The sequence below is a fragment of the Streptomyces sp. NPDC031111 genome, assembly GCF_055570675.1.
Map to the genome: position 1 here is coordinate 183,785 of NZ_JBVIGS010000006.1, position 57,671 is coordinate 241,455.

Annotated in this window: 38 protein-coding genes and 1 pseudogene (2 of these 39 running past the window's edge); 22 read left to right on the plus strand and 17 right to left on the minus strand. The window is 70.5% G+C overall.

Going from position 1 to position 57,671, the window contains the following annotated elements:
* Together ACZ470_RS15280 and ACZ470_RS15285 are read left to right on the plus strand one after the other, a co-directional pair.
* Nucleotides 1-239, plus strand: the 3' end of a protein-coding gene (locus ACZ470_RS15280) for an SbcC/MukB-like Walker B domain-containing protein (RefSeq protein ID WP_468427616.1). Its footprint begins 616 nt before the window's first position; only the last 239 of its 855 coding nucleotides appear in the window; its start codon lies beyond the left edge, outside the window; the stop codon is at nucleotides 237-239.
* Complete coding sequence (locus ACZ470_RS15285; RefSeq protein WP_468427367.1) at nucleotides 236-1,534, plus strand: TIGR02679 family protein; 1,299 nt, start codon at nucleotides 236-238, stop codon at nucleotides 1,532-1,534. The genes ACZ470_RS15280 and ACZ470_RS15285 overlap by 4 nt, the downstream gene beginning before the upstream one ends.
* A 2-nt stretch (nucleotides 1,535-1,536) precedes the next feature.
* Here ACZ470_RS15285 and ACZ470_RS15290 read toward each other — a convergent pair whose 3' ends face one another.
* Nucleotides 1,537-3,534: an N-6 DNA methylase gene (locus ACZ470_RS15290; protein ID WP_468427368.1), complete on the minus strand. Its 1,998-nt coding sequence runs from the start codon at nucleotides 3,532-3,534 to the stop codon at nucleotides 1,537-1,539.
* 152 nt (nucleotides 3,535-3,686) lie between these two features.
* On the opposite strand from ACZ470_RS15290, the gene ACZ470_RS15295 reads away from it, so the two are divergent.
* The 4 genes from ACZ470_RS15295 (at nucleotide 3,687) to ACZ470_RS15310 (ending at nucleotide 13,708) form a co-directional block, all read left to right on the plus strand.
* Nucleotides 3,687-4,628 carry a serine/threonine-protein kinase gene (locus ACZ470_RS15295; protein WP_468427369.1) on the plus strand — a complete coding sequence of 314 codons (942 nt, stop codon included), beginning with the start codon at nucleotides 3,687-3,689 and terminating at the stop codon, nucleotides 4,626-4,628.
* 104 nt (nucleotides 4,629-4,732) lie between these two features.
* Complete coding sequence (locus tag ACZ470_RS15300; RefSeq protein ID WP_468427370.1) at nucleotides 4,733-5,995, plus strand: serine/threonine-protein kinase; 1,263 nt, start codon at nucleotides 4,733-4,735, stop codon at nucleotides 5,993-5,995.
* Nucleotides 5,996-6,131: 136 nt separating this feature from the next.
* On the plus strand, nucleotides 6,132-9,383 hold the full coding sequence (gene drmD, locus ACZ470_RS15305) for a DISARM system SNF2-like helicase DrmD (protein ID WP_468427371.1): 3,252 nt from the start codon (nucleotides 6,132-6,134) through the stop codon (nucleotides 9,381-9,383).
* Nucleotides 9,380-13,708 carry an Eco57I restriction-modification methylase domain-containing protein gene (locus ACZ470_RS15310; protein WP_468427372.1) on the plus strand — a complete coding sequence of 1,443 codons (4,329 nt, stop codon included), beginning with the start codon at nucleotides 9,380-9,382 and terminating at the stop codon, nucleotides 13,706-13,708. The genes drmD and ACZ470_RS15310 overlap by 4 nt, the downstream gene beginning before the upstream one ends.
* Nucleotides 13,709-13,793: 85 nt before the next feature.
* Here ACZ470_RS15310 and ACZ470_RS15315 read toward each other — a convergent pair whose 3' ends face one another.
* The gene (locus tag ACZ470_RS15315) at nucleotides 13,794-14,000 is read right to left on the minus strand and encodes a DUF397 domain-containing protein (RefSeq protein ID WP_468427373.1); all 207 of its coding nucleotides are present in this window, start codon (nucleotides 13,998-14,000) and stop codon (nucleotides 13,794-13,796) included.
* Nucleotides 13,997-14,856: pseudogene (locus tag ACZ470_RS15320) on the minus strand (helix-turn-helix domain-containing protein). The gene ACZ470_RS15315 and the pseudogene ACZ470_RS15320 overlap by 4 nt, the downstream one beginning before the upstream one ends.
* A gap of 653 nt (nucleotides 14,857-15,509) precedes the next feature.
* Between ACZ470_RS15320 and ACZ470_RS15325 the strand changes: the two are divergent.
* Nucleotides 15,510-17,039, plus strand: coding sequence for a phosphodiester glycosidase family protein (locus tag ACZ470_RS15325; RefSeq protein ID WP_468427374.1), 1,530 nt, complete (start codon nucleotides 15,510-15,512; stop codon nucleotides 17,037-17,039).
* A 61-nt stretch (nucleotides 17,040-17,100) separates the two neighbouring features.
* Here the strand turns inward: ACZ470_RS15325 and ACZ470_RS15330 are convergent, their stop codons facing one another.
* Entirely contained in the window at nucleotides 17,101-17,769 is a 669-nt protein-coding gene (locus tag ACZ470_RS15330) for a hypothetical protein (RefSeq protein ID WP_468427375.1), read from the minus strand.
* A gap of 109 nt (nucleotides 17,770-17,878) precedes the next feature.
* Between ACZ470_RS15330 and ACZ470_RS15335 the strand changes: the two genes are divergently transcribed.
* Nucleotides 17,879-18,199 (plus strand): hypothetical protein, encoded by a 321-nt coding sequence (locus tag ACZ470_RS15335; protein ID WP_468427376.1) that lies wholly within the window; start codon nucleotides 17,879-17,881, stop codon nucleotides 18,197-18,199.
* 38 nt (nucleotides 18,200-18,237) lie between these two features.
* Here ACZ470_RS15335 and ACZ470_RS15340 read toward each other — a convergent pair whose 3' ends face one another.
* Nucleotides 18,238-19,071 carry an SDR family oxidoreductase gene (locus ACZ470_RS15340; RefSeq protein WP_468427617.1) on the minus strand — a complete coding sequence of 278 codons (834 nt, stop codon included), beginning with the start codon at nucleotides 19,069-19,071 and terminating at the stop codon, nucleotides 18,238-18,240.
* Between the two features lie 289 nt (nucleotides 19,072-19,360).
* Here ACZ470_RS15340 and ACZ470_RS15345 point away from each other — a divergent pair, with 289 nt between their 5' ends.
* Complete coding sequence (locus ACZ470_RS15345; RefSeq protein WP_468427377.1) at nucleotides 19,361-20,179, plus strand: hypothetical protein; 819 nt, start codon at nucleotides 19,361-19,363, stop codon at nucleotides 20,177-20,179.
* 19 nt (nucleotides 20,180-20,198) lie between these two features.
* Here ACZ470_RS15345 and ACZ470_RS15350 read toward each other — a convergent pair whose 3' ends face one another.
* Together ACZ470_RS15350 and ACZ470_RS15355 are read right to left on the minus strand one after the other, a co-directional pair.
* Entirely contained in the window at nucleotides 20,199-20,405 is a 207-nt protein-coding gene (locus ACZ470_RS15350; RefSeq protein ID WP_468427378.1) for a DUF397 domain-containing protein, read from the minus strand.
* Complete coding sequence (locus ACZ470_RS15355) at nucleotides 20,402-21,259, minus strand: helix-turn-helix domain-containing protein (RefSeq protein ID WP_468427379.1); 858 nt, start codon at nucleotides 21,257-21,259, stop codon at nucleotides 20,402-20,404. The genes ACZ470_RS15350 and ACZ470_RS15355 overlap by 4 nt, the downstream gene beginning before the upstream one ends.
* 163 nt (nucleotides 21,260-21,422) lie before the next feature.
* On the opposite strand from ACZ470_RS15355, the gene ACZ470_RS15360 reads away from it, so the two are divergent.
* Nucleotides 21,423-21,875, plus strand: a complete 453-nt coding sequence (locus tag ACZ470_RS15360; protein ID WP_468427380.1) for an ATP-binding protein — start codon at nucleotides 21,423-21,425, stop codon at nucleotides 21,873-21,875.
* Between the two features lie 102 nt (nucleotides 21,876-21,977).
* Nucleotides 21,978-22,385, plus strand: a complete 408-nt coding sequence (locus ACZ470_RS15365) for a hypothetical protein (protein WP_468427381.1) — start codon at nucleotides 21,978-21,980, stop codon at nucleotides 22,383-22,385.
* Between the two features lie 6 nt (nucleotides 22,386-22,391).
* Here ACZ470_RS15365 and ACZ470_RS15370 read toward each other — a convergent pair whose 3' ends face one another.
* A complete protein-coding gene (locus ACZ470_RS15370) occupies nucleotides 22,392-25,697 on the minus strand; it encodes a type ISP restriction/modification enzyme (RefSeq protein WP_468427382.1) in 3,306 nt (1,101 codons plus the stop codon).
* A 332-nt stretch (nucleotides 25,698-26,029) separates the two neighbouring features.
* On the opposite strand from ACZ470_RS15370, the gene ACZ470_RS15375 reads away from it, so the two are divergent.
* A complete protein-coding gene (locus tag ACZ470_RS15375) occupies nucleotides 26,030-28,432 on the plus strand; it encodes a hypothetical protein (RefSeq protein WP_468427383.1) in 2,403 nt (800 codons plus the stop codon).
* A 15-nt stretch (nucleotides 28,433-28,447) separates the two neighbouring features.
* Here the strand turns inward: ACZ470_RS15375 and ACZ470_RS15380 are convergent, their stop codons facing one another.
* Nucleotides 28,448-29,113: a hypothetical protein gene (locus ACZ470_RS15380; RefSeq protein ID WP_468427384.1), complete on the minus strand. Its 666-nt coding sequence runs from the start codon at nucleotides 29,111-29,113 to the stop codon at nucleotides 28,448-28,450.
* A 144-nt stretch (nucleotides 29,114-29,257) separates the two neighbouring features.
* Between ACZ470_RS15380 and ACZ470_RS15385 the strand changes: the two genes are divergently transcribed.
* Together ACZ470_RS15385 and ACZ470_RS15390 are read left to right on the plus strand one after the other, a co-directional pair.
* The gene (locus tag ACZ470_RS15385; protein ID WP_468427385.1) at nucleotides 29,258-29,590 is read left to right on the plus strand and encodes a deoxyxylulose-5-phosphate synthase; all 333 of its coding nucleotides are present in this window, start codon (nucleotides 29,258-29,260) and stop codon (nucleotides 29,588-29,590) included.
* The gene (locus tag ACZ470_RS15390) at nucleotides 29,587-30,456 is read left to right on the plus strand and encodes an SMI1/KNR4 family protein (RefSeq protein ID WP_468427386.1); all 870 of its coding nucleotides are present in this window, start codon (nucleotides 29,587-29,589) and stop codon (nucleotides 30,454-30,456) included. The genes ACZ470_RS15385 and ACZ470_RS15390 overlap by 4 nt, the downstream gene beginning before the upstream one ends.
* Nucleotides 30,457-30,481: 25 nt before the next feature.
* Here the strand turns inward: ACZ470_RS15390 and ACZ470_RS15395 are convergent, their stop codons facing one another.
* Nucleotides 30,482-32,395, minus strand: a complete 1,914-nt coding sequence (locus tag ACZ470_RS15395; RefSeq protein ID WP_468427387.1) for a serine/threonine-protein kinase — start codon at nucleotides 32,393-32,395, stop codon at nucleotides 30,482-30,484.
* A gap of 158 nt (nucleotides 32,396-32,553) precedes the next feature.
* A complete protein-coding gene (locus tag ACZ470_RS15400; protein ID WP_468427388.1) occupies nucleotides 32,554-32,922 on the minus strand; it encodes a hypothetical protein in 369 nt (122 codons plus the stop codon).
* A gap of 265 nt (nucleotides 32,923-33,187) precedes the next feature.
* Here ACZ470_RS15400 and ACZ470_RS15405 point away from each other — a divergent pair, with 265 nt between their 5' ends.
* The 3 genes from ACZ470_RS15405 to ACZ470_RS15415 all read left to right on the plus strand — a co-directional run bounded on the left by ACZ470_RS15405 (nucleotide 33,188) and on the right by ACZ470_RS15415 (nucleotide 35,725).
* A complete protein-coding gene (locus ACZ470_RS15405; protein ID WP_468427389.1) occupies nucleotides 33,188-33,841 on the plus strand; it encodes a PASTA domain-containing protein in 654 nt (217 codons plus the stop codon).
* Between the two features lie 148 nt (nucleotides 33,842-33,989).
* Entirely contained in the window at nucleotides 33,990-34,265 is a 276-nt protein-coding gene (locus ACZ470_RS15410; RefSeq protein ID WP_468427390.1) for a hypothetical protein, read from the plus strand.
* Between the two features lie 644 nt (nucleotides 34,266-34,909).
* Nucleotides 34,910-35,725 (plus strand): hypothetical protein, encoded by an 816-nt coding sequence (locus ACZ470_RS15415; protein ID WP_468427391.1) that lies wholly within the window; start codon nucleotides 34,910-34,912, stop codon nucleotides 35,723-35,725.
* 74 nt (nucleotides 35,726-35,799) lie between these two features.
* Here ACZ470_RS15415 and ACZ470_RS15420 read toward each other — a convergent pair whose 3' ends face one another.
* The 3 genes from ACZ470_RS15420 to ACZ470_RS15430 form a co-directional block, all read right to left on the minus strand.
* Nucleotides 35,800-36,480 carry an 8-oxoguanine DNA glycosylase OGG fold protein gene (locus ACZ470_RS15420; protein WP_468427392.1) on the minus strand — a complete coding sequence of 227 codons (681 nt, stop codon included), beginning with the start codon at nucleotides 36,478-36,480 and terminating at the stop codon, nucleotides 35,800-35,802.
* Nucleotides 36,481-36,487: 7 nt separating this feature from the next.
* Nucleotides 36,488-39,037, minus strand: coding sequence for a GmrSD restriction endonuclease domain-containing protein (locus tag ACZ470_RS15425; RefSeq protein WP_468427393.1), 2,550 nt, complete (start codon nucleotides 39,035-39,037; stop codon nucleotides 36,488-36,490).
* 119 nt (nucleotides 39,038-39,156) lie between these two features.
* On the minus strand, nucleotides 39,157-40,002 hold the full coding sequence (locus ACZ470_RS15430; protein ID WP_468427394.1) for a ParB N-terminal domain-containing protein: 846 nt from the start codon (nucleotides 40,000-40,002) through the stop codon (nucleotides 39,157-39,159).
* 286 nt (nucleotides 40,003-40,288) lie between these two features.
* Here ACZ470_RS15430 and ACZ470_RS15435 point away from each other — a divergent pair, with 286 nt between their 5' ends.
* Entirely contained in the window at nucleotides 40,289-46,111 is a 5,823-nt protein-coding gene (locus tag ACZ470_RS15435) for an AAA domain-containing protein (protein ID WP_468427395.1), read from the plus strand.
* 99 nt (nucleotides 46,112-46,210) lie between these two features.
* Here the strand turns inward: ACZ470_RS15435 and ACZ470_RS15440 are convergent, their stop codons facing one another.
* The gene (locus ACZ470_RS15440) at nucleotides 46,211-48,382 is read right to left on the minus strand and encodes a UvrD-helicase domain-containing protein (protein ID WP_468427396.1); all 2,172 of its coding nucleotides are present in this window, start codon (nucleotides 48,380-48,382) and stop codon (nucleotides 46,211-46,213) included.
* Between the two features lie 178 nt (nucleotides 48,383-48,560).
* On the opposite strand from ACZ470_RS15440, the gene drmA reads away from it, so the two are divergent.
* The 3 genes from drmA to drmC are packed head-to-tail and all read left to right on the plus strand — an operon-like array spanning nucleotide 48,561 to nucleotide 55,038.
* Entirely contained in the window at nucleotides 48,561-52,385 is a 3,825-nt protein-coding gene (gene drmA, locus ACZ470_RS15445; RefSeq protein ID WP_468427397.1) for a DISARM system helicase DrmA, read from the plus strand.
* Nucleotides 52,382-54,277 (plus strand): DrmB family protein, encoded by a 1,896-nt coding sequence (drmB, locus tag ACZ470_RS15450; protein WP_468427398.1) that lies wholly within the window; start codon nucleotides 52,382-52,384, stop codon nucleotides 54,275-54,277. Before drmA ends, drmB begins: the two co-directional genes overlap by 4 nt.
* Complete coding sequence (gene drmC / locus ACZ470_RS15455) at nucleotides 54,274-55,038, plus strand: DISARM system phospholipase D-like protein DrmC (protein ID WP_468427399.1); 765 nt, start codon at nucleotides 54,274-54,276, stop codon at nucleotides 55,036-55,038. Before drmB ends, drmC begins: the two co-directional genes overlap by 4 nt.
* A gap of 526 nt (nucleotides 55,039-55,564) precedes the next feature.
* Here the strand turns inward: drmC and ACZ470_RS15460 are convergent.
* Nucleotides 55,565-56,053 carry a carboxymuconolactone decarboxylase family protein gene (locus ACZ470_RS15460; protein ID WP_468427400.1) on the minus strand — a complete coding sequence of 163 codons (489 nt, stop codon included), beginning with the start codon at nucleotides 56,051-56,053 and terminating at the stop codon, nucleotides 55,565-55,567.
* Nucleotides 56,054-56,228: 175 nt separating this feature from the next.
* Between ACZ470_RS15460 and ACZ470_RS15465 the strand changes: the two genes are divergently transcribed.
* Nucleotides 56,229-57,155: an RNA polymerase sigma-70 factor gene (locus ACZ470_RS15465; RefSeq protein WP_468427401.1), complete on the plus strand. Its 927-nt coding sequence runs from the start codon at nucleotides 56,229-56,231 to the stop codon at nucleotides 57,153-57,155.
* 12 nt (nucleotides 57,156-57,167) lie between these two features.
* Here the strand turns inward: ACZ470_RS15465 and ACZ470_RS15470 are convergent, their stop codons facing one another.
* On the minus strand, nucleotides 57,168-57,671 hold the end of the coding sequence (locus ACZ470_RS15470; RefSeq protein WP_468427402.1) for an alpha/beta hydrolase. Its footprint extends 1,149 nt past the window's final position; 504 of the gene's 1,653 nt are visible here — the last part of the coding sequence; its start codon lies off the right edge, out of view — the gene reads right to left on this strand; its stop codon occupies nucleotides 57,168-57,170.

A 57,671-nucleotide genomic window follows, 5' to 3' on the forward strand; every position in this document is an offset into this window, starting at 1 on the left:
GCTTCATCCTCCTCGACGACGCGTTCGCGAAGGTCGACGAGCCCACGCACGCCCGCCTCGGCCGCATCCTGGTCGACCTGGACCTCGACTTCGTCCTCACCAGCGAACGCCTGATCGGCAACTGGCCCGACGTGCCGTCCCTGCACATCTACGAGTGCCTGCGCGACCCGCACGTACGGGGCGTGGCGACGCTCCACTACACGTGGAACGGACGGCAGCGGAGACTGATGCCGGTATGAGGGCATCCGATCCCCCACACGAGGGCTCTCTGGACGCCGAGACCCTCGCCTTCCTCACCCGTCCGGGCCTCACCCGCCTCTGGACGGCGGCCCGCACCCGCCTCGAACGCAACGGCCTCCAGCCCACCGGAACCATGAGACTCCAGCACCTGGACGCACCGGAACGCGAGGCCCTCTCCCTCCTCCTGGCCAGACCCGTCACCGGCCCCACCGCCACGATCGTCCTCCCCGACCTGGACGCCCGCCTGCGCGCCAGCGCGGCCGGCCGGGGCCTGGCCGCGACCCTGGAGGAACTGGGCCCGCCCCTGACGGGCCGCAGGGCGCTCCGCGACGCGGCGACGGCCGAACGGGCCCGCGTCTGGTCGACGGCCCGGACGGAGCTGGAGTCCACCTCCCTGTCGTCCCATCCCTGGACGGAGTGCTGGCTGGAGGACCTGCGCCGCGGCGGCACCCTCACCCGCCAGGACCCGCACACCGCGACCACGGTCGTCACCCAGTCCATCCGCACCCTGGCCACCCTCTTCCCGGACGGCAACGCGCACCCCGCCCCCGCCCCCTGGGGCCGCGGCGAACTGGCCACCCGCACCACCGGCTCCGCCCACGGCCTGGACGACGGCACCCTGCTGTCCCGACTGGTCCTGCGCGGCATAGCCCTGGCGCACGACACCGACTTCCCCACCGACGCCCCCGCCCGCCGGGCCCTGTGGCGCACGGCCTCGGTCACCCCGGACGAGGTCTCCAGCACGGTCCTCACCTACGGCCTGCGCCCCACCGGCACCACCTGGCAGGAGACGGCCCTGCGCGACCGCGCCGACCACCACGGGGAAACCCACCTGACCCTGCGCGGACTACGCACCCTGCCCCTGCGGCTGCCGCCCGGCACCCGGGTCCACGTCTGCGAGAACCCCCGCGTGGTCGAGGCCGCCGCCGACACCGCCCGCACCGCGCCCCTGGTCTGCACCTCGGGCAGCGCGACGACGGTCGTCCTCACCCTCCTCGACACCCTGGCGGCGTCCGGCTGCACCTTCGCCTACCACGGCGACTTCGACTGGCCCGGCATCACCCTCGCCAACCGCGTCACCCGGCGTTACGCGGCCGCACCGTGGCGCATGCGCGCCCCCGACTACGAGCACCTGGCAACCCGCACCCAACTCCACGACACCCCGCACCTCCCCCTCACCGGCCCACCGGTGGAGGCCGCGTGGGACCCGGAACTGGCGCCCGCCATGGAGGCGCTGGGTGTCGCCCTGCACGAGGAGGCGGCGCTGGATCTGCTGCTGGAGGACCTCGACTGAGGTCAGACGGCGAGCCCGCCCGCGGCGAGAAGGTCGGCGACGTCGCTCACCAGACTCCTGCCCAGGCTTTCGGCGGTACCGAGTTTTGCCTCGAAGTCCCGGAGGTCCCGGAAGACCTCGGCGTAGGCTTCCTGTCCCGGCAGGGGGAGTTGGAGCACCTGCAGGCGTCGGATGTCGACGCGTGACGAGCTGGAGGCGTGGGTACCCGCCTGACGTCCGTTGGAGGGCGCGCGCAGACAGCCGGCGAGGAAATGCGCGTTCAGTTTGGCCGAGTCCACCCGCAGGGCGTACAGCTGCGGTCCCAGGGCCGTCGGGGGCCCTTCGTGCACCCATGCCCGGTAAGCGCGTACGACACCGGCAACCACGACGTCGCCCTCCTCGACGATCACGGGCGCAGATCCGGCGGGGACGAGCCCGCTGGGAGTACCGTCCGTCAGAAGGTCGGCAACAGTGAGGAGAGGCACGGAGTCTCTGCCGGGTGCCGTCGTGCCGTCCAAGGGCTGTTGCCCGGAACGGAGAGACAGAGCACCGGCTTTGACGAGGTCGCCCACGCTGGTCGTGGTCTGCGGCGTGTGGGTCGAGAAACTCAGTTCCGACAGCCGTTCGGCTCGCCGGGCCAGGTCGGTCAGCGCCGTCCCCGCTTCCCGCCAGGCCGCCGCGAGTTCGAGGCCGGACGGTTCGGCGGTCGTCGACGCGTAGCGTCCAGGGGTGACGTCCACCTCGTCGTCCAGGAGTTCGATGAGGGGAACGCGGACGGCCCCGTCCGGCAGATCGGCGTCCGGGCGGTCGAGTACCTCCAGCGCGGAGAGGGCGAAGGCCCGCAGTGGCTCCCAGTGGGGACCGGATTCACGTGTGCCGGTTCTGGCGAACCGTGTGGCGTCGACGAGGAGTACGTCGTGTCCGGGCGGCACCGCGGCCGAGCCGTCCGGTGCCGCTCTGAGGATCCACAGTTGGAGCGAGACGCTGTGCGGCTGGGCACTGCCCGGCGGGAGGGCCACCACGGCGCGGAGCGCGCCGGTCCGCAACAAGGAGCCCCGGATACGTCGGCCCGCCTTGCGCGAGGCGACCGCCGGAGGCAGGACGACGACGGCCGCCCCGCCCGGCTTGAGGTGGGCGAACAGGTGCTGCACCCAGGCCAGTTCCGGCTCGGTCCGCGGCGGGAGACCGTGTGTCCAGCGTTGATCGGTGGCGAGTTCCGTGTAGCCCCAGTCACGTTCGTTGAACGGCGGGTTGCAGAGTGCGATGTCCACCCGCGCTCCGGTGAACGGATCCTCGCGCAGAGCGTCCGCCGTGACGATCTCCGTACGGACATCGTGGTCGTCCGTGACGAACGCCAGCCGTGCGGACGCCAGCGCGGCGAGGGCGGGATCCCGCTCGCACGCCAGCACCGACAGACCCGAGCCCGCGCCCTCCTGAACGGCCGCAGCCGCCAAGTGCCCCGTTCCGCATGCCGGATCGAGAACGGTGAGCTTCTCGCCGGCTTCCTCGCCGCTCCCGCCGACACGGACGCCGAGCGCGATCCGCGCCATCAGCGCGGCGAGCGGCGGAGGCGTCGTACTGAGCTGACGCACATGCGTCTCGAGCCACCTTTGCAGCAGGAACTCGAACGTCTCGCGCGCCCCCTCGTCCCGCCCCAGCTTCGCCGCCTCGGCCGCCAACTTCTCGGCCTCCGCCGTGAGTTCCGTGCGCGAGCTGCGTGCCCGGGGGGAGCGCATGCGGCGGGCCGCCTCGGCGATGGCCAGGCCCGACTCGTCCCTGCTGCCCAGCGCCTCGAACCGGGGCCACAGAAGTTCGCGCCCCCCGATGGAGTCGAGTTTGCCGTTGTCCCTCAGCCACTGCTCGACCTCGGCCAGGGAGAACTGGGGGCTGACGTCCGTGCCGCCGATGCGGGTGGGGAAGGAGTCGTGGCGCCGCCGCCAGTTGCTCACCGCGGCACGCCCCACGCCCGCGATCCGGGCGATCTCGGCGAGGCTGACGGGTACGGAGTCGGATGTACTCATCGGCAGTCTCCGAGGTGCTGGGGGCGCTCGTGTGCGGGCCGGCGGTGGAAGGGTCTCTGGGTGGCTTTACATGAGAGGCTACTACGCTCATTGACTTTGTTCACAGTGAGAATGTCCGCGTCGCTGTGCGGGAAGTGTGGAGGACGGGAGAAATGCAGGAATTCACGCCGGGAACGGTGCTCCTGGACCGTTACCGGCTCACATCGGTCCTCGGCCGCGGTTCGATGGGCCATGTCTGGCAGGGCCGTGACCTGCGTCTGGACCGACCCGTGGCCGTCAAGACGGTCGCAGCGGACCTGCTCGCCGTCCCCCGGAGCCGGGAAGAGGCGTTGCGGCGCTTCCAGCGCGAGGCCAAGGCCGCGGCACGCCTCCACCACCCCAACACGACCACCGTCTTCGACGCGTCGATCACGGACGGCACCTGCTGCCTGGTCATGGAACTGATCGAGGGCACCACCCTCGAATTCCTCTTCGACCAGCAGGACGACGGCCGGTTCGACGTGCCCACGGCCGCCGCCGTCGCGGCCCAGCTGTGCGCAGGCCTGTCGGCCGCCCACGCGGCCGGCCTCGTCCACCGTGACCTCAAGACCCAGAACGTCATGGTCCGAGGGGACGGCGTGGTGAAGATCCTGGACTTCGGGCTGGTGAAGGTCCTGACCGACACGGACCCGCGCCTGACCATGACCGGCGAGAGCATCGGCAACATCGCGTGCGCCTCGCCCGAACTGCTCTCCGGGCAGGACCGGCTCGACGGACGCAGCGACCTCTACGCCGTGGGCTGCCTGCTGCACCACATGCTCACCGGCGAGACCCTCTTCGCCACGGACCAGCCGGCCCTGCTGGCGACCCACCACCTGACCTCACCGCCGCCCGCGATCGAGGACGCGGGTGTCGATGTCCCGCGCGGCTTGGGGGAACTGGTCACCGCCCTGCTCGCCAAGCGACCGGACGACCGCCCGTCCTCCGCGACCGAGGTGTACGCGGCCCTCGCCCCCTATCTGCCGGCCCCCAGCCCCCGGCTGGCCGTCCGGCCCGCCGCACCGGAGGACCCCCGCCGCCCCTTCCTGGTCCCGCAGGGACCGAGCCCCGTGTGAACGGTGCGAAGATGACCCCGTCGACCGGGTGCGCGGGCTCGCTCCCGGACGCAGGGGAGTGAAGGGCGCCACGGGCGCCGGGACTGGGACTGGGGACGAGCGCGATGCGGCGAAGCCTGGGACGGTACGAGCTCACCCGGGAGCTGGGCCGGGGCGGCATGGGGGTCGTGTGGGCGGCGTACGACCCGCGGCGCGGCGGTGAGGTCGCCGTGAAACTCCTCCAGCCCCGCCAGGGCGCCTCGGACTTCACCTCCCTGGAGCGCCGCTTCCTCCGCGAGGCGCGCCTCACCGCCCGGCTGCGCCACCCGGGCATCCCCGCCGTCCACGACCACGGCAGCCACGAGGGCCGGCTCTACCTGGTCATGGACCTCGTCCCCGGCCGGGCCCTCGACGCCGTCCTCGAGAGCGACGGCCCGCTGTCCGTCGAGCGCGCCGCGGACGTCACCCGGCGCACGGCCGAGGTGCTCGCCCACGCCCACGCCGAGAGCGTCGTGCACCGCGACCTCAAACCGTCGAACCTGATGCTCACCCCCGACGGCGAGCTGAAGGTCCTCGACTTCGGCGTCGCCGCCGCCCTCGACCCGCAGCCCGGCGAGACCCGCTTCACCGCGGCGAACGGCACGCCCGGCACGGTGATGTACATGGCCCCCGAGCAGGCCGTGGGGGAGACGGTGCCCGCCAGCGACCTCTACTCCCTGGGCTGCGTCCTCTACGAGCTGCTCACCGGCGCCCCGCCCTTCGCCACCGGCAGCCAGTTCCTCCTCTACCACCGGCACGCGCACGACCCCGTACCGCCGCTCGACGAGCGCCGCCCCGGCGTCCCGGCCGGACTGCGGGAACTGGTGGAGGCGCTGCTGGAGAAGAAGCCCGAGGACCGCCCCGCCTCCGCGACCGAGGTGGCCGCACGGGCGGCCGCCTGGGCGTCCACCCCGGTGAGCCCCGCGAAGCCGGTGATCCCGCACCCCCGGCTGGCCGAGATCGACCGCGTCCGCCGGGCGGGCCGGCCCGCCCGCGCCCTGGAGGAGTACGGCGACCTCCTGGCCGCTCCCGGTCTTGGCCGGGCCGACGTCCTCGCCGCCCGCGTCGGGCACGCCCTGTGCGTGGGCGGCCTCGGCCGCACCCGTGAGGCACTGGACGAACTGAAGTCGGTCCTCGCCGAGCAGCGCAGCCTCCTCGGCCCGGACGACCCCGGAGTGCTGGACACCCGGTATGAGATCGCCGTACTGCTGGCCCGCACGGGCGAGCGCCACGCGGCACGGGAACTACTGAAGCGGCTGGCGGACGACGAGGACCGGATCCTCCTCGCCCCCGAGCCCCGGCAGGGGCGCGCCCGAACCCTGCTGGACCGGCTCGGGCGCATCGCGTGACCGGCCGAGCACCCGCCTTTTCGTAATCTATGTTCACAGTCAATGCTGCGTGTTAGGCTGCGACCGCGCCGCCCGGAGGGGAGACGGGACACTGTCTACGGACGGCCGCAGGAGACACCCGAGGGGAACAGCGCCCATGACGCCAGCAGCTCAGCGCGAGACCGAGCGGACGGGGGCCGAACAGCTCCCCGAGGAGGGCAACCTCGTCGAGGTGCGCGGCCAGTCCTGGGTGGTCGCCCGCGTCGAGCCGTCCCCGGCCCCCGACGCCTCCGACGGCGGCGGGGAGCGCAGGCCCGCCACCCTCGTCCACCTCCAGTCCGTCGCCGACGGCCGCTTCGGCGACACCCTCTCCGTCATCTGGGAGGTCGAGCCCGGCCGCCGCGTCCTGCCCGCCGGCTCCCTCCCCGACGCCTCCACCGGCGCCTACGACTCCCCGAACCGCCTCGCCGCCTTCCTCGACGCCGTCCGCTGGTCCGCCGTGGCCTCCGCCGACGCCAAGACCCTCCAGGCCCCGTTCCGCTCCGGCGTCGCCGTCGAGCCGTACCAGCTGGAGCCGGTCTCCCGAGCCGTCGGCGCCCCCCGCGTCAACCTCCTCCTCGCCGACGACGTCGGCCTCGGCAAGACCATCGAGGCCGGACTCGTCGTCCAGGAACTGCTGCTGCGCGGCCGGGCCCGCCGCACCATGGTCGTCTGCCCGGCCGGCCTCACCCTGAAGTGGCGCGACGAGATGGCCGAGAAGTTCGGCCTGGAGTTCACCATCGTCGACTCCGAACACTGCGCCCGCCTGCGCCGCACCCACGGCACGGCGGCGAACCCCTTCCGCGTCCACCCGCTCACCATCGTCTCCCTGCCCTGGCTGCGCGGCCAGAAGGCCCAGCGCCTCCTCGACGAGGTCATCGGCGCCCCCGAGGAGAGCCCCGACGGCGAGCACAAGCGCTTCTTCGACCTGCTCGTCCTCGACGAGGCCCACCACGTCGCCCCCGCCGCGCCCAAGCAGGTCTACGCCGTCGACTCCCAGCAGACGAAGCTGATCCGGCGTCTCGTCCCGCACTTCGAGCACCGCCTCTTCCTCTCCGCCACCCCGCACAACGGCTACCCCGAGTCGTACACGGCCCTCCTCGAGCTCATCGACGACCAGCGTTTCGCGCGCGGCGTCGACCCCGACAAGGAGGCGCTGAAGGACACCGTCGTACGCCGCCTGAAGTCGACGGTCACCAACGCCGACGGCACGCCCCGCTTCCGCACCCGCGTCACGCGCGAACTCTCCGTCGACTACACGCAGCAGGAGCGCGCGATCCACGAACTGCTCGGCTCGTTCGCCGAACTGCGCCGCAAGAAGCTCACCCCGAAGGCACGGGGCGGCCGCCGCGCCGCCGACCTGGTGACCCTGCTGCTGAAGAAGCGCCTGTTCTCCTCCCCGGCGGCCTTCCTGCACACCGTCCAGGTCTACCTCTCCCACCTGGAGGACACCGGCGGCCCCGCGCGCGGACGCTCGGCCGCCGCCGAGGTCCCCGAGTGGCTGGAGGAGTTCGCGGACATGGTGGCCGACCTCGACGACACCGGCCTGGTCGACGCCGAGGACGACGCCCTGACCCGCTCCACCTCCCTCACCCCGGCCGAGGACGGCCAGGAACTCGACCTGCTCCAGGAGATGGAGCGCTGGGCCCTCACCCACGAGGCCGCGCCCGACTCCAAGGCCGAGGCGCTGATCAACGAGATCAAGGCGATCTGCCGCCCGGACGGCAAGAAGTGGACCAACGAACGGGTCGTGATCTTCACCGAGTACCGCGACACCCAGGAGTGGCTCCACGACCTCCTCCAGGCAGAGGAACTCACCGACGGCGGCCGCGTCGAGCGCCTCCACGGCGGCCTCTCGGCAGAGGAGCGCGAGCGCATCCGCCTCGGCTTCCAGACCGAGCCGTCCCGCGCCGAGGGCAAGGTCCGCATTCTCCTTGCCACCGACGCCGCCGGCGAGGGCATCGACCTCCAGAACCACTGCCACCGCCTGATCAACTACGACATCCCCTTCAACCCCAACAAGCTCGAACAGCGCATCGGCCGCATCGACCGCTGGGGCCAGAAGAAGGACCCCGAGATCACCCACTTCATCGGCTCCGGCTGGCAGCAGGCCCAGGCCGGCTCCTACGAGGCCGACCTGGAGTTCCTCTCCCGCGTCGCCAAGAAGGTCGCCCGCATGGAGCACGACCTCGGCTCCGTCAACGCCGTCCTCGCCGACGCCGTACAGCGCCGCATGACCGGCGACACCGCCCCGGTCGACATCGAGAACGCCAAGCCGAAGCCCATCAAGGGCCGCCGCACGGGCGGCGACGTCGCCCCCGAGCAGAACGTCACCGCCCAGACGAAGCGACTCGCCGACCAGTACGAGGAGACGGTCGGCACGCTGGGCCTGACGCCGGTCAACGTCAAGCGCGTCGTCGACACGGCCCTGGCCCTCGACCACCAGCCGCCGCTCCTGCCGTCCACGGTCCGCGCCGAGGACTTCGAACCGGGCGACCTCTTCGACGTACAGCCCCTGTCCGGCAGTTGGGAGCGGGCGACCCGTGGTCTCGCGCACAAGCTCCGCGAGGGCGAGCAGCGCCCGCTCACCTTCTCCCCGCAGGTCGCCGCGCAGGGCAGGGACGACGTGGTCCTCGCCCACCTCAAGCACCCGCTCGTCGCGCTCTCGACGCGCCTGCTCACGGCGGCCGTCTGGAACGCCGACTCGGTCGGCCTGAGCCGCGTCACCGCCGTCGTCACCGACGACCCGGCCGTCACCACCACCCTCGTCTCGGCGTACGCCCGTTACGTCCTCGTCGGCACGGACGGCACCCGTCTGCACGAGGAAGTCCTGTACGCGGGCGGCTGGTTCGGCGACACGGGACGCTTCCGCCGCTGGGAGTCGGTGGGGGAGCAGGGCCGGGTCCTGTCCCAGGCCCTCACCCAGGGCACGGAGGCCGCCCCACACCTGCGCAAGGAACTCACGGAGGCCTGGCCCAAGCTCCGCGACCCTCTCTACCGCTCCTTGGAGGCCCGCGCCGCCGAACTCGGCCGCCAGCTGGAGAGCCGCCTCGCCGACCGCCGGACGGAGGAGGAGCGCCGCATCACGGCCACCCTCGACCGCTTCGAGGCCACCCTGCGCGCGAAGCTCAAGGAGGAGGGCGAGGGAGAAGGCGAACAGCTCGCCCTGCTCACCACCCACGAACTGACCGGCCACGAGCGCCGCCAGTTCGAGGAGGACCGCCAGCGCTGGCAGCACCGCCTCGAAGGCCTCCCCGCCGAGCGCGAGCGCGAACTGGCCGCCATCGCCGCCCGCTACCGCGAGCCCCGCTCGCACCTCTTCCCCGCCGCCGTCGTCTTCGTCGTCCCCGCAAAGGAAGCCCGCCGATGAGCCCCCGCCGCCCCATGAGCCGTGGAGTAGCCGCCGCCAAGGCCCAGGCCGCCGACGGCCGCCGGCAGCACCAGGAGTGGCTGGACCTCACCGAGGTCTCCGGCCCCTTCCTGACGATGCCCGTCCTGCTGCGCGCCTGGCCCCAGCTCGACGCCCTGGAGAAGGACGAACGGGCCCGCCTGCGCGCCCACCACGCCGACTGGCAGACCGACACCGTCGCCGGGCGCGACGCGTGGGTGGCGTACGTCCTGCGCCGCCTGCTGGGCTGGGACGACGCCCTGACCTTCCGCGAGGGCGACTCCGAGCACCACGGCCTGGACCGCCTCACCCTGCGGGTCGCCGAGCACAACACCGAGGTCCGCCCGGACTTCGCGCTGGTGGAACCAGGCGCCGACCTCGCCGCCGAGCCGGACGTGGACTCTGCTGCGAAGCGCGTACGGCTGCTGGGCGTCACCGTCCCGGCGGGTACTGCGCCCACTGCTCGCGCGGGCGGTGGCGGCGACTGGGCGGCGGCTCCCGCCGATCGGCTGGCCCGTCTCTTGCGCCATCACGGCGTCCCGCTGGGTCTGGTCACGGACGGCCGCTGGTGGTGCCTGGTCTGGGCCCCGCTCGGTGGCGTGACGACCACGGCCGTCTTCGACTCCATCGGCTGGAACGAGGCGGCGGAGCGCAACGTGGTCCGCGCGTTCGGGTCGCTGCTGAGCCGTCGTCGCTTCTTCGAGTACGACGATGCCGAGACGCTGGTCGGCCTGCTCAAGGCCAGCCTGGCGGCGGGCGAGGACGTCACCGAGGCGTTGGGCGTCCAGGTCCGGCAGGCCGTGGAACTCCTTGTCGACGCGATCGGGCGTGCGGACGTGCGTGCCGTCGAGAACGGTGCGGCAGGCCTGCACGCGTCGGGGGTGCCGGCGGGCGAGATCTACCGCGGCGCGGTCGCGGTGATGATGCGCGTCGTCTTCCTCCTCTTCGCCGAGGAGCGCGGCCTGCTGCCGGCCGACAACGAGGTGTACGCGCGCTCGTACTCCGCCCGCTTCCTGCGCGACGAGCTGAAGGCACGGGCGGACGAGGAGGGCGAGACGTCCCTCGAGCACACGACGTCGGCCTGGCACCGCCTGATCGCCCTCTTCCACGCCGTGCACGGGGGAGTGGACCACCCCGGTTCCGGCTTCCGCCTGCCAGCGTACGACGGCTCGATCTTCGACCCGGACAAGTACCCGTGGCTGGAGCGCACCACCCCGCTCCTCCCCATCGACGACCGTACGGTCCTGCACATGCTCCAGGCCGTGCAGGAGGTCCGCGTCGGCAAGGGCAAGGACCGCGAGGTCCGCACGCTCAGCTTCCGCGCGCTGGACGTCGAGCAGATCGGCTACGTGTACGAGGGCCTGCTGTCGTACGACGGACGCCGGGCCACCGAGCACATGGTGGGCCTGATCGGCCCGGAGGGCCTGGAACACGAGGTCCCGCTGCGGGAGCTGGAGTCCCTGGCGGCGAAGGCGGGCGGCTCGCCGAAGACGCTGGCCAAGTCCATCCACGAGAAGTGGAAGGACCCCAAGCCTCCGGCGACGGCGGGCCAGTTGGAGAAGAAGCTCGCTCCGTTGGGTACGGAGGAGTCGGCGGAGGCCCGTCGCCGCCTGAACGCGGTGACGAAGGACGCGACGCTGACGGAGCGGTTGCTCCCGTTCGTCGGCATCCTCCGCGACGACCTGCGCGGCCTGCCGACGGTCATCCCCAACGGCACCCTGTACGTCACCGAGTCCTCCCTCCGGAGGAACACGGGCACGCACTACACGCCCCGCTTCCTTGCGGAGGAAGTCGTCCTGCACGCGCTGGAGCCCCTGGTGTACGAGCCGGGCCCGCTCCAGACGGCGGACACGGGGGAGTGGCGGCTGAAGTCGGCCGACCAGATCCTGGACCTGAAGGTCGCGGACATCGCGATGGGCTCGGCGGCGTTCCTGGTGGCGGCCTGCCGCTACCTGGGCGACCGCCTCATCGAGGCATGGGAGGCCGAGGGCCGCACGGACGCGATGGCACACCGGGCCGGCCGTGCCGTGGACGCCGTGACGGCAGCCGACGCCGAACAGGACCCGGTGGTAGTCGAGGCCCGCCGCCAGATCATCGAGCACTGCCTGTACGGCGTGGACATCAACCCGATGGCCGTGGAGATGGCCAAGCTGTCGCTGTGGCTGGTGTCGATGGACCCGGAGCGTCCCTTCACGTTCCTGGACGACAGGTTGGTGTGCGGCGACTCGCTGCTGGGTGTGCACACCATGGAGCAGCTCCAGTCCGTGCACATGAAGCCGCAGGGACAGACCGACGTCCTGGCCGAGCAGGCGCGGGAACTGGTCGACCAACTGACGCGCGAACGCCTGGCGATCACCGCCATCAAGGGCGTCGACCTGCTGGCGCTTCAGCGGAAGCGGGAGCGCCTGGAAGAGGTCAACCGGCACTCGCGGCGGCTGCGATTGGTGGGTGACTTGATCGCGGGGGCGGCGCTGGCTACATGTGCTTCGGGGCGGGTGCCGTGGTACGAGAAGGAAGGCGGGGAACGAGCCAGGGATCTCTTTCCGCATGCCGCGTGGATTGTGCAGCAGATTGTGGAGGACGGGGTCGAGGACGTCTCGAACGTGGTGCGCGAGGCGCGGGCTACGGCAAATGCGTGGTTGGCGGCGGAGTTGCCCGAAGGAGCGCTGGAGCGGCGGCCGGTGCACTGGCCACTGGTATTCCCGGAGGTGTTTTCGCTAGGGGGTGGGTTCGATGCCATCGTGGGGAACCCGCCGTTTCTCGGAGGGAAAAAAATCACCCCCGTGATGGGGCAAGTTTACCGCGAGTATCTGGTGGAATATACTGCGGATGGAAGAAAGGGTAACGCCGATCTGGTTGCCTATTTCGAATTGCGTGCGCATTCGTTGCTAAACAAGCAAGGCCAGACCGGTCTCATTGCTACCAATACACTTGCTCAGGGGGATTCTCGGGAGGTCAGCCTCGATCAGTTGGAAAAATCTGGTATTGAAATCCGACGGGCAGTTAAAAGTGAGTCTTGGCCGTCGACCTCGGCGACGCTGGAATATTGTGCGGTCTGGACCAGTGCTGTCCCGATCTGTCGCCTCGCCATTCGAGTACTAGGCGGAGTTCCATTGGCGAAGGGCATCTCAACGTCGCTGAATCCCGCTTCTCGAGAAGCGTCCTGGGCGGAGCCTCTGGAGAGGAATGGCGGTACATCGTTTATTGGATCATATGTGTTGGGGATGGGGTTCACGCTGCCGGAAGGTGAAGCCCGATCCTGGATCGCCGAGGACCAGCGCTACGCGGAAGTGCTATTTCCCTTCCTGAATGGACAGGATGTCAACGGCCATCCTGCGCATGGCACAGACCGGTGGGTGATTAACTTCGGCGAGATGACTGAGGGGCAGGCCCAAGCCTACCAATTGGCTTACCGTAGAGTGCGCGAATTGGTGTTGCCGGAGCGTCGCACCAAGGATGCGAAGAAGTATCCCAGAATGGTCCATGAGTGGTGGAAGTTTTGGAATGCGCGACCAGGCCTTTACGGTGCCATCGCCGATTTGGGCACGTGCATTGTAATCGCCCGTGTGAGCAAGGTCGGTATGCCAGTAATCGTGCCGACCGGGCAGGTTTTCAGCGAGCAATTGGTGGTTTTTGCTTCGCGTGATGTTGCGCTATTCGCGTGGCTCAGTAGTGCGCTTCACTACTGGTGGGCCTTGGATCGGTCGTCCACCTTGAAGGGTGACCTCCGGTATACCCCGACTGAGGTCTTTGAGACCCTGATTCGCCCTACGTTCACTGATCGCCTCCGCATTGCTGGTCTGGGTCTGCACACGTATCGCCGCGATCTGATGCTCGCCCGCAATATTGGTCTCAATGACACGTATAATCTGGTCCATGACCCCGACTGTATCGATGAAGATATTTGCGAGCTTCGTCGCATTCACGAGGAGATTGACAAGGCAACTGTCGAGTCATTCGGCTGGAACGACCTCTTGGATGACTCAGGGCAGACCCCGCCTGCCGATCCGACCCACGAGACGTTTCCGCTGGACCACGGTTTCCACGAGACCGGCCAAGGCCCCCGCTACACCATCGGCCTGCTCGCGCGAACCGAGATCATCGACCGTCTGCGTCAGTTGAACCACCAGGCGTATGCCGATGAGGTTCACCTTGGTCGGCACAAGGGAGTGACGGAGAAGAAGGCCAGGGAGAAGCATCCTGACCTGTCTCCGCCCTCTCCTGAGGCAGTCCGGAAGCGTAAGGAGCAGCTGGCCGCGCGAGGTGGGTCGGATTTCGGTGAGGGCACCGAGGGTGCCCTCTTCTGAGTCAGCGGCATGACAACGGGCTGGTTCGCGTCACCTCAAGTGACGTGAACCAGCCCGCTGTTTCGTCCGGAAGCCCTGGTCGGAGCTATCCCGCCGTGAGTGTCACGAACGCCGCCCACTCGTCCCGGCCGACCCGCAGCATCGGTCCGTCGCCTCCGATCTTGGAGTCCCGTACGTACACGGCGTCGAGACCGGTAGCCACCTCCACGCAGTTGCCGCCGTCGGATCCGCTGTAGCTGCTCTTGAACCAATGCAGCCCGTCCACGTGCTCGGCCATCCGCTCCACGCTCATGTTTCTCCCACCATCCGCTCGATGAGTCGCGCAGACTCCTCGACGTTCAAGGCCTGCGATCGCAGCTTGCCATATCGCAAGGCGAAGGTACTGACCTCGGTGGGCTCCGAGACGACGCACCCGACACCCTGGGACTCGAAGTATCCGAGGTGCTTGTGATCCTGGGTCTCCACTACCACGAACGCACCGTTCTTACCGGGGTGGAAGCCTCGGCAGGCGGGCACGACCTGGACCTCCACGTTCCGCAACGCGCCCACTTCGAGGACGCGTTGCCACTGTTCGCACATGACCTCGGGGCTGCCCGCCGGATCGCGTAGCGCCTCCTCGTTGATGATGAAGGAGAGCTCCGTGAGCGGCACCCGATCCAACAGCTTCTGCCGTCCGAGCCGCGCTTCCGTACGTTGGTCGATGATCTCCTCGCTCAGCGGTGGGCAGTGCCCGGAAAACACAGCCCGCGCGTACTCTCTGTCTGCAACAGCCCCGGCACAAGCAGTGGCTCATAGTCGCAGCGGCTGACCGCCTCCGCCTCAATCAGCGCGAAGTTGCGGAAGAACCGGGGCAGCTTCGCCCGGTCCACCTCGTCCTGGAGCACCTCCAGAACCCCGCCCGCCTCCAGCACCCGGTCCGCCGCCCGCGTGAACGCCGCCTTCGCCGGCCGCCGCCCCTGCTCGACCGAGGCGACCTGCTCTAGCGAGTAGTCGATGGCCTCCCCGAGCTGCTGCTGGTTCAGCCCGGCCCGCTTCCGCAGATGCTGAAGCAGCCTCCCGTACGCCGACCAAGCCCCCGGCAGATCACCCCCGCCCTCCTCCTTCGCCTTCGCCGCCCGACCGCCCCGCGTCTCCCGCACCGTGCTCATGCCTCACGCCCTTCCGTCCCGCACCGCACCCCACCCACCCGCCCGGTGGCGACGGACAACTGCGCCATCGGGACTTGTCCAACGAGATGCGCGAGAACCGGGACACGGCACGGCCCCGTACAACGCAATATGTGAAGTGTTCGCACCGCCAACCCGACTTGCAGATCAAGCGAGTTGAAAACCGCTCACTCGACCCGGCCGCTTGGTGGTCAACCGGTGTGACATGCCCCCGCCCTCATCACCACGGCCGCTGTTTGCCGTACGGCGACAGCGGCGCTTTCCACCACGCTGTTCACGGCGTGCTGCGCGGTCCTGGCCGGGGCCCGCTCGTACGCGGCCGCAGGCCAGTGGGCCCCGGCCACCTCGACGATCTAGCCGGGTCGTTTCCCGGTCGGCGCCGGGCATGTGGCGGTGGACGGCAAGACCGCACGCGGCTCGCGCGTTCCCGGTGACGCGACAGCCCGTGCCGCTCAGCCTTGGACGCCTTATGGCTACCCTGCATGAACGCCGACATGGCCGGCCGCTGTCCCTCTGTAGGAGAATGTCCATTGCCACGCCACCGCCGTATACCAGTACTGGTTGCCGCCCTCGGAGTACTGACTTCACTCACGCTTGCCGCCGCCCCCGCGACAGCCGAGAACGATCCGGCCCGTATGCCTCTCGGCCCCTCCTCGTTGCAAGTCAGGGTCGGTGCGGTCCAGACCCTGGCACCGGGCGTCACCTATCAGAAGTTCACCCAGGGGGAGCCCTCCGACGTGTGGTCGGTCTGGCTCAAGAACCCCGTGAACTCCGGGTGGCTCGTGGGAAATCGTCTCTACGCCGACCAGCTTGCCGCTGAACTCACGCAGAAGGGATTCCCCGCCCGCGTCGACACTTTTGATGCTCCCGCGACATCGGATACCTCTGCCGGTACCGTGGGATACACGGTACGCGTCGGCCAGTTCGACACCTCGCGCCGGACGGACGCACAAGAGCTGCTGGACCAACTGACGCGAGCGGGCTACAGCGGGAGGGTCACCTACACGGCAGAAGACGGCGAACCCAGTTCCGGCCCCTGGGAAGTACGAGTCGTCAAGATCGCCCCCGATGCCGCTGTGAAGGTACAGGCCGTCAACGGCAGGGAACTTCGCTCAGCGCAGACAGTGCGCGAGATGGCGAAACTCAACAACGCCCTCGTCGCGCTGAACGGCGCCGAGTACGACATCTCGACCGGCCCGGACTTCTCAGGGTTCGATGGCGACCCCGAAGGGCTGTACATGAAGGACAACGCCATACTCAGCGAAGCCAACAACGGGCGTACAGCGCTGCTGCTCGAAGGTGCCGGAGACCGGGCGCGCATCGCCGAAGTCACCTCGAAGATCCAGGTCACCGCCCCGAACGGTGACCTCAGGAGCATCGACGGCATCAACCGGGTTCCCGGACGCAACTTCGGCTGCGGCGGGGTCGGCGGCGACATCCGCAAGGACGACCAGGCCCCCACTCGGGCCCCCTGGCGCAACACGCTGTGCGTCGACGACAACGAAGTCGTCGTCTTCCGCCCCGAATGGGGTGATACAACGCCGAGCCCTGGCAACGGAGTCACCGACAGCACCGAGGTGGTGATGAACGGAAACTGGGTCGTCCAGGAGATCAGGAGCCCTGCCGGTGGGACGATCCCTCCCGGCGGTCGCGTCATGCAGGGCATAGGCGACGGCGCCACATGGCTCCAGGAACACGCCGTCGTCGGAGCAACCTTCAAACCCGGTGCCGGCGTGGTGGATTCCACGGGGCGATCGGTCACCAGCCCCACGCTGTCCGCGGTTGCGGGTGGTGGCCCCGCCCTCCTCCGTGACGGGCACACACTGATCAACACCGCCGCCAACGGGATGACGAACTTCCAGGGCCGACCCAACCTTTCCGTCGTGCAGCGTCACCCTCGCACCCTCGCCGGCATCACATCTGCGGGCGAGCTTCTCCTGGTGACTGTCGACGGCCGTCAGGCGGGCGTCAGCGTAGGGGCGACCTGGCACGAAGCCGCCGGCATCATGCAATGGCTCGGTGCGGAAGATGCCGTCGGCCTCGGCTCAGGAGGCGACTCCACCTTGATCATCAACAACACGCTGTACAACCGCCCGACAGACACCTGGGGAGCCACGCACACCGAACGCGAGGTCGGTAGCACCGTCGCAGTCATCGCACAGTAAGAGCTGACGGAACCCCGTGAGCTGTGCCGTTCCTCCTGCGCCCAAGTGATCGGAGACTCGGTCAGGTCTCCGGCAGTACGAGCCAGACCTCGGAGAAGGCGAGGCCGTGCTCACGGATCACCGCCCCGCAGGGGCAGCCCAACGTGGCCCGGTGCCAGTCACAGGTCACTGCCCAGGGGCCGTCCTTGCCTCCGCACTCGGGGCAGCCGACGGTTTCGGCCGCCCATACATCCGACGCGGGTCTGGTGTAGTGACGGAATCGGCCCATGTAGCGGGCCTGCCAGGGCTCGACCGGCGGGGTGAGGGGGACGGCGCCGGGTGCGTTCGTCGCGGCGAGGGCGGTGAGCAGTGCGGCCAGGCCGGGGAGCAGGGACTCGCCTGCTTCGGTCGGCGGTGCCGCGCGTTCCATCGCCTCCGGCACGGTGCCGTATCTCGGAGCCGCAGCCGCGAGGGGCGGATTCGGGACCGCGTGCCAGGGCAGCAGGGCGCGGGCGACGGCGGCCAGGAGAGCGGCGGCAGGCGGACTGACGGCACCGGCGTCGAGGTGATGGACGGTGGTCCGGAGTATGCGTTGAAGCCGTCTGTCCCGGTCCGTCGCCCTGATCCGTGCTGCTGTGCCCCGCCGGGTGGGGAGCGGGGCGGTGAGGCGGGCGAGGACAGCCCTTACCGCCTCGGCGTCCGCCGAGGAAAGGCGCCACTCGCCCGCGGCGAGGAGCTGCCGGGCTCTCACGGACTCCCGGGTGAGAGCGCGTGTCCACAGAGGGCGTGCCGTTGTGTTCAGCATCCGCTCCACGTTCCTGGCCGAACCGTCCATCTGCCGCTCCGGCTACCCTCCCTGCATGGAGCAGGACCATCCCCTCGTCCGTGATGTCTTCCCCGACCTTATCGCCGAGCTGACCACCCTCTTGGAAGACGAGGGAGAGCGTGAGTTGGCCATCTGCGTGTGGGATGTCCGTCTGGTCGCCATGTGCGACTGTGGCGACGACTTCTGCCAGAGCATCCACACGGCGGCGCACCAGAAGGGCACGCCGTACGGCGAGGGCCACCGATGCGTACCGCTCTCGCCTTCGAAGGGCATGTTGATCCTTGATGTCGTGTACGGCCGGATCATGTACGTCGAGATACTGAACCGGGCGCCCATGCACCCTCTGAAGCCCTGATGTCCGTGCTCCGCCGCGGAACGGTCCCGCCAGGGCCGTCAGCGGAACATGGCGACGTTCTCCGTAGCCCACTGCCGGAAGGGCCTGGCAGGGGAGCCGGTGACAGACGGAACCGTGTCGTGCACCTTGAGCAGTTCGTCGTTGACGTCCCCACCCATCAGGTCGAGCACCGCGTGCGCGGTCTGCTCTCCCAGGAAGGGGGCCATCTGCCGGTGTGCCTCTTCCCGGCTGATCTCCTCGACGGACACCTCGTGCCCCAGGGCCGCCCCGATCGCTCGGGCCTGCTGCCGGGGCGTGATGCGTTCCGGTCCGGTCAGTGCGTACGTCCGCCCGCGGTGACCCGGCCCGGTCAGTGCCGTCCGGGCCACCGCCGCGATGTCGGCGGGGTGGACGGCGGGAAGTCCGCTGTCCGCATAGGGCACCCGGATCGACCGGTGCTCCCGGATCGAATCCGCCCACCACAGGGCGTTCGACGCGAACTGCGTCGGACGCAGGACCGTCCAGCTCATCCCGCTGCCCTGGAGCAGCCGCTCGACGGCCAGGTTCTCGACGGCGGCGGGCAGGTGCGGATGAGTCCGCACCGTGATGGAGGACACGAGCACCACGTGCTCCACACCCGCCTGCCGGGCGGCCGTGAGAACGTCCGCGTCCGCGCCCATGCCCGGCACGAGGAACAGAGAGCGCACTCCCTCCAGTGCCGACTTCAGCGAGGCGGGCCGGGCGAGGTCACCCTCGACGGCTTCGACCCCGTCGGGGAACGAGGCCCGTGCGGCGTCACGGGTCAGGCCTCGCACGGGTGAGGCGCCGGGCCCGTGCAACTGCCGTACCAGAGCGCTTCCGATGTTTCCGGTGGCACCCGTCACGAGGATCATCGTCGTCTTCTCCTGCCGTCGGCCGGTGATCACGTCTGCCGCACGCTAGGACCTCAACCGAGATTCAGGTCAAGCAGACGGGGAGGCGTCCGAGGCCGGTAAGTTCGGGATCTTCGGTCGGCGTAGGCCGCCGGAGTCCCAGAGGTGACACATCTTGATGAGCCGTCAGTGGACGAGTGATGACTCCGACACCGCAGTGCACGAGGCGTGGAGCCTGCCCGCCGCCGACACCTTCTGAGGACATCGAGCCCTGTGGTGGAGCGCCGGGCCGGCCGGGGAACTCGCGGTCATGCTCGTCCACCGGCGGTACCTGGAGCGCAGCCGCTACGGCAAGGGATGGCTCGCCTGGCGGCCGAAGGACCCGTTCACGGGCGAACTGGTCACCGTCACCGCGCGGGGGGAGCGGCGTACCACGGTGGAGAACGTCCGGATCTGGCCGAGCCACCTTGCCCTGTTGCCCGACTCCCGCTTCCTGCTGGTGAACAGCCGTACGCCTCACCGTGAGACCGACGGCCCCTGGGCGCCCAACGCCGTGGTGTTCTCCCCATCGGGGACACCCGAGAACGAGTTCTGCGTCGGCGACGACATACCCGCTCTGATCACCGACCGCCACGGAGGGATCTGGACGGCCTACGGGGACGAAGGCATCTACGGCGGTCACCCCGAGTCCGGGGGCGGTCTCGCCGGCTGGAACACCGAAGGCCGCGCGACGTGGACTCCGGGGGACAGGCTGCCCGCCCACCCACTGGAAGGCTGCACCGCCGCGACCGAGGGCGACCGGGTGTGGCTGGTCTGGTACACCCACAGCCGGTCGGGCACCTTCCTGACCCGCGTCACCCCGTCCACCGGTGAAGTGACCAGCCGTCCCAGCCCCGTTCACGATCCGGACGGCTTCGCCGTGCGCGGCGACCGGGCCGTGCTGACTCGCCGCGACCACAACCGACGGACCGTCGAACTCACCCGCGCCGAGTTCGACGGCACCACCTGGACGGCGACCGACCGCCGCACACTACGCGTCCCCGGCCGGGTCGTCGGACGCTGCGGCCAGGGCCGCGACGGCACCCTCTGGCTCCGCGCGGGCGACACCTGGCTGCGCATCGAGGCGTGAAGGGCTGAACGCGCCGGGACTACCTGGCCGCGTGCGGCACGAACGCGACCCACTCGTCCCGGCCGACCCGCAGCACGGGGCCCTCGCCCGCGGCCTTGGAGTCCCGTACGTACACGGCACCCGCGCCGGCGGCCACCTCGACGCAGTCGCCGCCGCTCGTTCCGCTGTAGCTGCTTTTGAACCAGGCGAGCCCATCGGACTGCTCAATGTCCTGACCGGTGCTCATAGTTCCCCTGTCGTGCGCTCGACGAGACGGGAGGACTCCTCCGTGTTGAGGGCCTGCGTGCGCAGCATTCCATACCGCAGGAAGAACTCGCTGACCTCGTTCCGGTCGGACCTGACGCTCACCACGTCCTGTGCCTCGATGTAGACGAACTGCTTGCGGTCGGTCGACTCGATCAGCACCATCGGCCCGTTGAGCCCGCTGTGTGCACCCCGGGCCGTGGGCATGATCTGCAACTCGACATTGCGTGTCTTCGAGCACGCCAATAGATGCTCCAACTGCCCGCGCATGACAGTGGTGTTCCGCACCACGCGCCGGATCGCTGCCTCCTCCACGATGAACACGAAGACCATGGGCGGACTCTTGCGGCTCAACAGCGCCTGGCGCGCAAGACGAGCCGCCACCCTCTGCTCGACGATGTCATCAGGCAACGGAGGGAAACGTGCTTCGAGTAGCGCCTGTGCGTATGCCTCGGTCTGCAACAACCCAGGAATCAGAAGGGGGTCGTACGAGAACCTGCTCACCGCCTCGGCTTCCAGGAGGGCGAAGTCCTGGAAGAAGACGGGAAGCTTGGCTCGGTCCACGTCCTCCTGGAGCACCCGCAGCGCCCCGCCCGCCTCCAGCACCCGCTCCGCGGCCTCCGTGAAGGCGGCCTTCGCCGGTCTCCGCCCCTGTTCGACGGAGGCGACCTGCTCCAGCGAGTAGTCGATCGCCTCGGCGAGGGCCTGCTGGGTGAGGCCGGCCCGTTCGAGGAAGAGGCGGACGAGCTTGCCGTAGGCGCTCCACGCCGCCGGGCGTTCCTTGTCCGGTCCGCGTCGGCCGGTGGTCCCGCATTCCCGCTGGGTCGTCCTGCCCATCGCGCCCCCTGTTCTGTGCGGTGTTCCGTCGTGACCGGCAACGACCGATCCGCAGCTCCGGCCACGTACACCTGCCGTACCGATCCGTACAGCGGTCGTACCACGCGGCCGGGTACGAGAGTCTGACCTCGTCAGGCTATATGCGTGACGGGACGGTTACTCCATGAAGTCACCTGAAGTGGGCGTCGAACCACCCACCCGCGTCCCGCAGTTCACCATCCGCCTCAGCAGCACCGCACGCGGCGCCCGCCTCGCACGCCGACTCGCCGTGCAGCAGCTCGCGGCCCGGGGGATTCCGTACGACTCCGAGACGGCCCAGGCCGTCGCCTTCGTGACGGCCGAGCTGTCGGCCAACGCCGTCACTCACGGCCGCACTCCCGGGCGGGACTTCCGACTGACGCTGCTCTTCTTGCCCGAGCACGCCACCCTCCGGGTCGAGGTGACGGACACCCGCCCGGAACGGCTGCCCCGCGACCCGGTGGCCGGGCCGACTCCAACCGACGCTCCATCGGGACGTGGACTGCTGCTCGTGGCCGAGTACGCCGAACGATGGGGCTGCGAGGTGCGGGACGCGTACACGAAAACCGTCTGGGCGGAGGTGCCGTGGCCCACCTGACTCCCCGTCGCGCAGGCAGTCGGACGGGATCGTCCTGGTCACCGGAGCCGCACGTGCGTGACGTGAGCTCGCGCGCCGCACGGCGCGGGCCATACTGGGGCCATGCTCGATCCCCTCGGACAGCTGTCGCCGCTCCAGCACCACCTGTTGCGGGAGCTGGACCTCTGCGACCTCCCGGCACTAGAAGCCGGACCGGAGTCCTACGCGGCCCGGGACCTCGACACGGACGCGGTCCGGGACGCCCTGCCCACGTTGCTGTGGGCCGGGCTGGTCGAGCAGCGGGACGGGGACTGGGGCACGCTCCGCCTCACCGTCACCGGAGCGGCGGCCCTGCGCGCGGCGGAGTGCGACGAGCTGGCGGCACGGTTGATCGCGGTGTCGTCCTTCGCCGACACCGTGGCGCGCGGTACGGCGCCCCGCGCCGCCGGACACGCCCTGAGACTGCTCGCCGAGGGGACGTGGGACCTGGAGCAGGCCGAGGCCCACGTGGCGGCCGGCGAGGGCGCGTAGACACGGTCACGGTTCGTCGGCCGGGAGGTCGAAGTCCAGCACGACGCGTCGACGGGCGCGGTCGGCTCTGGGCTGAGGCGGGAGGACACCCGCCGACGTGAGGTCGGTGAGGGTGACGACCGGGGAGTTCACGATCTTCGTGGTGAGGGCCCGCTGTGCCGGAGCGAGGTCGACCAGACGACGCAGGACGGACAACAGGTCGACCAGCTCCGCGGACCACTCGCGCGGCCACGTCGTGGCGTGGAGGTCGTCCAGGGGGCTGGTCCTCCGGCTGGTGGGGGAGGCCTTCCGGTAGCCGAACCACTTCCTCACGATCCGCATGCCGCCGACTTCGTAGTTCCAGACCTCGGGCGGGACCCCCGTGAAGGTGCCCGGCCCGACGTGGAGGGTGCCGCTCTCCTCGTCGTACGTCAGCGTGTCGGGCACGGCGGAGCCGGTCGCCGTCACGTACCGCACCTGGCGCGGGTCCCCCGGAGGGAAGTCGACTCCCTCCTGACCGGACGCCGGCGCGTCGGGCGGATCGCCCCGCTCGCCGTAGGTGGCCGCCCACAGGAACGCACGGCCGACCCGGACCGCCTCGCTCCACAGCTCCGGGTCGCGGGTGAGGGGTAACCGGACGCCCGGGGTGAGCAGTTCCTCGGCGAACTGCTCGGTGAAGGCGCTGTGACCGGTGACGGCCACGGCGTAGGCGGCGAGGTCGTGCACGGTCACCCCGTCCAGGCCGAGGACACCGGACAGGTGCCGAAGCAGTCCCGTGGGCACGTTGGCACTGCCGTCCGGGTGGAGGATCGGGTGCACCCTTCCGCCCCGGCCGTTGAAGTGGTGCGTGTCCGGGAGCAGCGCCGTCGCCACCAGCGCGGGGCCACTGTCGATCTCGTGGCTGCTCTGCTGGTTGAGGAACACTTGGCCGGGCTGGAGCGACTCCCACAGGTCGGGCCGGGCGAAGTCGAGTACCCGGTGGTCGGCGATGAGCCACTGCCGGTCGAAACTGCGCAGGGCGATGCGCAGAAGCGGTGGGCGGGCGCGGGATTCCTCGTCGACGGTCCGGTCGGGATGCGGGAAACCCGGCAGGCACGCGGGCCGTGTGCCGAGTCGACGATCCCGCGTCTCCTTGAAGAGGACGGCCTTGGCCTCGGGGTCCTCCTCACCGACGAGACGGGCCCAGCGGCGTTGGAGGACCGACGGGTGAGGAGAGGTGACCCAGGAGCGATTGGTGGTGAAGCCCAAGCTGCCCCACGGAAACAACTCGGCCAGCGCCGGATAGTCGTCCCAGCCGGACAATGTGGCTGGAGTGAACGGCCGCACTCCCTCCCCATGCGCATCCCGCCAGCCGTCGTCGTCCAGTCCCACCGATCGCAGCTGGGCGAACTTCTCCGCACGCTTGCCGTGCAGGGCCCGGTAGTGGATGCGTGCGGGGCGGGTGGCGTCGTGGTCCGCGTGCCGTACGAAGAGGCAGATGGACAGCGGCTGGGCGACGTGCGGGAAGACACGGGTGGCCACGTCCGAACGCTGCCCCTCCGGCGACAGGTTGATGATCCATCCCTCGTCGCACGTCCGGCGCAGGTAGTCGCGCATGCCCCGCCCCGCGGGGCCGGTGGCGAACGCGGACGGGGTGATGAAGCAGACGACGCCGTGCCGGTCGTCCGCGTGGGCGTCGAAGACCTTCCAGGTGGCCCAGCGCCAGAAGTACACGTACAGGTTCTTCAGCGCGTGCTCGTAGCGGCCGTTCCCGGGGTGGCGGAAGTCGTCCAGGGGCGGGCGGCCGTGGCCCTTGACGCGCTTCTCGATCCAGCCGCCGCGGTTCTCGGCCTTGTCGTCGTAGGGCGGGTTGGAGATGACCACGGTGACGGGCACGTTGGCCTTCACGTGGTTGGCGCGGGCGCGGGAGACCGACAGGGCCGCATAGGTGGAGGCGAGCTGCTCCTCCTGCACGTAGGGGTCGTCGAGGGTGTCCGTGACGTGGAGGTTGAGTCCGCCCAGCGGGAGCTCGGCGCCGTGCTTCTTGAGCAGGTCGGCGGCGCGGAGTTCGGCGACCGCGAACGGGCCCATCTGCAGCTCGAAACCGTACAGGCGCCCGGCGAGGCGGCCGATCGCGTCCCGCGCCATGGCCTCGCCGGAGCGTGCGGCGGCCTGCCGCGCCACCCGCTCGATGATCGTGTGCAGGTAGGTGCCCGTCCCCATCGCGGGGTCGACGATGTGGACGCCGTCGTCGCCGTAGCCGCGGGTCTTGCCCAGACGGGTGCGCAGGACCTCCTCGGTGAGGCGCACCATCTCCTCGACCACCTGGTGCGGGGTGTAGTAGGAGCCGCTGCGCCGGCGCAGGTCGTCGTCGTAGACGGAGAGGAACGACTCGTAGAGGTGGAGGTAGGCGTCCCGGTTGCCCTGCCGGATGGTCTCCCAGTCGACGGATTCGACGGTGCGGGCGAGGAGGGCCAGGGTCACCTCGAACCGCTCGTTGACGTTGTCGGTGAGGAGTTGGAGGGCCTTGCCCATCAGGGCGTGGCCGGCGTGGAGCCGCCGCCCGATCTCGTGGAAGCTCGTGCCGGCGACCCGGATGCCTTCCGTACGGGCGAGGAGCAGGGCGAAGGTGACGGTCTGGGCGTAGCCGTCGGCGAAGGTCGCGTCGTCGGCGGTGGGGAAGAGCAGGCGGCGCCAGTCGCTCCTCAGACCGGTGAAGGGGCGCTCGACGGTGGGGTCGTCGGCGTCCATCCCGCTCTCCGCGCGCAGTTGTTCCCGCACGGCCTCGCGCAGGAGGCGGCACAGCGGGGCGATGTGCTGGACGAGCACCGAGACTCGCCGGACCTCCTGCGGTCTCCAGAGGAGCACGGTTCGCGTGAGTGCGTCGAAGGCGGCCGGATCGCAGGCGGTGAGTTTCGCCCCAGCGCTCTTCAGCGCTCCCGACAGCACGACCTCCTCGCCGACCTGCGTGCCGTACTGGAAGACGCGCCAGTGAGTGCCGTTGGTGTAGAGCAGGTTCGGCAGGTCGCGCAGGCGCTGCCACTGCCGTCTGTCGTGACCGGTGAAAGTGTCGGGGTCGATGCTCTTGCCGGGCCGCTTCACCTCGATGTAGCCGGTGATCTGGGCGTCGACGCGTACGGCGTAGTCGGGCCGGACGCCGAGGTGCGGTACGCGGGTTTCCGGATGCCAGCTGATCTCGCGCAGGGCGTGGTGCTTCCCAATGGCGCGGAACAACTGCTCCAGCGGGCCCCGGATCGCCGCCTCGCGATCACCCGGCCCCGCCAGACTGCGTTTGCACTCCGCGCCGAACGCGGAGACGGCGTCCTGTAACCACTGCAGGCGTGCGTCAGCCATGGTCCCCCCAGACCTCGGGCCCCGGACAAGACACGGAGCCGACCCCTCCTGATGCGCAGTATGGGGCAGTTTTTGACCAAACGGCAGGGCGCGTACATCGGTCGGCGCGCCCGGTTCACGCGCTCGCACGGCCGTCCACGGCCGGAGGTCCCGCCCTCGCCGCTGGTGTGTATGCGTCGTGAGTGTGCGGCACCCGCATGAGGAGAGCAAGGGTGTACGCGCAATCTTGCTGATTCCCTTGTGAACTCAGTGCATGAAAAGCATACTGAAGTGGATCGTGCCACTCCCGCCGAACGGGCGGACATTCCTCCGACGTCCCACTGCGAGGTCCCATGCTCGACCACCGTCTGGTGCAGACGGCCGTGATCGGTCACAAGAACTCCGACCACCCGGTCATCCTGCCGATGGACGCGTGGGAGCTGGACCGCTGGCGTGGGGCGCACCCCGGCTACAGCTACTGGTGCGGACTGCAACTCGGAGGCTGTGGCGGGGAGCTGAGCGACCGGCGGTACACCACCAAGGTGTGCCACTTCGCCCACCATCCGACGGCTCCGGTCTGCCACCGCGTGAACAACGGCGAGTCCAGCGCCGACCACCTCTTCATCAAACGGGGAGTGCAGAGGCTGCTCGGCAAGCGGAAGGTGAAGGGTCGGGTCGAGACGCGTGACCTCGGCACCGGCCCGGGCGACGCGGTGGATGTGTACCTGCCCGACAGCCGTCGCCGGCTGCGCTTCCAGCTCAGCGCCGTCGACTACCGGATCTGGCGCCGGGCCGACGACGAACTCGCCGCGGACGCCGACGGCATCGACTGGATCTTCTCGTCGGAAGGACCGGTCACCCAGCAGTTCGTCGGCCGCCACGGCTACTGCCTCCGGGTCCGCTGCGAAACGGTGGGCGGCGAGCGCCGCGTCCACATCGGAGCCGAGGCAAGGGACCGCACGGTGTCCTGGACCCCGCTGGAGGACTGCGCGGTGACGCCGTCCGGCATCGTCACACCGGACACCGAGCGGATCCACCTGACCCGTTCCAGGCCCCGGCCGACCGCGTTCCCGCTCCAGGGCGGTCTCGTCTTCGCGCTCGACCCCGAGGCCGACGTGCCGGCCGACTCTCCGTTCGTGACGAAGGACCGGCACCTGCTGGTGGCCGACGTGAAACCCGTGGACAGTCCGATCGTCCGAGCGCTGGTGTCCCTTCCGGGAGACGCCGAGGTGCCGCAGGCCCAGCACGTCTACCGCGTCGCCGACGGCGCCCGGCTGCTCATCGCCGAGGGCACCGCGGGCTGGGCGGTCGAGGCGAACCGCTATGTACGCCTCAATGCGCACGAGGCTCAGCGCACCGGTCTGTGGGTCCCGCCCGCCACTCCGGAATCCCCGTTCGTTGCGGAGCCCGTACGCCGCGCGGCGCGGGCGGCACCGCCACCGACGACGCCGGCCGTGGCGGCGACACCCACCCCGGTGACCGAGCCACCGCCGGTGAGCGGCACGCCAGTGGCATCCGCGGCGATGACCCGCGCCGAGCTGGTGACGGCCCTGCGCGACGCCTTGTCACATCATGCCCGCCTGCACACCACGACCACGTGGGAGACCCTCGCCCGCACGGTGAACCCCGAACTGGCGAGGTATTCCCACACCGACCGGCGATACCTGCTCGTCGAGGTGGACAGTCCGCTGCGCGACCACGCGCCGGTCCTGTCGGCGCTCATCCGGGAGGGAGGCGCACCGCTCCCGTACCTGTCCAACATCCTCTCGCGGCTCGGCGTGGCCTACGCTGGCACGTCTTCCAGGATCAAGCGCTGGGCCGCGGTGGAGACCGAGCGGGCGTTCGCCGCGTACGGTACGCCACCGCGCACAATGCCGCCGCGCTTCTCCCTGAAGCCCGAACAGCCGCTGGTGCGGCAGTTCGTGAGGAAAAGCGGGGGCCTGACTCCTGAGGTCAAGGTGCGGCGTCCCGTCGACCGCCAGGTGAACGTGGCGAGGCCGATGAGTAGGACAGTCGCCGACACCTCCATGGTGAAGCGTCTGCGCTCCCTGCTCCAAGAGCTCACCGGCCTCCTGAGCTTTGTCGACAAGCCGACGCGGAAACGGGCGCGAAAGGTCATAAGTGAGGCGCAGACATGGCTTGCGCACCACGACGGCGCACTCCTGCCAGCAGCTCAACGGGCCAAGGTGGCCGACAGGAGCTCCGGATACTACGTTCGTCTCGTCGAGGACGAATTGAAGGGCGTGAGCGACGGTCTGAAAGCGGCGAATCGGCGTACCGACAAGGAGGCGAAACGGCTGGCGAGGATGGAGGCGGCCCAGAGCAAGGCCAGGCTCGCGCGGTCAAGGGAACCGTCCAGGCGCTCCGCGCCCGCCGAGGACCCTGTGGACCGACTCAAAAGCCAGCTCATCGGAGTCGCCGCCCAGGGCGGCACCGTCGCGCTGGGCGACCTGGACACCGGCGAGTCCGGCCTGGGTCCCCGGCACTGGCTGGTGATGCTGGACCGGCGTGCGGGGGCCGACGACACCCCTCTGCTCTCCGCGCTGGTCGTGGACGCTCGAGGAGGCCCGGTGGTCTTTTTCAGGTACATCCTCGGGGCCGCAGGACTCGCCGTGCCGCGGACGGAGGAGGCCCTGCTGGCGATCTGGCGGCGGGAGCAGGAACGCGCCCACGCCGCTCACGCCCGTCCGCCCCGTCCACTGCCTCCCCGCCTCGTCCCGCGGGCCTCGATGCCGCAGGAGGAGACCGGGCGGTGAGGCTGGGGGTGTGCGTCACCCGACGGTCTCGGGCCGTCGGGGTGACGCGGACGGCGGGCCCTGCGCGGGGAGGAGGAGGGCGCGGGCGAGGGCGGAGGGCACCCGGTCGGCATGACCAGGGAGTCGTCGGACGGTCCACGCGGTGGCCAGGTCGAGGAACTCGGTCACGTCGCGCTCCGCTGCGGTGAGCAGGTGTCGCAGGTCGTCGGCGGCGAGCTCGATCACGGGACTGTCGTCCCGGTCGGCGTCCACGGTCAGGCGGACGGCGTCACCGTGGCGTTCGGCGAGTGGGGACGGGTCGTGGCCGAAGGAGGCCTGGCCGTCCCCGCCGAGGACGTCGAACCAGTCGCCGCGTTCCTCGAGGCCGTTGCAGCAGCCCGGCAGCAAGGTGACGCCGGAGACGGTGTCCGTGACCCGCAGGCCGCCGGACGCGAAGAGGTCGTCCATGGTGAGCAGCCCGTGCAGGAAGGAGCCGAGCGGGTCCGCGGGCCGCGGTGGGTACTCGTCAGCCGCTGGTACGACGTCGTTGTGGGCGGCGATGCTCATGACCGCCGTGCCGACCTCGCGGGGAGCGAGCGCGCCACTGAGCGGCAGGAAGCCGTACGGCTCGATGCCGGCGACCGGCCAGAGCGTGAAGCCGGCGGGATCGGTGACTTCGAGGACGGGCTGCAACACGATCACCCGGAAAGTGTGCGGCACGTCGTCCCCGTTCCGCACGGTCACGGTGCGACGGCCACCGTCCGTGAGGATCCCCGGGACCTCCAGGGAGCGCCCCTGCTCCTAAAATGCGTCGAGCCCCGCACGGATGCCGCCTACCCTTGCCACATGGGCCACGGAAAGACCTCCTACGTCTGCCTGCCCTGTCGGGCCTCGTACAAGCAGCCCTACGACGGGGACAGGCCGCACCGCATCTGTCCCCGCTGCGCGGAACCGCTCGTCCACGTGGGATCGGCCTTCGCGGCGCCGCCGCGCCGGGACACCGAGGCCTGGAGGGTGCTGTCCGTCCTGCTGCACGCGGGGGTCCGCTTCCACAAGGGCTGCTGTGGCGGGCCCGGTTACCGTCCGCGCACGCTGCGGGAGGTGCGCGAGCGGATGGCGTACGCCCGCCGTACGGGCGAGCCGTTCGCCAGGGCGCTCGTACGCCACGACGTGCCGTGACGGAGAACGTAGGACTGGCACGGTTCGTGACGCCGCCGCCGGTCCCCGTCGACGCCCGCGGAAGCTGGCCAGCAGTGGAGGCCGCGCTCGGGACGCGGCTGCCCGAGGACTACAAGCACCTCGTCGAGACGTACGGGTGGGGCGAGTTCTGCGACTACCTCAATCTCCACACCCCGTTCGGCACGAGCAGGCACAACGGCCTCGCGTGGCAGAGCGGCAGACCGTCCGGCACGGCGGAGAGGGACCGGGAGCGCTACCCGTACCCTCTCCATCCGGCTCCGGGCGGACTGCTGATCTGGGGCACCACCATCGACGCCGACCGGCTCTGCTGGCTCACCACGGGTACGGCCGAGAACTGGCCCGTCGTGGTGTGGAGCAGTGAAGGCCGGTACGAGCACCATCCCGTGGGTGCCGCCGGGTTCGTCGAGGCATGGACCAGGGGACGCATCACCTCCCGGCTGCTCGCGGACATGGAGCCGGGGCCGGCCCCGTGGTTCAACGCGTTCCGGCCCCGCAACCATCGCTGCCTGCGCCTCAGGGAGGGGCCGCTCGCCCACGACCGGCGCCTGGCGATCCTCCGGGATGCTCTGGCCCCGACCGTGGACCGGGGTACCTGGCGCTCCGAACAGGGTGATTCGGGTCAGGACCACTTCGCCACCGTCGGCACCGACTGGCTGCTCACCTACGACATGTCGTACCCGCACCAGATCCGGATCTCGTTCCCGCCGGAGGACGGTCCGGCGGCCCGGCGACGCCTCTTCGCCGCCGTCCGGAGGATGCGGTGCGAGGTGACCCGGATCAGCGCGTCCGACGGCGTGCCGCTACCGGCCTGGGACACGGTGGCCGACGAGGACACGCAGACGTAGGCTGCGCAGGCCCCGAGGGCGTGGCTCAGGCGGGGCAGCCGGCCTGCGAGGTGATCGTGCCCCAACGGATCATCAGGTAGCCCGACGCGCCGATCTCCGCCACGGCGTAGCGGGTGTACGGCCAGCCGGCGCCCGAGGTCTGCCTCTGGTTCTCCAGGGCACGGCACGCCTCACCCGCGGCCATGTCCGCCCAGGTCTCGATCTGTCCCTGGTTCCACATCAGGTAGTCCGACCAGACGTACATGGCCGAATTCGCCGGGTCGAAGCCCACCTTGATCTCGTCGTGGCCGAGCACCTGGTCGGTGCCGAGCGTTTCGCGCATCGCGTTGGTCCGCTCGATGATCTTCGTGGCGGCGCGGTCCGCGACCCGGATCTCGGTGCTGTCGGTGCTGGGCGCCATCGCCTCCGCGAGGCCGCTGTCGTCAGGCTCCCACTCCTGTCCGGCGCCGTAAGTCGCGTCGGTGCCGTCCTCGAGGGCCGACCGGCACTGGGCGTCGGCTACGAAATCCTCCTGCCACGTCACCTGCGGGTCTCTGCCCTTCCCCTCCCTCACCGTGACGTACGTGCGGTAGGGCAGCTCCGGGTGGAGGCGGAGCACGACGTCCCTCAGCGTCAGGCACATGGACCTGGCGATCTCCGTCTCGGCGGACACGATCCCGTGCTCGTCCTCGGAGTCCAGTCGATACGAGAAGTAGATCTCCCCGCGTGACTCGTGGAACCTCACCGTTCCCAGGGAGAGTTCGGTCGGTTCGAGGTCCCGGGAGAGGACGCCCATGTCGTGCAGCGTCGCGCGCGCCACGTCGTGCTCGCCCTCGCCCCGGGCCGTACGCGCCTGCCCCCAGCTTTCCGCATCCGCCGCGTCTTCGCCCACGTCCTGCTGCTCGCCTCCTGCCGTGTCGTCCCTCGCGGTGTCCGCGGACGGCTGTGCGGTTCCCGCCGAGGCGAGGGGAGATGTCGAGGGCGCGGAAGAGGAGGCTTGTTCACGGCTGTCGGCGTCGCCGGGCATCAGGGCGGCCGCCCCTCCGGCCAGGCCTCCGACGACGGCGGCGGTGAGGACCACGGCGCCCACCAGCCGTCGCTTCGACCGATGCCGCTCCGGGGGCAGGTGCCAGGCCGGATCGGCCTCGGCAGGAACGTCCCAGAGCGCCGTGACCATGTCCACGGCCGTCGCCGGCACCGCGCCGGCGGGCAGCACCTGGGTGACCTGGGAGGCCAGCAGCTCCGCGCACACCCGGGTGGCCTCGACGGCCGACGGGCGTTCGTCCGGCTCCTTGGCCAGTGCCCTCTCCGCGATCCGACGCAGCGGCACGGGGACGCCGTCCAGGTCCGGTTCCCCGGACATCACACGGAACGCGACCACGTCCGGTGCGCCGGTGCCGAAGGGCGGCCTTCCGGTGGCCGCGTAGGCCAGGAGCGCTCCCCAGGCGAACACGTCGCTCTCGGGACCGGTGGTCCCCGTGCGGTAGTGCTCGGGGCTGATCCAGCCGGGGGTGCCGGTCATGACACCGGTGCGGGTGACGCTGGTTCCGTCGGCGGCGTGGGCGATCCCGAAGTCCAGAACGCGCGGGCCGGCGGGCGTGAGGATGACGTTCTGCGGCTTCACGTCGCGGTGCACCACGCCCGCGGCGTGGATGGCCGCCAGCGCCTGCGCGGTGGCCGTCGCGAGCGCGTACAGGCTGCCACCGGTGAGCGGTCCGTGGGCGAGCAGGTGTTGGTGCAGCGTCAGGCCGGGGACGTACGCGGTGGCCAGCCACGGTGTCTCCGCGTCCGGGTCGGCGGTGAGGAGCGGGACCAGGTACGGGCCGGTGACGCGGGAGGACAGCTCCACCTCACGCCTGAAGCGGGCCCTGAACTCCGGCTCCTGGGCCTGCTCCGGATGAACCACCTTCACCGCGACGCGCGTTCCGTCGGAACCGACCCCGGCGTGGACGGTCCCCATGCCTCCCGCCCCGAGACGGCCGACGATCCGGTACGGACCTATGCGGGAAGGGTCGCCGGGACGGGCCGGCCGGACTCTTCCGCCGGAGCCGTTCTCACTCACAGATCGTTCCTTCGTACGGGACTGCGGCGGTCCGTCCCGCCCCTGTCGACAAACCTTCAGCGAGCGGAGAAGTGACGTGCGAGCCGGTTGATCTCCTCGACCCACAGCGCCATGTCGTCGCCGGGCCGCTTGTACGGTGCACGCCGGGCCAGTTTGAAGAAGCCGCCGGACGGCCGGCCGGTCTCCCGCAGAACCACGAGCGCCGAGAGCAGGGGCAGTGACCCGTCCGGGCTCTCCCGGACGGAGGCGTCCTCGAGCAGGTGGGGCATGGGGCCCTCGAAGGCGGGGATGTGGTGGCCCCGCCGAGCCAACTCCGTGCTGAGATCGCCGTACGTCAGCGGTGCCGCGCCCGCGCGTGCCCGCTCCCGCAGGATGTCGACCACGGCGTCCAGCGCCCGCTCGTACTCCAGCGTGTCCTTCTTCATCGCCCTCTCCCCACCCCGGTGTTCGGCTCCGAACCGGCTCAGAGCCTAAGCGCCCCGCGCGCCGAAGGGCAGGGGTGCACGTCGAATTTCTAGCACAGAGTTGTGAACTGAGTGCACGGACTGCATACTGGGCCGGCCGGTGCTGCCGAACCAAGTCCGACGCGCACCGGTGGACCACTTTGCCGGGCTCGACCGGCGGGGCGACGTGCCCCGCTCGCGTCCGCACGACGGGCCACTCTCCTCTGCGACACCCTTGGGGTTCACCATGCGCATCATCCGAGTCTCCGCAGCCGCGGCGCTGCTGCTCGCCGCGCTCAGCGCCTGCGGTCCGACCGCCGACACCGGCACGGACGGCTCCACGTCCACCGCCCCGTCGGCTCCCGATACGCCGGCCGCCGATACCGGTGAGGCGGCCCAGGAACCCTCGGCCGGCGCCGAGTCCTCCGCGACGCTGCCGGACATGGTCGGCAAGGGCCTGCAGAGCGCCCAGGACGAGGCGCAGGCCGCCGGCTTCTACCACCTCACGTCGCACGACGCGCTCGGCCGGGGCCGCAACCAGATCCTCGACCGGGGCTGGAAGGTCTGTTCCCAGACCCCGGCACCCGGCGCGCACGCGACGGACACGAAGGTCGACTTCGGCACCGTCAAGCTCGAGGAGACCTGCCCCACGGGCGGTGACCGGGGTGAACCCGAGAAGGCGGGCTCCACCATGCCGGACTTCACGGGGAAGTCCGTCAAGGTCGCCCGCCAGGCACTGGACAGTTCCACCAGCATCACGGTCGACGACGTGTCCGGCCAGGACCGGATGGTGCTCGTCGAGTCGAACTGGCAGGTCTGCTCGACCGACCCGGCGCCCGGCGCGGAGCTCGACGGACAGCCGGTGACGATCGGGGCCGTCAAGTTCGGCGAGAGCTGCTGACCGCGTGTCGGCCCCGGTGCAGATCGGGGCCCGTTCCTCGCCTCGGCGGACGAACCTCTCCCGCACCCCCCACTTCACGGGATGTCCCCGTGCTCGAACGCAACTGTGCGGGGAAGGCCCCCGCCGATGACGAACGGAGACTGGCTTCATGTTCACGATCAACCTGGACACGGTCGAGGCGCAGATTGGCGCCACCGCCGCGCTGAGCATCTTCAACGATCCCAAGTTCGGCAACCGGGCTGTGGTGACGGCCCACTACGAGGACGAAGAGACGTTCGAGGACTCGACGGTCATCATGATGTTCTCGGCTGAGAACCTGGACGCGTTCGCCAAGGCGATCGAGCGTGCCCGAGAGGGGCTGGCGGCTGCGGAAAGCGGCGGCATGGTCGGACTCGCCGGCTGGGCTGAGAAGAACGCCGGGTGACACGGCCTGCGCGGGCACCTCGGGCACGGGCTGCCCGCGCGGCTTCGGCCACTGGTGGCACGGAGCGAAGACTCCCCCGTCATGACAACTCAAAGGCTGATCCCGTAGGACGGACAGCACAGCCCCCAGCCCTTTCCCGACCCGTCCTCGGCGCTGAGAATCTCCGTCAGGACCAAGCCTCAGAGGTCGATCAGGACGACATTGTGCGAGCGCGGAACACCATGCTCGCATCCGGACGACGGACCCCGGCGAGGAGGTCGAGGCCTACAGGGTGCTCGCCCGGGTCAGTCCCGCGGCGTATCTGCCGCGTCGGGTCCGCGTCCTGCAACGCCTCAGTTTCGACGGCCGCTACGACGTTCTGCCCGAGGCCTGTCTCGCTCTGCGTGAGGGGGCCGTGGCCGCCGCCCGCGCCGTCGATCCCGCCGAACCCTCTCGCGCGGAGACCTTCTGTACGGGGCGCTCGACCGATGTCAGCGGGCGCTTTATGCCGTCGGCAGGCGGGCCGAAGGGGTCGCCCTGCGGGCCGAGAGGTTCTCCATCGGCCGGACGCAGGCCGAGTCGTCCGGTGACGGGGTGGTGAAAGGCTGGACCCATGGGCTGCCGGGCTCTCCGAGGAGGGCCGCTACGCGGAGGCTGCGGACGCCTTGACGGAGTCGGTGGCCCAGGAACGGCCCGACGGCCCCAGGAGCGGCGGCTTCGCCTGGTCGCTGCCTGAGTGGGCCGCCGCCCTCGACGCCGCCGGCCGGTCCGCCGCAGCGCTGACCGCCATGGAGGAACTGGCCGGCATGGAGGCGATGGAGGCCGCGAGCGACCGAGGACCGCTGGCCTGTCATCTCTACGTGCTGATCCGGTACGCGCAGATGCTCGACCGCGCCGTGCGGCACGACGAGGCGGCTGCCGTCCGTCAGGAGGCGCTCGCCGTGCTGACCGAACTGGCCGCCCACGGGGAGCGGAAGTCGTGGAGTGGATACCAGGCCTCGTTCTGGGTCGTCCTGCTCTTCATGTCCGGCGCCGACAGCGAGCGGCCGGTGCCAGGGGAGCCGCGCCCGCCCGTCGGCACCGCACCCCTGCACTGGTCGCCCGACGTCAAACGGCAGTACTTCCAGAGCCGTGAGACTCTCCGGGGCGAGGTGGACACGTTGGCGCTCCGCGCGGCCGGAAGTCCGGATCACCTGGCGGAACTGGTCCGACTGCAACGGGTGCTCACCGTGCGCTCGGCCGTCTACTGGGAGTTCCGCACCCATCTGTTCGCGGAGCGTGTGCGAGGGCTGTTCGACGAGGGCGTGGACCTGGCCCGGCGTCTGTACCGGTACGACGCTGCCGCCGGGAGCCGGGCCGTGTCCACGGCCCGGAGGGACAGAGTCACCTTCCATGTCGCGCCAAGGAGTTCGGCGCCGCCCTCGACGACTTCCGGCAGGTTCCGGAACCAGACCGACGAGCCGGGCGACCCGGTCACCTAGGCGTCCGGGACCGGGTCGGCGACTCGTCCGGGGATTCAGCGAGGAGGAGCGCGGGGGGCGGAACGGCAGTGCCGTCAGGGTGGGAGTCGTCTGCCGTGGGCGAACCAAGCGGCCTCCACGGCATCGGGCATCACTCCCGCCGATTCCGCCTGCTCATGGACGATGTCCAGGTAGTGGGCGTACTGCTTCGTGGTCCAGCCGTTGAGCGGCCAGTCCTCCGCGACGGCCTTCCGGTCCCTGAGCGCACGTGACACGACGCTGTCCAGGATGAGGGGGCGACGGTGGCCGGTGGGGTTCTCGTGGCCGGCGAAGTAGAGGAACTTGGTGAAGAACGCCGGACCCAGGTACGCGATGCGCTGGTCGTTGTAGCAGGCGTAGTAGGCGGCGACGGCTCCCTTCTCCCGCAGTACAGTGACAGCGGTGGCGATCCGGTCGTCGATGTGCGCGGCTGAGCTGTTCGCGAAGACACGTCCCTGCCGGCCCACCGACCGTGCCTTGGTGCCAGTGCCCCAGACCAGGGCAGCGACCAGCAGATGTCTGCGTCCCTCGACGGTGCCGACCCCGCCGGCCATGCCCAGTACGGTGCGGCGGTCCACCCGTGGCCACCGGCCGAGGCGCGGGCACGCGTCGAGCTCGGCGGGCCACCAGGTGGTGTCGGGAATACGGGGCAGCCATCGTCCCCGGTCGAAGGGGATCGCCTGACCGAGGACGTCATCCCTGGGAGGGACGACGAGGTCGGCCGGAAGCTCCGACATCGGCACCTCAACCCCTCCGTGCCAGGTCCAGGGCCGCCGCCGTGACGAACCAGTCCAGCACACCGCAGATTTCGTCACCGTGCTCCGCGAACACCCGCACCGGGAAGGACGGACGCAGTTCCAGCTTCGCCTCGGGCAGGTCGATACCCTCGATCTTGTTGAGGCGGTTCAGCAGCTCGCGGCGCTGTTCCGTGTCGTCGAAGGGACTGCGGTCCTTGAGGTACTGGAAGACGACCTCGACCGTTCCGCTCACCGGGTAGATCGCCATGGGCCAGATCAGGTGGGGGCGGCGGCTCGTGCCGGCGTCGAGCATCGGGAAGCAACTCGTCTCCTCATGCCTGCCGTAGGTGACGTAGCCCCCTTGCAGACGCCAGAAGTCGAGCGCGCCCAGGACCTCGGCGGAAGCCTCCGGCCAGTGCTCCCGCAACTGCGTGCGGAAGCGTTCGGCCGCCGCCGTGTCCTCCCCGTCGGGAAGCGGGTCGTGCGAGGCGGGCTGCGTGACGTCCTTGCCGAGCAGGGTCGCCAGCTCCGCCGCGTTCAGGCGCTGCGCACCGTGGGCCCGGCCCGACGGGTCGAACTTCACCCCTTCGCTCGTCAGCAGTTCCTGCGGCGACGGCCGGTCACTGCCGTCCGCCCAGCGGAACGCCGGGGAGATCCTGCCGTCCGCGGTGAGGACCCGGTAGGCCCCGATCGCCGTCGGGTTGGAGCCCAGGTACGCACCGACCGGGACGGGGTGGCTGCCGATCAGTTCGGCGACATCTCCGTACGTCGTCCACGTACCGCTCGGCATCGCCACCAGGGTGGCTCGCAGCTCTGCCCAGCCCGGCCACTCCTCGCCCGTCGGTTTGACCCCGCCGATCGGGCCGGGCCACAAGTCCACCGCCCGCTCCGTCAGACGGTCGGCACGAGCCAGGATCTCGGCCTTGCCCCAGCGCTTCTCCGCAGCGATCTCCTGGTTCATGTACAGGGCGCTCGAGTCGAGGATCTGCTGCTTGCGCTCGAACGGGTTGTTGGACAGCTTGGTGTTGTCCCCGGTGAGGGTGAGGTTGCCGAGTGTGTGGACCAGCAGGTCGTGCAGTTCCTGGGGACTCTGGTCCGGCTCGGTCTCGTCGGCGAGCAGATCGAACCAGGCCGAGGTCGGACGTTGCGGAAGAATGTGCTCGACGCTGAGGGACGCCTTCACGAAGTCGACCGGCTCGCTAGAACCGTAACTCTCCTCCAGCCGGCGCAGGATGTAACTCCGCTGCGGAGGCCGGCCGCTCCAGTAGAACGGCTTGCTGCGGATCGCCTCGCGCAGCTCCTCGTCGCTCGGCCATCGGCGGCGCCCGCCGGACAGGAACCGCCGGACTGCCTCGGCGGCGGGACGGTCGGTCTCCAGCTCCTTCGGCGCGTCCATGAAGATGCGGTTCAGGTTGTTGGACGGTGTCTGGCAGATCACCCGACGCACCAGGTAGGACTCGACGCAGAGAAGAGCCTCTGCAGCGTCATCGGCTGTCGTGGCCTCCGTGTCCACCAGGTCCAACAAGTGCAGCGCCAGCGGGTAGTGAGTTTGACCTCCCCAGGCTGCCAGGCGCTCCAGCATGGCGCGGAGCGCAGGTGAACTCTCACGGTGCGGTTGGATGATGCGCAGCAATCGACCTGCGCGTTCGGCTAGTTGTGCGATCTCGCGCTGCAAGGCCCCTTCGTCACCGGTCATCGGCTGCAGCCGCTTCTGCTGCTCTCGGTAGATCTCGCTCTGCTTGGTCTTGTGGTGGCCCCGTACCACAAGGTCCAGCCAGACGAGGAGTTCGAGGTTCTTGGGACCGAGGCTCTGCTGCATGGGCAGCCACAGCTCTTGGTAGACCCGTTCGCCCCGCTTGGGCAACAGCATGAACACGTAGTTGCGCAGTAGGTCGCTCTGGCTCAGTCCGACGCCCGTGTTGTTGATCGATTCGAAGATCCGGTAGACGTTGTCACCCGGCTCCGCGGTGATCTCCACGATGGACAGCAGGTCCTTGAGGACGGTCTCCACCGTGGCGATCCACCGGTCGTCGCCGGCGGCCTCCTGCCCCTCGGCGAGCGCACCGAGAAAGAACCGGTACGCGGCACCGATGTTGTCGCTGCCACCGGCTTCCGCACGGGACTGGACGCAAGCTGTGTACGCCTCGCGGTCGGCCTGCGTCGGGAGCAGCCGGTAGTGATCGAGGCCCTCATGGAACTCGTTCACCAGTATCTGCCGGTGCACCCTGTCCACACCGCGCGCATCACCCGTTCCCTTGAGGTGGTCGCGCAGCGCGGTGAACGCCAGCATCAGTGTCGTCAGCCGCTGCTGACCGTCCACGACCAGCCACCGTTGCACACCGCCGGCCTGGATCTGGCCGGGAGCGAGCACCACGGAGCCCAGGAAGTGCGGGGCACTGGCCTCACCCGACAGATGCTGCTCGACGAGCTCGCCGATGTCCTCCCAGAGTCGTTTCAGCTGCTCCCTGCCCCAGCTGTACGTCCGCTGGTACAACGGGACTTGAAACTGCTTGTCCCCCTGGACGAGCTTGAGGAAGGTGATCTCCTGCGCGCGCATGCACTTCCTTTCCCTGCCGGTTGGGCGCAGCCTGACGGCTTGTCCGGTGATCCAAGCCACAGTGACGATGGTCGTTCAATCTACAGTGAACTGAGTCAATGGTGGTGAGGTCGTGGCTCTTACGGTTGGCGGGGCACCTTGTGCGTGAGAACTGCCGCCTGCTTGGAGATTCGGGGCATCGTCTCGTTGGGGGACCGGCGCAGCAGCTTGATCGACCGGCCCTCGGCCCACGCGTTCCAGGCCTTGAGGTAGTAGAGCAGGTGCTCGCGTGAGTCGTCCCGGCGACGGTGCGACGTGCCCGTGGCGAGGTTGAGCATCGTGTTGCGCAAGGTCAGGCGGGGGTCGCCGGGCTCCAGGCGTGCGCCGGTCACGATGCCCTCCTTCCAGGAGCCCTGATCGACGTCAGGTCGTGCCTCGCAGGTCACGTACCAGCCGATGGTCGCCGCCGTGACGGTGATGCGGCACGCGCGGTTGAGCGTGACGCCGTGCTGAAGGGCGTCACGGATGCCGGGGTGCTTGTCGAGCATGGTTAGGAGCTGGTCGTTGCTGGTCACCGACGATCCGCCGCTCCAGGACGAGTTGGGCGCGTTCAGATAGAGATGCAGGCCGCGCAGGGCCGCTGCCAGGTGTGTGGCGTTGGCCTCGCCCGCGAGGGCGAGCGCGTCCCGGCCGGTGCGCTTGCGGCCCGTGTCCATCACCGTGAACGCGGTGCGCGGGACGCCGTGGGTGACGGTCAGGGGCACGGTGATCCCCGCCTTGGCGATCGCGGCGAGGCGGTGCTGGCCATCGATGAGTACACCGTCCTCGTCGAAGGCGATGCCCTGGTGCGTCAATTGCCACTCGCCGCGCTGGATACGGCCCGCCAGTTGCTGCACCGCAGCCTTGCTGAGCGGTCGGTTGCTGGTGTTGCGTGTGAGCCACTCCGTCGCGAGCTCTGGACTGACATGGAGCACTTCCATCTGCATGGCGCATGGCCTTCCTGTGGCGTCTGCCTGGAGCTGTACGAGTGACCGCGATGCCATGTTGGCCTAGAACTGTGAACAGAGTCAACATGCAATAAGGCTTGTGTCAATGATTCCAATGCTGTTCCATGGGGCGCAGTGAAGCTCGGAGGCCTGCTGCTACCCTCGGCCCGTGTGCTCAGTTCACACTTGAGGCGATGCGCTGGGGGCGGAGACGTACTCGGGTGGGCCGGGGCGGGATGACACCAAGCGGCCACGCATGTGGCTCCGGACAGCAGTGGGGTGGCGCGTGAGCCAGCGTGAATACGGCCTGGGCGACGAGATGCAGCCGGTCGGATCGGTCTACCAGTACGACGACGGGTTGCACGTGCGCGTGGACGACGTCGTGCCGTACGAACTGGTCGACCCCGAGGCCTCCGACGGGTACCGCCACGGCGACGACCTGGTCCGGTGCACGCTGTACCTGAGCAACGGCACGGCCCACCCCATCGATGTCGACGGCATCGCCCTGCTCGTGCGGGGCGGTCCCTACGGCAAAACGGCACGGCAGGTGCGGGACTACCGGACCGAGTTGCTCGACGACGGACTCGAAGGCACCCTCCGCAAAGGCCGCCGCGCGTCAGCGACCTGGGCCTACAGCATCCCGGCGGGAACCGCCGCCGAGCTGGACATCGAGGTCCGGTTCCCGTACGACCACAAGCGCGAGAGCGTCACCTTCACCACGGCCAGGGCCACGGCGCCCGCGACCGCCCGGGCGGGCCGGCTGCCGGACCAGGCGCCGCTGTTCGGAGAGCGGCAGCCGTCCCTGTTCACCGACGTCGGGGACGAAGGCCACGGAACGGCCCGTATCGTGCTGGGAGCCGTACCGTCACAGCCCGCCGGGCCGGGCCCCCGTCCGGCCACGCCCCTCGTGACGCCGCCGACCGGGTTCGTCCCCCGCGCCCAGGACCCGTCCCCCGACGAGCTCGACGCGACCCGCGTCCGCCAGATCTTCCGGTTCCTCGCCGAGGCCGAGGAGTCGAAGACCCGCCCCGTCCGCACGCTCGACGGCGCCGCCGGCACCGTCTGGTTCGAGGAACTGCCGGACGCCCCCGAGGTCGCCGTGATGCTCGACGGTGCCCTCGACTCCGAGGAACCGGCCTGGCTGACCCTCGAACGCCCCGACCGTGAGGACGCCCCGCACCCCGAGCCCCTGCTCGCGCCCTGGATCGACGAGACCCGCATCCGGGACTTCAAGCAGACCCGCGCCCCGCACCTGCGCCGCCGGATCGAGCCGGAGTTCCCGGACTGGTCCCAGGGCATTCCCCTCGACAAGACGTACCACGAGCTCGACGACCACCCGAAGCGGGAGAAGATCGAGAAGCTGTACGCCGCCTGGGAGCAGGAGTGGCTGGCCTGGGCGGAGCGGCGGCGGGCCATCGATCCCGTCGTGAGGCTGTACGACCGCCTGCACAAGATGCACGAGGACGCCGCCAACCTCGGCGAGGCCTACGAACTCGTCCTCGGGCTCGGCCGGCTCACCTGGCAGACGACCACCGGCCAGCGCGTGGAACGCCACCTCGTCACCCACCGCGCCACCCTCCACCTCGACCCGGTCACCGGCACCCTCACCGCCGCCCCCGACCCGACCGGTGTGGGCCTGGAACTGGAAGAGGGCATGCTGGAAGGCGCCCAGCACGTGCCCGGCGCGGTGAGGGAGCAGATCGTCGACACGCTGGACGGTGCCTCCGACGTCACCGACCCGGCACACCTCGACGCCGTACACACCGCCCTGCGCAGCTGGACCAACGCGGCGCACAGCGCCGGCGGCTACTCGCCGACCGTGGAACGCGCCCGGCCGCGCACGCTCGACGTGCCCCAGGTGGGACTCACCCCCGCGCTCGTTCTGCGGGAGCGCAACCGCCGTTCGACACTTGACGCCCTCAAGGCCATCGCCCGCCACATCGACGCCGGCACGTCTCCCACCGAGCTGCTCGGCTACATCGCGGGCCGCGACGGGGCGCTGACCGCCGCCGACCTCGCGGCGGCCGAGGACGACGGCGCCGAGGCCGGAACCGACGAGATGTACTTCGCGCTGCCCGCCAACGAGGAGCAGCGCACCATCGCCGAACGCCTGCGCGCCAACCGGCTCGTCGTGGTGCAGGGACCGCCCGGCACCGGCAAGACGCACACCATCGCCAACCTGGTCACGGACCTGCTCGCCCAGGGCAAGCGGGTCCTCATCACCAGCCACACCCCGCGCGCCCTGCGCGTCCTGCGGGACAAGCTGCCCGAGAACATCCGCGACCTGTGCGTGAGCCGCACCGAGGACGGCGCGGCCGCCCAGCGGGAGCTCGAGGCGTCCGTGCAGAGGATCCTCAGCGAGTACGCCGGTTACGATCCCAAGGCGTCGCAGAAGGACATCCGTACGCTCCAGGCACGGCTCGCCGCGGCCCGGTCGGCCCAGCAGACCATGCTGCGCGACCTCGCCGTGCTGCGCGAGCAGGAGACCCACCGCTTCGAGGCGGAGATCGGCGACTACACCGGCAGCCTCCAGGAGATCGCCGAGCGCCTCACCGCCGAGACGGAGCGGTACGACTGGCTCGGGCGGGTTCCTCAGGAACAGCCCTCCCTGACCGCCGACGACGCACTGAGGCTGCTGCACGCCACGCGTGCCTTCACGCCGCACCACCGCGCCCTCGCGGCCGAGGTGCCCGGTCCCTCCGAACTGCCCGGTGCGGGCGACTTCGAGGAGGCCGTCACCGCGGTGCGTTCCGCGGACGAGGCCCACGAGGCGGTGCGGCAGGACCCGTTGAGTCGGCAGTACGACACGGCCGTGCGGGGTCTGAGCGACGCCGAACAGCAGCGCCTGACGACGGCCCTCGACGCGTTCTCCGCCGTCAGGGCCCGTGCCGCCGCCCTCTCGGCCGCCGCCGGAGAGTGGGCTGGAGCGCTCCTGGGGGAGGTGACCGCCGGGCAGGACTGGCAGGCGCGCAGCAGGCACGCCGCCGTCACCGGCGCCCTCGCGGCGCTCGACGCCTCGCTCGCCACGCTGGGCACCGCCATGGTCAGCGGCCTGGAGCAGTACGACCCGGCCACCGCGCTCGGCCAGGCCACCGCCCTGCACGACGGCCTCGTCCAGGGACAGAAGCTGCGCGGACCGCTCGGCACCCGCTCGAAACTCGCCAAGGCCGTCGGCGGGTTCGTGCAGTCCGTGCGGGTCGATGGACGGTCCCCCGAGGACGTCGCCACCGCGGCGGTCGTCGTCGCCCGCATCCAGCTCGAACTGCGCCTGGCCCAGGTGGAGGCCGAGTGGGGCGCCCCCGCCGGCGCGTGGCAGGGCCACGGTCCGCGCCTGGCCCGTCTGCGGCAGGACGCCGACGTGCTCGAGGCCCTGCTCGCCGTCGCCGCCGCCCGCACCGACGTGCTCACCGCCGCCGCCACCTCGCCCGGACTCGCCGTCGCTACCTGGCACGACCTCCCGGTCGAGAACGCGGTACGCGCCCTGCTGCGCGCGGCGACCACGCTGCGTGCCGCCGAGCGGTCCCGCAAGGTGATCGCGGACACCGAGGAACTGCTGCGCTCCTGGAACGACCGGCGCGGCGTGGCACCCGCCGTCGCCCGTGCACTCGACGCCGTGCGAGCCCGGGACCCTCAGGGCTACCGGGAGTTCAGCGACGAGATGGCCGAGGTTCGGGAAGCCGCCCGGCTGCGGGCCGAGCAGCACGCCGCGCTCACCCGCGTGCGGGAGGCGTTCCCCTCACTCGCCGAGCGCGTCACCGGCTCCCCGGACGACACCGCGTGGGACGACCGGCTGCCGCTGCTCGCCGAGGCCTGGGCCTGGTCCGCGTGGCGCGACCGCATGGAACGGCTCACCGACCCGGAGGCCGAGCGGACCCTGCGCAAGCGGCTGACGGAGGCCGACGACGAGGCACGCATCACGCTCGGCCGGCTGGCCGCCGCCCGCGCCTGGCACCGCTGCCTCGGCCTGCTCACCGGCGACCAGTCCCGCGCCCTCAGCGCGTACCAGCAGGCCGCCCGCCGCATCAAAGGCAAGTACCAGCACCGCTACCGGCGGGACGCCCAGGCCGCGCTGCGCAAGGCGCAGACGGCGGTGCCCGCCTGGATCATGCCGCTGCACCAGGTTGCGGAGACCGTGCCGATGGACCGGCCCGGCCTGTTCGACGTCGTCATCGTCGACGAGGCCAGCCAGTCCGGCCTGGAGGCCATGCTGCTGAGCTGGCTCGCCGACCGGATGGTGATCGTCGGCGACAGCAAGCAGGTCAGCCCGTCCAACGTCGGCCTCAAACAGGACGAGTACTTCCACCTGCGGGACCGGCTGCTCACCGCGCTCGAGCCGGATGTCCGCAGCCTCTTCGGTCCCGACTCCAGCTTCTTCGACCTCACCGAGGCCCTCTCCGCCGGCCGCGGCACGCTCATGCTCAAGGAGCACTTCCGGTGCATGCCGGAGATCATCTCCTTCTCCAACGACCTCTGCTACAACGGCCGGCTCCAGCCGCTGCGGCAATACGGCGCAGACCGATTGCCCCCGGTCCGTACCGTGCACGTCGAGGACGGGGCGGCCGTCGGCGGCAGCGACCGGCTGGTCAACACCACCGAGGCCGAGGCCCTCGTCGACGCGGTCGTACGCTGCTGCGCCGACCCGGCGTACGAGGGGAAGACCATGGGCGTCATCAGCCTCCGCGGGGCCAAGGGCCATCTGACGGAGCTGGAGAACCTGCTCGCCGAACGCCTCGACTACGAGCAGCGCGAGGAGCGGCGGATCCGGGTCGGCGACGCCGAGGACTTCCAGGGCGACGAGCGGCACGTCCTGTTCGTCTCCTGCGTCAACTCGGCCACCACCGCCGCCGGGACCGTACCGGGCGGCTTCAACGGCAAGACGTACGAGCAGCGGCTCAACGTGGCCGCCTCCCGCGCCCAGGACCAGGTGTGGGTGTTCCACAGCGCCCGGCCCGAGCAGTTCCACGAGAACGACCTGCGCCGGCGGTGGCTCGACCACCTCACCCGGCCCGCGGAGGAGGACACCGTCGCGGTCGAGGGCGAGGTGCTGCCCGACGTACGCCACGAGGCGTTCGACAGCCTGTTCCAGCAGAAGGTGTACCTGGAGCTGACGGCCCGGGGTCACCGGGTGCGGCCCGGCTACCGGGTGGGCCGCCACACCATCGACCTGGTCGTCGAGGGCGGCACCCGCAGGCTCGCGGTCGCCTGCGACGGCGACGCCTTCGCCGAGGGCGAGGACGCGTCCACCGCCGCCGCCCGCCAGCGCGACCTGGAACGCGTCGACTGGACCTTCGTCCGGATCCGCGGCAGCCGTTTCCACCTCGACCGCGAGCAGGCGCTCGCCCCGCTCTGGGCGGAGCTGGAACGGCTGGGGATCGAGCCGCCTCCCGCGGAACCGGAAGGGAGCGGCTCTCCCGAGGCGGCGGCGGATCCCCAGGTGCCGTCGGCCGACGGCCGGGACGAGGACGACGGAACGGAGGAGGCGCGGGAGGACGAGCGCTCGCACGACCCGGGTCCCGCGCCCGACGCGGCGCCGGAGGTGACGGAGCTCTCCGCCGTCGCACCCGAGGATCCGCGCATGCCCTGGCCGGACCCCACCGGGGAGGCGGTCGCGGAGCCCGCTCCCCGTCCGGCGCCCTCCACCGAGCAGGGCGCCCTGCCGGTTCGGGAGATCCCCGCCGCCGCCTTCCAGCGGCTGGTGCGCGAGATGCAGGGGCTGCAGGCCGCCATCGACGCCCCGGACGAGACACCCGTGGACGCGGACCCGGCGAACCTCGTCTTCCTCAGGAAGACGCAGGCCGACCAGCGCGAGCGCCGCACGAAGCGGCTCGGCTTCCTGCGGACCTTCCTCGACGCCGTGCGGGTCGGCCAGGAGGAGGGGACGCCGAGGGTGGTGCACCCCGGTGCGCTGCTCGTCCTCGAGTTCGACGGGCGGACCGACGACGCGACCCTGTACACCGTCGCCGAACTGCCCACCGACGACGCGGAGATCATCTCCCCGTCGTCACCGCTGGGCCACGCGTTGATGTGGCAGCCGACGGGGCGGACGATCTCGTACGACGCCTCCCGGGGAAAGAGCCACGAGGTCGTCGTCCGGGAGATCCGGGCCTGACGCCCACAGGGCGCTGACGGAAGGAGCAGAGCCTTCCGCGGCGACGGTCTCGGCGGCCCGGACCCGGAGTAGGGTCCGGGCCACCGAGGCCCGCATGTCTCAGCCGGCCACCGGGTCCAGCATGCGGCTGCGCTCACCGCTCCACGAGATCGCCAGCGCGTCGCGCGCCCGTGTGCAGGCCACGAACAGCAGGCAGTGCTCGGCCAGCAGGTCCGACTGGTGCTGGACGGGATCGACCTCGGCCGGCGTCACCTGCGGGGCGAACGGCAGCACGTTCGACGTCACGCCCACCACGGCCACGCACCGGAACTCCAGTCCCTTCATCGCGTGCATGGTGGCCACGCGGACACCGGAGACGTGCGGCCCCGGGTTGTCCTTGACGGCCACCGCCGGGACGCGCTCCCGCCGCAGGCGGGCGATCACGGCGTCGACCAGGGTGTTGAACCGGGCGCACACCGCCACCTCGGACGGCTTCACCCCGTCCCGCTCGATCCAGGTGCGCACCTGCTCGACCAGCGCCCGCAGCTCCTCGTCCTGGCTGCCGTGCCCGCGCGCCGCCGGGACGCGGCCGTGCAGCTGGGACCGGTAGCCGCGCAGGGAGTCCCGGCCGCCGTCCTCGTCGTCGTCCTCGCCGAGCCGGCCCACCGGCTGACCGTCGAGGAGCGACGCCGACCAGCGCAGGATCTCCTCCGTGCTGCGGTAGTTGAGGCGGAGCCGGGAGGTGCGTCCCCGGACGTTGATCCCCAACGAGCGCAACGAGACGCGGGAGTCGTAGATGCGCTGATGCGGGTCGCCGACCAGGAACATGTCGTCGGCCTGGGAGGCGACACAGGCGCGCAGCACCCGCCACTGGGCCGGATGAAGGTCCTGCGCCTCGTCCACGACGACATGGCGGTAGCGCGCTGCGCCTTCGGCGAGGGTACGCGCCGCCTGGTCGCACAGCTGCGTGTACGTCGCCGAGTCGCGCGAGGCGAGGTCCGCCGTGAACCGTTCCATCACCCGCCACAGCCGGGCCCGTTGCACCCGGCCGACCTGGGTGCCGCGTCCGCGCCGTACACAGCGCAGGTACTCCTCCGGCGTGCGCAGCCCCTGGGCGAGGACGACGTTGCGGAACTCCTGGGACAGGAACTGCTCCGTCCAGGGCAGTTCCTCGCGTGCCATGGCGCGGGTCCAGGCGCTCTTCTCGGCGGCGGCCGACAGGGGCTTCGGGGAACTGCCCCGCGCCTCCCGGACGACCCGGGCGGCGAGGGAGTCGACCGTCGTGACGTCGACGCGCTCCAGCAGGTGGGCGTCGGTGTCGCCGAGCAGCAGCGCGAGGCTGTCCCGCAGCGTGGCCGCCATGGCGTTGGTGAAGGTGGTCAGGAGGATCCGGTCGCCTTCACGGCCGGTGCGCAGCAGGTGCCGTACGCGGTGCAGGGCGACCACCGTCTTGCCGGTGCCTGGGCCGCCGGTGACCTGGGCGGGGCCGTTGAAACCGGGGTGGTAGGCGTAGCGGCGCTGGGCGGGGTGGAGGAAGATTCGCCAGCGGGTGAAGTCCTCGGCGAGGATGCGTTCCAGCTCGCCGGGGCCCGTCACCTCCACGATGCGGTCGGAGGTGTTGAGGATTGCCTCGGCGAGGGTGACCGCGGGTCGTTCCTCCGCCGTGCGGACGGTCTGTCCGCGTGGCGCGATCAACTGCTCCCAGACGTCCTCGGGGGACTCGCCCTGCGCCAGGAACCACAGCACCTCGTACTGGTCGGCGGGCATCATCGGCGGTGCCATGACCGTCAGATCGTCGGCCGTGACACAGACACGGGCCAGCTTGAGCACCTGCTCGTCGACGCCGAGGTCGCGCAGCACGGTGTCGGAGTGTTCCTCGAAGAGGCGGGTGGGGGCGGTGTCCGCCTTGGTCTCGAAGTAGGTCTCCATCTGCTCGAGGGCCTCTACGTTGCGCACCTCCACGCCGCGGGTGGCGCTGTTGACCGAGTAGGCGCGCTTGCAGGCCCAGTTGATCGCCTCGTCGTGCGGGGCGACCCGCAGGAGCATGAACATCTCGCTGCCGTCGTCGGGGGCCAGGAGGACACCCCGGTAGAACTTGGTGATGCGTATGGTGCGGATTCGGGGGTCGCGTGCCCGCTCGAGCTTCTCCAGGTGCATGCCCTTGCTCGCATGGAGCTGGGGCACGGTCATGCTGCGGAACATCTGGATCGCGTCGCCGACTTCTTTCTGGACCGGTCGCTGCAGCGAGATGAGGTCCGCGACGAAGTCGTCGGAGAGAGCGAGTCGGGGCATCGGCGTCCTCGGTGACGGGCGGGCGGTGGTCGGGACCAGCCTAGAGACCCTGGCGAGTCGGAGTGACGGAGCATCCGATTCTCGTTGTGTGAACTGAGTCAACGGTCTATTCTTTGTGTGCTGTCGCACGTTCGGTCCCGTTCGTGCTCCACCGGATCCGTCCGAAAGGACCCACCGCATGCCGGCCCAGCCCGCCCAGGCCGCTGTCCCGCACCCGCTCGACGAAGTACCCCAGACATTCCGCGCCGGGGACTCGTACGAGGTGCGCGACGGACTCGTGACCTACATCCGCCGTGATCTGCTGGGCCCCTGGGACGGAGAGGCCGAGACCCTGCCGAGCGCCTCGTCCGGGCCGCGGGACCGGTATCTCGTGGGGATGCTCGGTCCGCGGCCCCAGGGCGTCACCGCCGACCGGATCGCGCTCGTGGCCGCCCAGAGCGCGGACGGGGAGTCGGGTGACGAGCAGGAGGGGGACGACACCGAGCTGCAGGACCGGCTGACCCCGCAGGCCGCCGGCCACATCTGGGCCTCGTCCATGGGGCTGTCCTTCACGGTTCCCGCCTCCGTCGGGACGCTCAGCGTCACCGTCCGCTGGGGGCGCTACACGCAGTCGGAGGAGGCCACCGACCGCGGCACGACCCGCAGAATCTGGTCGCGTGAGCCCGTGGAGCACCCGGTGGACATCGACGTGACGGACCTGGCGGACCGGATCGTCGAATTCGAGGGGGGAGCGGCCGTCCTCGACGTGCAGGTGCGCAGACACTCCGGCGGAGGCGGGACCGAGGACCTCCGGGTCGTCGAGCTGGCTCTGGTGAACAGGCAGCAGGACAGCCGTGAGGCCCGCGACGCCCATTGGCTCTTCCAGACCCAGATCGACGTCACAGCCTTCCCGGACGACCAGGCGGCGGTCTTCCTCCCGGTCGACGACCCGCTCGATCCCGTCAACCGGGGCAACGGCGCGGAGGACGCCGAGGAACGCCGGCTCCGGCTCCTCTACCGGGACAGCCTCAGCCACGCCAAGGGCCGCAACGTCGCCGTGCACGCCCAGGTGCGGGACGGGGAACGCAACGCTCACCGACTCACCACCACCTGGCTTCCCGAGTACGACGTCCGGGCCACCACCGCACCAACCGTGGAGGAGCAGGATCTGCTCCGCGGCCTCGAACTCGGCATGGACGAACTCGCGGCTCTCGCGGTGCCCGCCCGCCGGACCGAACTCAGCGCCGCGCTGGCCCCGCTCGCCGACGGCTACGGCACCTGGCTCGACCAGCAGCGTCGCAAGGCCCGCTCGCTTCCCGACGACCTTCGCGCATCGGCCGACGCCGCCATCGACCAGGCACTGGACATCTGCGACCGGATAACCCTGGGCATCGACCGGCTCGTGGCCGACGACACGGCCCTGGAGGCCTTCCGGTTCGCCAACCGGGCCATGGCGCTCCAGCGCCGCAACACCGCCATCGCGTCGGCCCGCGCCGGCCGCGAGGACGACCGCGCCTCCTACCGGGAGGCGTACGACGAGGTCCACGCCAAGGGCAAGGCGGCAACGAGCTGGCGCCCCTTCCAGCTCGCCTTCGTCCTGCTCAACATCGACTCCCTCAGCCGGCCCGGACACTCCCATCGCGGTACCGGCCGTGAAGCACTTGTCGACTTGCTGTTCTTCCCGACCGGTGGCGGCAAGACCGAGGCCTACCTCGGCCTCGCCGCCTACACCTTCGCGCTGCGACGCCTGCAGGGCACGATCGGCTCGGGCACGGAGGCACACAGCGGTGAGGCGGGCGTCGGCGTCCTCATGCGCTACACCCTCCGCCTCCTGACCGCCCAGCAGTTCCAGCGCGCGGCCGCCCTGGTCAGCGCCTGCGAAGTGCTGCGCCGGGAGGAGTTCGCAAGGGATGTCCGCTGGGGCGCCACCCCGTTCCGCATCGGCCTGTGGGTGGGAACCTCCGTCTCACCGAACTGGTTCGACGAGGCCAAGGAGCAGATCGCCGAGGCCCGGGAGAACGCGAGCGACAAGCACGCGCGCGTCCTTCAGGTCCTGACCTGTCCGTGGTGCGGGAGCGGACTCACGGCCCGCTCCCACATGGAGTACGACGAAGGGCGGCGCCGTGTGCTGCTCTACTGCCCGCGCGGGGAGGGTGAGGACCGCTGCCCCTTCTCCCGGCGGGAATCGCCCGGCGAGGGCATCCCGGTGCTCACCGTCGACGAGGAGATCTACCGGCTCGCGCCCTCCCTCCTGATCGCCACCGTGGACAAGTTCGCCCAACTGCCCTGGAACGGGTACGCCGGCCTGCTGTTCGGCAGGGTCACCGAGCTGTGCCCACGTCACGGCTACCGGCACGACGACCTCGACGCCAAGACCGGCTGCGGGAGCCGCCACAACGCCCGGGGCAGCCTGCCCGGAGTCACCGCACAGCCGGTGACGCGCCTGCGGCCCCCGGACCTGATCATCCAGGACGAGCTGCACCTGATCTCCGGCGCCCTCGGCACCACCGTCGGCCTCTTCGAGTCCGCCGTCGACCAACTGTGCACCTGGAGCTTCACCGACGCCCGAGGACAGCACCACGAGGCCGGACCCAAGATCGTCGCTTCGACGGCGACCACCAAACGGGCAGCCGATCAGGTGCTCGGCGTCTTCGGGCGCAGGGTCGCCGTCTTCCCACCCCAAGTCCTCGACGTCGGGGACACGTTCTTCTCCCGGCAGGTCGAACTGAGTCGTACCGATCCGGGCCGACGCTACCTGGGCGTGTGCGCGCACGGCACTCGTCTCAAGGCCGCCGAGATCCGGGTCGCCGAGATCCTGCTCCTCGCCGGGCAGCAGCTCTTCGACGACTACGGCAAGCCGGCGGACCCGTACATGACCCTGGTCGGCTACTTCAACGCGACGCGCGAACTCGCGGGCATGCGGCGCTACATGGACGACGACATCACGACCCGGGTCCGCTCCAACGGCAGTCGCAGGGGCCGGGCCACACTGGCCGACCGGATCGTGAGCCGGACGGGCATGCTCGGCATCCAGGAACTCACCTCACGCATCTCCTCCTCCGACATCGGTGCCGCCCTCAAGCGTCTGGAGACCGGGTTCGACCCCGAGCGGGACACCTCGCAGCGGCGACGCGCGTTCCTGCGGGAGTACGCGGTCGCGGTGAAGGAGAAGCGGGAACCCCGCGCGGCCATGACGCCGATCGCCCGGCAGGCCGTGGACGTCGTCCTCGCCACTTCCATGCTCCAAGTCGGCGTCGACGTCTCGCGGTTCGGTCTGATGCTGGTCGTCGGCCAGCCCAAGAACACCGCCGAGTACATCCAGGCCTCCTCGCGCGTCGGCCGCGATGCCTCACGGCCCGGTCTCGTCGTCACCCTCTACAACTGGTCACGTCCAAGAGACCTGGCCCACTACGAGGACTTCGAGCACTACCACGCCACCTTCTACCGGCAGGTCGAGGCCCTCTCCGTCACTCCGTTCACCCGGCGCGCCCTCGACCGGGGTGTAGCCGCCACCTACGTGGCGGCGCTGCGTCAGGCGGCCTACGACACCTCGCGCAACCTGGACGCCCACCACGTCGATCTGGACGGCCCCCTCGCCAGGGACGTGGAGCGCAGGCTCCTGGAGCGCGCCGAACGGGTGGGGGGCGAGCTGCCCCGTCAGTACCTGAGCGAACGGCTGGACCGGCTGAAGGACGAGTGGCGCCGCAAACGGGACGAGAACAGCTCGGCCCTCGGCTACCGCAAGGAGAAGCACAAGACCACCGTCGTGAACGGGCTGCTGAGGCGGGCCGACGGATCCCGGTGGACGGAGCTGACCGTCGGCATGTCCATGCGCGAGACGGAGAACGAGATCAACCTCCTGCTGCCGGGCGGCGGAGCCTTCCTCGAGAACCCCTCGGGCGGGGGCCCGGACTGGAATTTCGGGGCGGCGGACACCGAGACCGACCCCGATCTCGCGACCACCGTGGACAGCGACGAGTACGGAACGACCACTGCGGACACGCCCAGGAAGGCACAGCGATGAACACCAGGAGCAACCGCCGGGTCGGGGCCGTCCGCCCCAGCCACCTCATGTTCACCGCCGGCGTCGGCTCGCTCGTCGACCTGCCGAACTTCTCCGTCCTCGTCAGGGGCCTCGACGCCTGGAGCTACTCCGGCATCACCGACTACGACATCGACGAGCCCCGGCTGCGCGCCGCCGTCAACCGCTCGCTGCAGCGCTACGGGCGAGGACAGATCGAGCAACTGCGGGCGGCTCCCTGGCTGGAAGGCGGGGACACGGACCCCAAGGGCTGGGCGGCACAGGGAGTCGGAGTGCCTGTCGCGCCGTTTCCGCAATGGCTGCGCTGCACGGCCTGCAACGTCCTGGCCGCGGTCGACTCCGACGAGTTCACCTTCCTCAACGCCAACCCGCGCACACCGCACGAGGCCAAGTTCGTCCACGACTGCAAGCGCGGCAAGCCGCCGCTCGCCGTGGCGGCCCGCTTCACCCTCGTCTGCACCGCGGGCCATCTCGACGAGTTCCCGTACACCCCTTTCGTCCACCACGGGCAGGCCTGCGCGAAGATGCCGCGGCCCAAGCTGCGTATGAAGGACCACGGCGGCAACCAAGCCGCCAACGTCACCATCGAATGTGTCGCCTGCGGCGCGAAGCGCAACATCCGCGAAGCCATGGGCGAACGCGGCCGGCGTCACTTGCCCCACTGCCGAGGTCGCCACCCCCACTTGGGCACCTATGAAGCGGGCGGCTGTGACCGGGACCCGGTCCTGATGGTCGCGGGGGCCTCCAACCAGTGGTTCCCGCTCACTCTCAGCGCGCTCGCGCTCCCCAAGGGGCAGGGCGGGGACATCGACAAGCTCCTCGACGACCACTGGCCGGAGCTGGAGAAGGTCGAGGACCGGAGCGAACTCGCCTTCATGGCGCGTCTGCCCCAGTTCGGATTCCTCAAGGAATACGACGCGGACGCGGTCTTCGCGGCACTCGCGGCCCGCAAACAGGGAACGGACGGGCCGGCTCCGTCCGCCCCCGACGTCCAGGCCGACCTGTTCCGCCCCGAGTGGGAGGCGCTCTCCGGCCCGGTCCCCCCGCCCAGCGATGACTTCGCCCTCAGGCCGGTCCCCGTCCCGGCCCCGCTGGACGAACTCCTCGGGGACGTCCGCCAGGTCGAGCGGCTCCGCGAGGCGCGCGCCCTCATCGGCTTCACGCGGCTGGACGCACCCGATCCCGAATCCCCGGAGATCGCGACCCGCGTGGACCTGTCCCGGGGCACGCAGAACTGGGTGCCCGCCAGCGAGGTCCGCGGGGAGGGTGTCTTCCTGCGCGTGCGGGACGACCTCATGGCGCAGTGGGTGGCGGGCATGGAGAAGTCGCCGCAGATGGAGGCTCACCGGGAGGCCTACGGCCGGTTCCGGACCAACCGGAAGTCGGACCGCAAGACGAGCGACTTCGACCCCTTCCACGGCTGGCCCGGCGCTCGCTACATCGCCCTGCACACCCTGTCCCACCTGCTGATCCGCACCATCGCTCTGGAATGCGGCTACAGCTCGGCCTCGCTGGCCGAGCGGATCTACGCCGGCGACGAACAGAACCCGAGGACGGGCATCCTGATCTACACGGCCGTCCCGGACTCCGAGGGCACCCTGGGCGGACTGGTCTCGCTCGCCGAGGAGCGCGAGTTCGGCAGGATCGTCCGCCGGGCCCTGGCCGACGCCGGGCACTGCTCGGCCGATCCGCTCTGCTCGGAGCGTCTGCCCCACGATCCGGGTGACTATCTCCACGGGGCGGCCTGCCACGTCTGCCTCTTCGTCTCCGAGACCACGTGCGAGCGCGCCAACCGGTTCCTCGACCGTCGCTTCCTCGTCCCGCTGTCCGGGGACAAGGAGCAGGTGCTGACACCGGTCGGCCTGCTGCCGTGAGCCGGCCCGCGTTCGAGACGGCCGTGGAGTCCGCCGTGGCGGTCCTCGGCCTGTCCCGGAGCAAGGACCTCGTCGGTCTGCTGGCGCGGCGAGGAACCAAGGAGCGGGCCCTGGCAGAACTGGCCGCACCGGGGGCCGACACGGTCGTCGCGGACCTGTACGACGCGATGCGGCAGGACTCGGTCCCGTTCGCCGAGGCGGCCGCTTACGTGCGGGGGTATGTCGCGGCCATGCTGCGTGCCCGGGACAGGGTGCGGGTCCGTACGGTGTGGAGTGGCCCCTCGACACCGGGCGTGCCGGTGCGGGCGACCGCCCAGGTGCTGGTCGACGTCATCGACGAGGCCCGGGACGAACTGCTGGCCATGACTTACGCGGCCCGCCCGTATCCGGCTCTGACCCGGGCTCTCACCGCAGCTGCCGAACGGAACGTGAGGATTCACGTCGTGGTAGAGACGCTGGCCGGCGCGAGGGGACTCCTCAAGGGCCGGGAACCGGCCGAGGCCTTCGCCTCCGTTCCCGGGGCGAGGCTGTGGCACTGGGCTCGCGAGCCGGACGGCCACCCTCACTCGCGTCAGCACGCCAAGCTCGCGGTGGCCGACCGCCGTACGTTGTTCCTGGGCAGCGCCAACCTGACCGAGTCCGCGGCCCGCCGGAACATCGAGGCGGGAGTGCTGGTGAGCGGTGGCGAAGCACCGCGACGGGCGGCGGAGCACATCGTGGAGTTGCAACGACTGGGCGCGCTGAGACCGCTTCGGCCGTGATCTGGCCGTCGACTGCCACGGAGGGATCCGGACGGCCTACGGTGACGCAGACATCTACGGCGCGGCGCGGGCTCCAGGGGACAGGCTGCCCGTCCACCTGTTGGAAGGCCGCACCGCCGCCCGATCGTGAACAAGGCCGCCGACCGCAGGGGCGCGCCGGGCACACTGGTCCGGCTGGCCGTCCTCACTTCCAAGGAGATCAAGATCTACTACGACGAGATCTTGGGCCCGGTGCCTCGTCCACGCTGTCGACAGCACCGACGAGGTCGTCACGCTCGCCAACGACACCTCCAACGAACCGCAGGCCCCTACGGCGGCGTGCGGAGTTCCGGCTACGGTCGCTTCGGCGGACAGGCCGACGTCGAGGCCTTCATCGACACCCGCTGGGTCACGGCGCGGGCCGAGGGCCACGCGATCCCCATCCGATGCACGGACCCCCCCGTACGAAACATGGGCCCGCGGACGGGCGCACGGCGAACCCGGCCCGGATCGAACGATCGCGGGCCGGGGCGTGTGCGGCCGGGGGTCAGCTCTTGACCGCGGCCGCGAACATGCCGGGCTCGTACGAGCCGCCCTTCTGGTGGACGATCACCGCGAGGCGGTTGGCCGCGTTGATCAGGGCGACCAGGGCGACCAGAGCCGCGGTCTGGTCGTCGTCGTAGTGCTTGCGCACCAGGGCCCATGTGTCGTCAGAGACGCCCTGGGAGGCGTCGGCGAGGCGCGTACCCTCCTCGGCGAGGGCCAGCGCCGCCCGCTCGGCCTCGGTGAACACCGTGGACTCCCGCCAGGTGGCGACCAGATGGAGCCGGACCGCACTCTCACCGGCTGCCGCGGCCTCCTTGACGTGCATGTCGACGCAGTGGCCGCAGCCGTTGATCTGGCTGGCGCGCAGCGACACCAACTCCTGCGTGGACTTCGGCAGCGGCGAGTCGTGGATCACCAGGGCGGCGCCCGCGAACCTCTTGGCGAACCTGGCGGCGAGCTCGTTCTCGAACAGATTGAATCGGGTGTCCATGGCGTGCGTCCTCACTCGTGTCGTTGTGCCGGGACGAACACGAGATGCCGGGGACCCGCCACCTGTGACGCGCAGGAAGTGTGACGTGCGCCACCGCATGCGGGTGTCACAGAACGCCGCGAGCCGGCGTCCTGTGCGCGTGGGACCGTGGAAGGCGAACAGGCGGGAGCAGCCGGTGAAGAGCGAGCACAGCGAGCGCGCGGAGGACGGGGCCGATGGGGGAGTGGACGCCGCGACCGAGGCGTTCGTCGCCCACCGCAATCTGCTGTTCACCGTCGCCTACGAGATGCTCGGCTCGGCCGCCGACGCCGAGGACGTCCTCCAGGAGACCTGGCTGCGCTGGGCGGGCGTCGACCTCGGCACCGTCCGGGACCGGCGCGCGTACCTCGTACGGATCACCACGCGCCAGGCGTTGAGCCGGCTGCGCGCGCTCGGCCGCCGCAAGGAGTCCTACGTCGGCTCCTGGCTGCCCGAGCCGCTGCTGACCTCGCCCGACGTGGCCGAGGACATCGAGCTCGCGGACAGTGTGTCGATGGCGATGATGCTGGTGATGGAGACCCTCACACCGGCCGAGCGCGCGGTGTTCGTGCTGCGCGAGGTGTTCGCCCTCGACTACGACGAGATCGCCGAGGCCGTCGACAAGAGCCCGGCCGCGGTGCGTCAGATCGCGCACCGGGCCCGGGCGCATGTCGCGGCGCGCCGGCCGCGCGGGGCCGTTTCACCGGCCGAGACACAGCACGCTCTCGACGCCTTCCAACGGGCGGTGGAGACGGGCGATCTGCGGAGCCTGCTCGACATCCTCGCCCCGGACGTCGTCCTCCTGGGGGACGGGGGCGGTATCAAGCAGGCCGTCCTCAACCCCGTCGTGGGGGCGGACAAGGTGGGCCGCCTGCTGCACGCCGGACTGGGCAGGCTCCCCGCCGGAGGGTCGCTGCGGCCCGCCCAGGTCAACGGACATCCGGCGCTCGTCCTCCGCCTCGACGGCGCCATCGACACCGTCGTGGCGGTGCGGGTCGACGACGGTCTCATCACCGGCCTGTACGCCGTCCGCAACCCCGAGAAGCTCTCGCACATGGAGCGGGAGACCGCGCTGCGCCGCTGAGCGGCCCGCGTCCTACTTGCCCTCCGGCAGCGGATCCGCCTCGCAGACCGCGCCGCGCTTCGGGAGCTTGCCGTCGAGCAGATACGCGTTGACGGCGCCCTGCACGCACGCGTTGCCGCTGTCGTAGGCGCCGTGGCCCTCGCCCTCGTAGGTGAGTTCGTGGCCCACGCCCTCGCCGAGCCGCTCCGCCATGCGGGCGGCGCCCTCGTACGGGGTGGCGGGGTCGCCGGTGTTGCCGACCAGCAGGATCGGTGGCGCGCCCGGCGCGCTCACCTCGGGGTGCTCGGCCTCGCCCGGCACCGGCCAGCCGTCGCAGTCGAGCGTGCCCCACGCCAGGCCGGGCCCGAACAGGGGCGAGGCCTCGATGAACTCGGGCAGCTTCTCCTCCACGTCCGCCACGGTGTAGCGGTCGCTGGAGTCGTCGCAGGTGATGGCCCGGAAGGCGTCGTTCTCGTTGCTCTGGTCGCCGTCGTCACCGGGGTCACCGCCGGAGCCGTGCTGCCCCAGGAGCTCCGC

Coding starts and splice junctions, on each gene's coding strand:
- ACZ470_RS15285 (WP_468427367.1), top strand. CDS start 236: ATGAGGGCATCCGATCCCCCACACGAGGGCTCTCTGGACGCCGAGACC.
- ACZ470_RS15290 (WP_468427368.1), bottom strand. CDS start 3,534: ATGAGTACATCCGACTCCGTACCCGTCAGCCTCGCCGAGATCGCCCGG.
- ACZ470_RS15295 (WP_468427369.1), top strand. CDS start 3,687: ATGCAGGAATTCACGCCGGGAACGGTGCTCCTGGACCGTTACCGGCTC.
- ACZ470_RS15300 (WP_468427370.1), top strand. CDS start 4,733: ATGCGGCGAAGCCTGGGACGGTACGAGCTCACCCGGGAGCTGGGCCGG.
- drmD (WP_468427371.1), top strand. CDS start 6,132: ATGACGCCAGCAGCTCAGCGCGAGACCGAGCGGACGGGGGCCGAACAG.
- ACZ470_RS15310 (WP_468427372.1), top strand. CDS start 9,380: ATGAGCCCCCGCCGCCCCATGAGCCGTGGAGTAGCCGCCGCCAAGGCC.
- ACZ470_RS15315 (WP_468427373.1), bottom strand. CDS start 14,000: ATGAGCGTGGAGCGGATGGCCGAGCACGTGGACGGGCTGCATTGGTTC.
- ACZ470_RS15325 (WP_468427374.1), top strand. CDS start 15,510: ATGCCTCTCGGCCCCTCCTCGTTGCAAGTCAGGGTCGGTGCGGTCCAG.
- ACZ470_RS15335 (WP_468427376.1), top strand. CDS start 17,879: ATGGAGCAGGACCATCCCCTCGTCCGTGATGTCTTCCCCGACCTTATC.
- ACZ470_RS15340 (WP_468427617.1), bottom strand. CDS start 19,071: ATGATCCTCGTGACGGGTGCCACCGGAAACATCGGAAGCGCTCTGGTA.
- ACZ470_RS15345 (WP_468427377.1), top strand. CDS start 19,361: ATGCTCGTCCACCGGCGGTACCTGGAGCGCAGCCGCTACGGCAAGGGA.
- ACZ470_RS15350 (WP_468427378.1), bottom strand. CDS start 20,405: ATGAGCACCGGTCAGGACATTGAGCAGTCCGATGGGCTCGCCTGGTTC.
- ACZ470_RS15355 (WP_468427379.1), bottom strand. CDS start 21,259: ATGGGCAGGACGACCCAGCGGGAATGCGGGACCACCGGCCGACGCGGA.
- ACZ470_RS15360 (WP_468427380.1), top strand. CDS start 21,423: ATGAAGTCACCTGAAGTGGGCGTCGAACCACCCACCCGCGTCCCGCAG.
- ACZ470_RS15365 (WP_468427381.1), top strand. CDS start 21,978: ATGCTCGATCCCCTCGGACAGCTGTCGCCGCTCCAGCACCACCTGTTG.
- ACZ470_RS15370 (WP_468427382.1), bottom strand. CDS start 25,697: ATGGCTGACGCACGCCTGCAGTGGTTACAGGACGCCGTCTCCGCGTTC.
- ACZ470_RS15375 (WP_468427383.1), top strand. CDS start 26,030: ATGCTCGACCACCGTCTGGTGCAGACGGCCGTGATCGGTCACAAGAAC.
- ACZ470_RS15385 (WP_468427385.1), top strand. CDS start 29,258: ATGGGCCACGGAAAGACCTCCTACGTCTGCCTGCCCTGTCGGGCCTCG.
- ACZ470_RS15395 (WP_468427387.1), bottom strand. CDS start 32,395: ATGGGGACCGTCCACGCCGGGGTCGGTTCCGACGGAACGCGCGTCGCG.
- ACZ470_RS15400 (WP_468427388.1), bottom strand. CDS start 32,922: ATGAAGAAGGACACGCTGGAGTACGAGCGGGCGCTGGACGCCGTGGTC.
- ACZ470_RS15405 (WP_468427389.1), top strand. CDS start 33,188: ATGCGCATCATCCGAGTCTCCGCAGCCGCGGCGCTGCTGCTCGCCGCG.
- ACZ470_RS15410 (WP_468427390.1), top strand. CDS start 33,990: ATGTTCACGATCAACCTGGACACGGTCGAGGCGCAGATTGGCGCCACC.
- ACZ470_RS15420 (WP_468427392.1), bottom strand. CDS start 36,480: ATGTCGGAGCTTCCGGCCGACCTCGTCGTCCCTCCCAGGGATGACGTC.
- ACZ470_RS15425 (WP_468427393.1), bottom strand. CDS start 39,037: ATGCGCGCGCAGGAGATCACCTTCCTCAAGCTCGTCCAGGGGGACAAG.
- ACZ470_RS15430 (WP_468427394.1), bottom strand. CDS start 40,002: ATGCAGATGGAAGTGCTCCATGTCAGTCCAGAGCTCGCGACGGAGTGG.
- ACZ470_RS15440 (WP_468427396.1), bottom strand. CDS start 48,382: ATGCCCCGACTCGCTCTCTCCGACGACTTCGTCGCGGACCTCATCTCG.
- drmA (WP_468427397.1), top strand. CDS start 48,561: ATGCCGGCCCAGCCCGCCCAGGCCGCTGTCCCGCACCCGCTCGACGAA.
- drmB (WP_468427398.1), top strand. CDS start 52,382: ATGAACACCAGGAGCAACCGCCGGGTCGGGGCCGTCCGCCCCAGCCAC.
- ACZ470_RS15460 (WP_468427400.1), bottom strand. CDS start 56,053: ATGGACACCCGATTCAATCTGTTCGAGAACGAGCTCGCCGCCAGGTTC.